55 protein-coding genes and 2 pseudogenes (2 of these 57 cut by a window edge) are annotated in these 56,071 nt (G+C 61.0%); 24 read left to right on the top strand and 33 right to left on the bottom strand.

Features of this window, described 5'->3' with window-relative positions:
- Window positions 1-2,533 carry the 5' portion of a DEAD/DEAH box helicase gene (locus QU606_RS31825; RefSeq protein ID WP_304997991.1) on the bottom strand. It extends 1,715 nt beyond the left edge of the window, so the window shows 2,533 of its 4,248 coding nt (coding positions 1-2,533); the start codon lies at window positions 2,531-2,533; the stop codon falls past the left edge of the window.
- A 210-nt stretch (window positions 2,534-2,743) separates the two neighbouring features.
- Between QU606_RS31825 and QU606_RS31820 the strand changes: the two genes are divergently transcribed.
- On the top strand, window positions 2,744-3,628 hold the full coding sequence (locus QU606_RS31820; protein WP_024077661.1) for a sugar nucleotide-binding protein: 885 nt from the start codon (window positions 2,744-2,746) through the stop codon (window positions 3,626-3,628).
- A 137-nt stretch (window positions 3,629-3,765) separates the two neighbouring features.
- Here QU606_RS31820 and QU606_RS31815 read toward each other — a convergent pair whose 3' ends face one another.
- The 5 genes from QU606_RS31815 to QU606_RS31795 all read right to left on the bottom strand — a co-directional run bounded on the left by QU606_RS31815 (window position 3,766) and on the right by QU606_RS31795 (window position 7,742).
- Complete coding sequence (locus QU606_RS31815) at window positions 3,766-4,467, bottom strand: OmpW family protein (protein ID WP_024077660.1); 702 nt, start codon at window positions 4,465-4,467, stop codon at window positions 3,766-3,768.
- A gap of 94 nt (window positions 4,468-4,561) precedes the next feature.
- Entirely contained in the window at window positions 4,562-5,083 is a 522-nt protein-coding gene (locus QU606_RS31810) for a DUF3299 domain-containing protein (RefSeq protein ID WP_041161033.1), read from the bottom strand.
- An 11-nt stretch (window positions 5,084-5,094) separates the two neighbouring features.
- Window positions 5,095-6,360 (bottom strand): ABC transporter permease, encoded by a 1,266-nt coding sequence (locus tag QU606_RS31805; protein ID WP_024077658.1) that lies wholly within the window; start codon window positions 6,358-6,360, stop codon window positions 5,095-5,097.
- Between the two features lies 1 nt (window position 6,361).
- Entirely contained in the window at window positions 6,362-7,072 is a 711-nt protein-coding gene (locus tag QU606_RS31800) for an ABC transporter ATP-binding protein (protein ID WP_024077657.1), read from the bottom strand.
- Window positions 7,073-7,142: 70 nt separating this feature from the next.
- Entirely contained in the window at window positions 7,143-7,742 is a 600-nt protein-coding gene (locus QU606_RS31795) for a DUF2796 domain-containing protein (protein ID WP_304997990.1), read from the bottom strand.
- Window positions 7,743-7,873: 131 nt separating this feature from the next.
- Between QU606_RS31795 and QU606_RS31790 the strand changes: the two genes are divergently transcribed.
- Entirely contained in the window at window positions 7,874-8,224 is a 351-nt protein-coding gene (locus QU606_RS31790) for a hypothetical protein (RefSeq protein ID WP_024077655.1), read from the top strand.
- A gap of 101 nt (window positions 8,225-8,325) precedes the next feature.
- Here QU606_RS31790 and trxA read toward each other — a convergent pair whose 3' ends face one another.
- The 3 genes from trxA to QU606_RS31775 form a co-directional block, all read right to left on the bottom strand.
- A complete protein-coding gene (trxA, locus tag QU606_RS31785) occupies window positions 8,326-9,198 on the bottom strand; it encodes a thioredoxin (protein WP_024077654.1) in 873 nt (290 codons plus the stop codon).
- Between the two features lie 366 nt (window positions 9,199-9,564).
- On the bottom strand, window positions 9,565-10,218 hold the full coding sequence (locus QU606_RS31780; protein ID WP_304997989.1) for a methyltransferase: 654 nt from the start codon (window positions 10,216-10,218) through the stop codon (window positions 9,565-9,567).
- A complete protein-coding gene (locus QU606_RS31775) occupies window positions 10,215-10,670 on the bottom strand; it encodes a YbaY family lipoprotein (protein ID WP_024077652.1) in 456 nt (151 codons plus the stop codon). The genes QU606_RS31780 and QU606_RS31775 overlap by 4 nt, the downstream gene beginning before the upstream one ends.
- 139 nt (window positions 10,671-10,809) lie before the next feature.
- Between QU606_RS31775 and nrdR the strand changes: the two genes are divergently transcribed.
- From nrdR to QU606_RS31725, 10 genes are all read left to right on the top strand, one after another.
- On the top strand, window positions 10,810-11,274 hold the full coding sequence (gene nrdR / locus QU606_RS31770) for a transcriptional regulator NrdR (RefSeq protein WP_041161032.1): 465 nt from the start codon (window positions 10,810-10,812) through the stop codon (window positions 11,272-11,274).
- Window positions 11,271-12,407, top strand: coding sequence for a bifunctional diaminohydroxyphosphoribosylaminopyrimidine deaminase/5-amino-6-(5-phosphoribosylamino)uracil reductase RibD (gene ribD / locus QU606_RS31765; protein WP_024077650.1), 1,137 nt, complete (start codon window positions 11,271-11,273; stop codon window positions 12,405-12,407). Before nrdR ends, ribD begins: the two co-directional genes overlap by 4 nt.
- A gap of 47 nt (window positions 12,408-12,454) precedes the next feature.
- On the top strand, window positions 12,455-13,117 hold the full coding sequence (locus QU606_RS31760; RefSeq protein WP_024077649.1) for a riboflavin synthase: 663 nt from the start codon (window positions 12,455-12,457) through the stop codon (window positions 13,115-13,117).
- Window positions 13,118-13,132: 15 nt separating this feature from the next.
- Window positions 13,133-14,224 (top strand): bifunctional 3,4-dihydroxy-2-butanone-4-phosphate synthase/GTP cyclohydrolase II, encoded by a 1,092-nt coding sequence (ribBA, locus tag QU606_RS31755; protein WP_024077648.1) that lies wholly within the window; start codon window positions 13,133-13,135, stop codon window positions 14,222-14,224.
- An 88-nt stretch (window positions 14,225-14,312) separates the two neighbouring features.
- On the top strand, window positions 14,313-14,789 hold the full coding sequence (gene ribE / locus QU606_RS31750) for a 6,7-dimethyl-8-ribityllumazine synthase (RefSeq protein ID WP_003194576.1): 477 nt from the start codon (window positions 14,313-14,315) through the stop codon (window positions 14,787-14,789).
- Window positions 14,786-15,286 carry a transcription antitermination factor NusB gene (gene nusB, locus QU606_RS31745; protein WP_024077647.1) on the top strand — a complete coding sequence of 167 codons (501 nt, stop codon included), beginning with the start codon at window positions 14,786-14,788 and terminating at the stop codon, window positions 15,284-15,286. The genes ribE and nusB overlap by 4 nt, the downstream gene beginning before the upstream one ends.
- Before the next feature lie 18 nt (window positions 15,287-15,304).
- Window positions 15,305-16,270: a thiamine-phosphate kinase gene (gene thiL, locus QU606_RS31740; protein WP_150295752.1), complete on the top strand. Its 966-nt coding sequence runs from the start codon at window positions 15,305-15,307 to the stop codon at window positions 16,268-16,270.
- Between the two features lie 266 nt (window positions 16,271-16,536).
- Window positions 16,537-17,154, top strand: a complete 618-nt coding sequence (ribA, locus tag QU606_RS31735; RefSeq protein WP_024077645.1) for a GTP cyclohydrolase II — start codon at window positions 16,537-16,539, stop codon at window positions 17,152-17,154.
- The gene (locus tag QU606_RS31730; RefSeq protein ID WP_150055632.1) at window positions 17,151-17,570 is read left to right on the top strand and encodes a nuclear FMR1 interacting 1 family protein; all 420 of its coding nucleotides are present in this window, start codon (window positions 17,151-17,153) and stop codon (window positions 17,568-17,570) included. Before ribA ends, QU606_RS31730 begins: the two co-directional genes overlap by 4 nt.
- Entirely contained in the window at window positions 17,567-18,367 is an 801-nt protein-coding gene (locus QU606_RS31725; RefSeq protein ID WP_304997988.1) for a cobalamin-binding protein, read from the top strand. The genes QU606_RS31730 and QU606_RS31725 overlap by 4 nt, the downstream gene beginning before the upstream one ends.
- Window positions 18,368-18,388: 21 nt before the next feature.
- Here the strand turns inward: QU606_RS31725 and QU606_RS31720 are convergent, their stop codons facing one another.
- The 12 genes and pseudogenes from QU606_RS31720 to ycaC all read right to left on the bottom strand — a co-directional run bounded on the left by QU606_RS31720 (window position 18,389) and on the right by ycaC (window position 32,291).
- Window positions 18,389-20,284: a TonB-dependent receptor domain-containing protein gene (locus QU606_RS31720; protein WP_024077642.1), complete on the bottom strand. Its 1,896-nt coding sequence runs from the start codon at window positions 20,282-20,284 to the stop codon at window positions 18,389-18,391.
- 141 nt (window positions 20,285-20,425) lie between these two features.
- On the bottom strand, window positions 20,426-22,324 hold the full coding sequence (gene dxs, locus QU606_RS31715; protein WP_024077641.1) for a 1-deoxy-D-xylulose-5-phosphate synthase: 1,899 nt from the start codon (window positions 22,322-22,324) through the stop codon (window positions 20,426-20,428).
- 110 nt (window positions 22,325-22,434) lie between these two features.
- A complete protein-coding gene (gene ispA, locus QU606_RS31710) occupies window positions 22,435-23,322 on the bottom strand; it encodes a (2E,6E)-farnesyl diphosphate synthase (protein ID WP_069077095.1) in 888 nt (295 codons plus the stop codon).
- Complete coding sequence (locus tag QU606_RS31705) at window positions 23,319-23,561, bottom strand: exodeoxyribonuclease VII small subunit (protein WP_003176346.1); 243 nt, start codon at window positions 23,559-23,561, stop codon at window positions 23,319-23,321. The genes ispA and QU606_RS31705 overlap by 4 nt, the downstream gene beginning before the upstream one ends.
- Before the next feature lie 74 nt (window positions 23,562-23,635).
- Window positions 23,636-24,028: pseudogene (locus tag QU606_RS31700) on the bottom strand (Fic family protein); the annotation flags it as partial.
- A 17-nt stretch (window positions 24,029-24,045) separates the two neighbouring features.
- A pseudogene (locus tag QU606_RS31695) lies at window positions 24,046-24,396 on the bottom strand (terminase).
- Between the two features lie 121 nt (window positions 24,397-24,517).
- The gene (locus QU606_RS33155) at window positions 24,518-24,724 is read right to left on the bottom strand and encodes a hypothetical protein (protein ID WP_370531133.1); all 207 of its coding nucleotides are present in this window, start codon (window positions 24,722-24,724) and stop codon (window positions 24,518-24,520) included.
- A gap of 452 nt (window positions 24,725-25,176) precedes the next feature.
- Entirely contained in the window at window positions 25,177-25,815 is a 639-nt protein-coding gene (locus QU606_RS31690; protein ID WP_264675808.1) for a hypothetical protein, read from the bottom strand.
- On the bottom strand, window positions 25,815-30,428 hold the full coding sequence (locus QU606_RS31685) for an RHS repeat-associated core domain-containing protein (protein ID WP_304997987.1): 4,614 nt from the start codon (window positions 30,426-30,428) through the stop codon (window positions 25,815-25,817). The genes QU606_RS31690 and QU606_RS31685 overlap by 1 nt, the downstream gene beginning before the upstream one ends.
- Before the next feature lie 134 nt (window positions 30,429-30,562).
- The gene (locus QU606_RS31680; RefSeq protein WP_024077634.1) at window positions 30,563-30,943 is read right to left on the bottom strand and encodes a MerR family transcriptional regulator; all 381 of its coding nucleotides are present in this window, start codon (window positions 30,941-30,943) and stop codon (window positions 30,563-30,565) included.
- Entirely contained in the window at window positions 30,882-31,526 is a 645-nt protein-coding gene (locus QU606_RS31675) for an NAD(P)H-dependent oxidoreductase (protein WP_024077633.1), read from the bottom strand. The genes QU606_RS31680 and QU606_RS31675 overlap by 62 nt, the downstream gene beginning before the upstream one ends.
- A gap of 132 nt (window positions 31,527-31,658) precedes the next feature.
- A complete protein-coding gene (ycaC, locus tag QU606_RS31670; protein WP_024077632.1) occupies window positions 31,659-32,291 on the bottom strand; it encodes an isochorismate family cysteine hydrolase YcaC in 633 nt (210 codons plus the stop codon).
- Between the two features lie 369 nt (window positions 32,292-32,660).
- Here ycaC and QU606_RS31665 point away from each other — a divergent pair, with 369 nt between their 5' ends.
- The 8 genes from QU606_RS31665 to QU606_RS31630 all read left to right on the top strand — a co-directional run bounded on the left by QU606_RS31665 (window position 32,661) and on the right by QU606_RS31630 (window position 38,688).
- The gene (locus QU606_RS31665; RefSeq protein ID WP_081730367.1) at window positions 32,661-33,242 is read left to right on the top strand and encodes a YjfI family protein; all 582 of its coding nucleotides are present in this window, start codon (window positions 32,661-32,663) and stop codon (window positions 33,240-33,242) included.
- A gap of 17 nt (window positions 33,243-33,259) precedes the next feature.
- Window positions 33,260-33,958 (top strand): PspA/IM30 family protein, encoded by a 699-nt coding sequence (locus QU606_RS31660; protein ID WP_024077630.1) that lies wholly within the window; start codon window positions 33,260-33,262, stop codon window positions 33,956-33,958.
- 56 nt (window positions 33,959-34,014) lie between these two features.
- Window positions 34,015-34,575 carry a rhomboid family intramembrane serine protease gene (locus QU606_RS31655; protein WP_304997986.1) on the top strand — a complete coding sequence of 187 codons (561 nt, stop codon included), beginning with the start codon at window positions 34,015-34,017 and terminating at the stop codon, window positions 34,573-34,575.
- 72 nt (window positions 34,576-34,647) lie between these two features.
- Complete coding sequence (locus tag QU606_RS31650) at window positions 34,648-35,682, top strand: ion channel (protein ID WP_304997985.1); 1,035 nt, start codon at window positions 34,648-34,650, stop codon at window positions 35,680-35,682.
- Entirely contained in the window at window positions 35,669-36,343 is a 675-nt protein-coding gene (locus tag QU606_RS31645) for a DUF2491 family protein (protein WP_024077627.1), read from the top strand. The genes QU606_RS31650 and QU606_RS31645 overlap by 14 nt, the downstream gene beginning before the upstream one ends.
- A gap of 15 nt (window positions 36,344-36,358) precedes the next feature.
- Window positions 36,359-36,787 carry a DUF350 domain-containing protein gene (locus QU606_RS31640; protein WP_024077626.1) on the top strand — a complete coding sequence of 143 codons (429 nt, stop codon included), beginning with the start codon at window positions 36,359-36,361 and terminating at the stop codon, window positions 36,785-36,787.
- Between the two features lie 18 nt (window positions 36,788-36,805).
- Window positions 36,806-37,519 carry a DUF1190 domain-containing protein gene (locus QU606_RS31635; RefSeq protein WP_193689874.1) on the top strand — a complete coding sequence of 238 codons (714 nt, stop codon included), beginning with the start codon at window positions 36,806-36,808 and terminating at the stop codon, window positions 37,517-37,519.
- An 11-nt stretch (window positions 37,520-37,530) separates the two neighbouring features.
- Window positions 37,531-38,688, top strand: coding sequence for a glutathionylspermidine synthase family protein (locus tag QU606_RS31630; protein WP_150095307.1), 1,158 nt, complete (start codon window positions 37,531-37,533; stop codon window positions 38,686-38,688).
- A 608-nt stretch (window positions 38,689-39,296) separates the two neighbouring features.
- Here the strand turns inward: QU606_RS31630 and QU606_RS31625 are convergent.
- The 10 genes from QU606_RS31625 to QU606_RS31580 form a co-directional block, all read right to left on the bottom strand.
- The gene (locus QU606_RS31625) at window positions 39,297-39,521 is read right to left on the bottom strand and encodes a restriction endonuclease (RefSeq protein WP_304998658.1); all 225 of its coding nucleotides are present in this window, start codon (window positions 39,519-39,521) and stop codon (window positions 39,297-39,299) included.
- A gap of 311 nt (window positions 39,522-39,832) precedes the next feature.
- The gene (locus QU606_RS31620) at window positions 39,833-40,606 is read right to left on the bottom strand and encodes an XRE family transcriptional regulator (RefSeq protein ID WP_304997984.1); all 774 of its coding nucleotides are present in this window, start codon (window positions 40,604-40,606) and stop codon (window positions 39,833-39,835) included.
- 214 nt (window positions 40,607-40,820) lie between these two features.
- Entirely contained in the window at window positions 40,821-41,348 is a 528-nt protein-coding gene (gene ppa / locus QU606_RS31615; RefSeq protein ID WP_003176323.1) for an inorganic diphosphatase, read from the bottom strand.
- 108 nt (window positions 41,349-41,456) lie between these two features.
- Window positions 41,457-42,272, bottom strand: a complete 816-nt coding sequence (locus QU606_RS31610; RefSeq protein WP_304997983.1) for a zinc-dependent peptidase — start codon at window positions 42,270-42,272, stop codon at window positions 41,457-41,459.
- 6 nt (window positions 42,273-42,278) lie between these two features.
- A complete protein-coding gene (locus QU606_RS31605; protein ID WP_069077088.1) occupies window positions 42,279-42,938 on the bottom strand; it encodes a DedA family protein in 660 nt (219 codons plus the stop codon).
- Between the two features lie 291 nt (window positions 42,939-43,229).
- Window positions 43,230-43,688, bottom strand: a complete 459-nt coding sequence (locus QU606_RS31600; protein ID WP_069077089.1) for an N-acetyltransferase — start codon at window positions 43,686-43,688, stop codon at window positions 43,230-43,232.
- 90 nt (window positions 43,689-43,778) lie between these two features.
- A complete protein-coding gene (eutC, locus tag QU606_RS31595) occupies window positions 43,779-44,612 on the bottom strand; it encodes an ethanolamine ammonia-lyase subunit EutC (RefSeq protein WP_069077090.1) in 834 nt (277 codons plus the stop codon).
- Window positions 44,609-46,003 (bottom strand): ethanolamine ammonia-lyase subunit EutB, encoded by a 1,395-nt coding sequence (locus QU606_RS31590; RefSeq protein ID WP_024077595.1) that lies wholly within the window; start codon window positions 46,001-46,003, stop codon window positions 44,609-44,611. The genes eutC and QU606_RS31590 overlap by 4 nt, the downstream gene beginning before the upstream one ends.
- A gap of 52 nt (window positions 46,004-46,055) precedes the next feature.
- Window positions 46,056-47,489 (bottom strand): ethanolamine permease, encoded by a 1,434-nt coding sequence (gene eat, locus QU606_RS31585; RefSeq protein WP_024077594.1) that lies wholly within the window; start codon window positions 47,487-47,489, stop codon window positions 46,056-46,058.
- 145 nt (window positions 47,490-47,634) lie between these two features.
- Window positions 47,635-49,155, bottom strand: a complete 1,521-nt coding sequence (locus QU606_RS31580) for an aldehyde dehydrogenase family protein (RefSeq protein WP_024077593.1) — start codon at window positions 49,153-49,155, stop codon at window positions 47,635-47,637.
- A gap of 273 nt (window positions 49,156-49,428) precedes the next feature.
- On the opposite strand from QU606_RS31580, the gene QU606_RS31575 reads away from it, so the two are divergent.
- The 4 genes from QU606_RS31575 to QU606_RS31560 all read left to right on the top strand — a co-directional run bounded on the left by QU606_RS31575 (window position 49,429) and on the right by QU606_RS31560 (window position 53,660).
- Entirely contained in the window at window positions 49,429-51,333 is a 1,905-nt protein-coding gene (locus tag QU606_RS31575) for a sigma-54-dependent Fis family transcriptional regulator (protein WP_304997982.1), read from the top strand.
- 74 nt (window positions 51,334-51,407) lie between these two features.
- Window positions 51,408-52,757: a UDP-N-acetylmuramate:L-alanyl-gamma-D-glutamyl-meso-diaminopimelate ligase gene (gene mpl / locus QU606_RS31570; protein WP_304997981.1), complete on the top strand. Its 1,350-nt coding sequence runs from the start codon at window positions 51,408-51,410 to the stop codon at window positions 52,755-52,757.
- Window positions 52,754-53,383: a flavin prenyltransferase UbiX gene (gene ubiX / locus QU606_RS31565; protein ID WP_010206807.1), complete on the top strand. Its 630-nt coding sequence runs from the start codon at window positions 52,754-52,756 to the stop codon at window positions 53,381-53,383. Before mpl ends, ubiX begins: the two co-directional genes overlap by 4 nt.
- Window positions 53,376-53,660, top strand: coding sequence for a YceK/YidQ family lipoprotein (locus QU606_RS31560; RefSeq protein WP_024077590.1), 285 nt, complete (start codon window positions 53,376-53,378; stop codon window positions 53,658-53,660). The genes ubiX and QU606_RS31560 overlap by 8 nt, the downstream gene beginning before the upstream one ends.
- A gap of 314 nt (window positions 53,661-53,974) precedes the next feature.
- Here the strand turns inward: QU606_RS31560 and QU606_RS31555 are convergent, their stop codons facing one another.
- Entirely contained in the window at window positions 53,975-54,616 is a 642-nt protein-coding gene (locus QU606_RS31555; protein WP_024077589.1) for an oxidoreductase, read from the bottom strand.
- A gap of 31 nt (window positions 54,617-54,647) precedes the next feature.
- Window positions 54,648-56,071, bottom strand: the 3' portion of a protein-coding gene (locus QU606_RS31550; protein ID WP_304997980.1) for a C13 family peptidase. The gene runs 295 nt beyond the window's last position; only the last 1,424 of its 1,719 coding nucleotides appear in the window; the start codon falls outside the window, past its right edge; it ends in the stop codon at window positions 54,648-54,650.

Genomic DNA, 56,071 nt, shown 5'->3' with positions numbered 1-56,071 from the left:
GCGCGTTGAGAATTTCGGCGGCCATGGGCGAGGGCGCCGGCAAGTCGCGGCTGATCAACCGCACTTCGCCGCGCTCCATGCGCCGCAACAGGGCCAGCCAGGCGTCGCTGTCCATGGCTTCGTGCAGGCAGTCATCGAGGGTCTGTTCCACCAGCGGATGCTCAGGCACTTCGCGTTCGCCTGCGAGGTTTTCCAGGCAGGCGATCTGGTCGGGAAACACGCAGGCGATCAGGTCTTCGCTTTTCATGCGCTGGATCTGGGGGGCCACCTTGCGCCCCCCGGTATAACGCGGCAACGCCAAGGCCACCCCGGCGTTCCAGCGCCAGCGCACACCGAACAGCGGCGCATCAAGCACGGCCTGGATCAGCAGGTGTTCGGCGCTGTGGCTGTTCAAATAGCGCCAGACGTCGTCCAGCTCGAAACTGTGGCTGGTGGACAGCGACAGCACAATCGCATTCTCGCTGGCCGCCGCTTGCAGTTCGAAGTTGAAGGTGCGGCAAAAACGCTTGCGCAAGGCCAGGCCCCAGGCACGGTTGACGCGGCTGCCGAACGGCGTGTGGATGATCAACTGGGTACCGCCGGACTCGTCGAAAAAGCGCTCCATGATCAACGTGTCCTGGGACGGCAATGCGCTCAGGGCCAGGCGTGCGCGCGCCAGATAATCGAGGATTTGTTCGGCGCTGGCGCGGTTCAGGCCGAGGGTGACGGTCAGCCAGTCGTGTGCACCTTGCAGGTCGCCGGGGGTAGCGCTGAGCAGCGTGTCCAATTGCCCCTGCAAGCGCGCCACCGCGGCGGATAATTCGTTGCTGCGCCCCGGTGCCTCGCCCAGCCAGAACGGAATGCTTGGCGGCTGGCCGTGGGCGTCTTCGACCCGCACCTTGCCGGCCTCGACGCGCAGGATGCGGTAGGACGTATTCCCGAGCTGGAAGATATCCCCAGCGATACTTTCCACCGCGAAGTCTTCGTTGACGCTGCCGATATTCAGGCCCTGGGGTTCGAGCAACACGCTGTAGTCGGCGTTGTCGGGGATGGTGCCGCCGCTGGTCACTGCGGTGAGTCTGGCGCCCCGGCGGCCGCGCAAGGTGCGCGTCAAGGCGTCGCGGTGCAGGTAGGCGCTGCGAATGCCCTGGCGACCGTTGTAGCCCTCGCTGAGCATCTGCAACAGCGCCTGGTAATGGTGCTCATCCAGCGCGGCGTAGGGCGCGGCGCGGTGGATCAGGTCGAGCAGGGCCTGTTCCGACCATTCCTGGGCGCTGACTTCGGCGATGATCTGCTGGGCCAGTACGTCCAGCGGCGCAATCGGGATATGCAAGGTGTCGAGTTCGCCCCGGCGCACGCAGTCGAGCAGCGCGGCGCATTCGATCAGGTCGTCGCGGGTGGTGGCGAACAGGCGCCCCTTGGGCGTGCCGCCAACCTGGTGCCCGGAGCGGCCAACGCGTTGCAGAAACCCGTTGATGGAACCCGGCGAGCCGATCTGGCACACCAGGTCGACATCGCCGATATCAATCCCCAGCTCCAGGGACGCGGTGGCGATCAGTACTTGCAGGGTGCCGGCCTTGAGGCGTTGCTCGGCGTCCAGGCGCAGCTCCTTGGCCAGGCTGCCGTGGTGGGCGGCCACTGCGCTCTTGCCCAGGCGCTCGCTCAAGTGCCGGGCCAGGCGTTCGGCCAGGCGCCGGGTGTTGACGAAAATCAGCGTGGTGCGGTGTTCACGGGCCAGGGCGGCGAGGCGGTCGTAGACCAGCTCCCACACATCGTTGGCCATCACCGCCGACAGTGGCACCGGCGGCACTTCGATATCCAGGTCGCGGGGGCGGGCGTGGCCGATATCGACGATGTCGCACAGGCGCTCGCTGCCCACCAGAAAGCGCGACACGGCCTCGATGGGCTTTTGCGTGGCGGACAGGCCAATGCGGGTCAGCGGCTCGGCGCACAAGCCTTGCAGGCGCTCCAGGCTCAAGGCCAGGTGGCTACCGCGCTTGCCGGCGGCGATGGCGTGGATTTCATCGACAATCACCGTGCGCGTGCTGGCGAGCATCTGCCGGCCGGAGTCCGAGCCCAGCAGCACATACAGCGATTCCGGTGTCGTCACCAGGATATGCGGCGGGCGCTTGCGCATCAGTGCGCGGTCTTTTTGCGGGGTGTCGCCGGTGCGCACGGCGGTGCGGATCGCCAGCGGTGGCAAGCCCAGGCGCTGCAGATGGTCGGTGATCCCGGCCAGCGGATTTTGCAGGTTGATCTGGATATCGTTGGACAGCGCCTTGAGCGGCGACACGTACACCACCAGGGTTTCATCCGGCAACTGCCCGCCGTTGGCCAGGCCTTGGTGCACCAGGTCATCCAGTACGGCCAGGAAGGCGGTCAGCGTCTTGCCGGAACCGGTGGGCGCGGCGATCAGCGTCGAGCGGCGCTGGCGGATTAACGGCCACGCCTCGGCCTGGGCCTGGGTCACCGAGGGAAAAGTACTACGGAACCAGGCGCTGACGGCGGGGTGGAAACCGTTCAATACCGTGTCCGTTGATTCAGGAAGGTTCATAAAACAATCCTACCTCATTGGGGCCGCCGCGCAGCCCAACGCGGGGCAAGCCTGCTCACCGCCGTCCAACAACGTGCAACCCCGCACTTTATAAGTGACGGTTGCGCTACAAACCCGCAAAATGCAACGATTCTGGCAACTACCCACAGCATCGCTCACAAGGCGGCTGACAATAACCATCGTTCCAAACAGACCGGGCCTGCTCAATCTATGCGAATGCGCCTTATGTTACTGGGCGGCGGGAATGCCCTCGGGCAGGCGCTGATTCGCCTCGGTGCAGAGGAAGACATCGGTTTCCTCGCACCCAAACCGCCCCAAGACGGCTGGGATGCCGCAAGCCTCACCCAATTGCTCGACGACACCCGTCCCGATGCGTTGATCAACCTCGCCTACTATTTCGATTGGTTCCAGGCAGAGGCGGTCAGCGAAACCCGCCTGGCGTCCCAGGAGTATGCGATCGAACGTCTGGCCGAACTGTGCCAGCACCACACCATTACCCTGCTGCAACCGTCCAGCTACCGCGTGTTCGATGGCTCCCGCGCCACCGCCTACAGCGAAAAAGACGAACCGGTGCCCCTGGGCCTGCGTGGCCAGGCGTTGTGGCGGATCGAACAAAGCGTGCGCGCCACTTGCCCGCAACACGTACTGCTACGGTTCGGCTGGCTGCTGGACGACAGCGTCGACGGCACCCTCGGGCGTTTTCTGGCCCGTGCGGAGAAAGCGGAGGAATTGCTGATGGCAGACGACCGGCGCGGCAATCCGACCCCGGTGGACGATGCCGCGCGGGTGATCCTTTCGGTGCTCAAGCAACTCGATTGCGCGGCGCCGCTATGGGGCACCTATCACTATGCCGGCCACGAGGCGACGACTCCGTTGGCGCTGGGCCAGGCGATTCTTACCGAAGCGCGTCACTTTCATCCGCTGGCGATCGAATCGCCCACCGCCCAGGCTCATGCGGCGCGGCCGGATGCGGGCGACGAACCGCAACATGCGGTGCTGGCCTGCAAGAAAATCCTGCATACCTTTGGCATCAAGCCACGGGCGTGGCGGGCCGGGTTGCCGGCGTTGCTGGACCGGTTCTACCGCCGCGGCTGAAACCACACAAAGCAAAAATGTGGGAGGGGGCTTGCCCCCGATAACACGGTGTCAGTCAACCGATTCATTGACTGATCCACCGCTATCGGGAGCAGGCCCCCTCCCACATTGGTTGTGTGGCGTTTGTTCGACTTCGCTTAGAACTTGTAGCCGATACCGACCATGTAGACCAATGGGTCGACATCGACATCAACCTTGGCGCGAGTGCCTGGGGCCACTCCGTTGTTTTCAACGGTGGCGGTGGTGCTGATGTCGATGTAGCGCACCTGGCCGTTGATCATCCACTTATCGTTGATCATGTAGTCGGCACCAATTTGCGCGGCCCAGCCCCAGGAGTTATCGGCCTTGAAGTTGCTGAAGCCAGCTTGTTGGGCGCCGCTGCTGACGTGTTCGTCATAGATCCAGGTGTAGTTGATACCGGCACCCACATACGGTTGGAACGCCGACTTGCTGTCCAGCGGGTAGTACACAACGCTCAGGGTTGGCGGCAGGTGTTTCAGGGTGCCGAGTTTGCCGTTGGCGGCGCTGAGAGCCGTGTTCTTGAGCTTCACATCATGCTCGAACGGGGTAGCCGCCAGCAGTTCGATACCCCAGTGGCTGGTGAACATATAGGCGAAGTTCAGACCCAGTTGCGTGTCGCTGTCCATGGTCGCCTTGCCGCCCAGGTTGGTACCGGCCAGCGGGCCCTGGTCTACCTTGACACTGCCGCTGTCGGCCTTCGGGTTCACGGTAATTGCACCAGCGCGAACCAGAATGTCGCCCGCTTCGTGAGCGTGGGCTACGGGGGCCGCGAGGGCGAGCGCGAAGAGGGACGCGCCGAGCAGAGACTTGTTGTTCATGGGAGCTCCAAGGGACGTTTAAAAGTTGTACGTCCAATGGTAAAGATCGTTCCGTTCGGACTTTTGACTCAGCTCAATGAAAGGGTGATAAGCGTTATTCCGGCAGTTCGTAGAGGTAAATCTTCTCGGCATCCATCTGGTAGCCGGCGTCCGCCAGCTCACTGGACGACGGCTTGACCTGCATCGCCCCTTCGATCCAGTACGGCTGGTACAGCTCATCGAGCTTCACCCCAACCTCACTTTTCACGTGCACGATCTGGTTCGACGGCGGCGGCGGCACGTGGATGCACGCACCGAAATACGGCACCAGCAAGAACTCGGTGGTACGGCCTTCCTCGCTGACTTCCAACGGCACGATGTAACCCGGCAGGCGAATATGCTGGCCGTCGAGGCTTTGCACCACCGGCGCATTGGGCAAGTCCTGCTTGGCCGCAGGCGCCGCTTCGACGGACAAGGCATCGGCCATGTTCGACAGGTCGTGCAGCGGTTTCATGTTGGGGATTTCCGGCGGCGCGTCCGGCGGGATCATCTCCTGCCAGGATAGATCCCTGGGCTGATCCTCCGCCCAGGCGGGCACAGCCACCAGCAGCAACAACGCAAACAGAGCACGACGCATCGAAGCCTTCCTCATAAACGTATGGACAGGCCGTCGGCCAAAGATTGTCGATAGGCACGCCAGGCGGGCACGCTGCCCATCAACAGTGCCGCTGCAAGGATACCGGCCAGTAACGTCCACTCATATTCGCTCGGCCAGGACATCGGCAGGTCCAGGCCGTAATTGGCCTGTAGATATCCGCGCGACGCGGCGATGCATACATACAGCAAACCCACGCCGGCGATCACACCGGACAGCGCCAGGGCGAAGGCTTCGAAGATCAGCAGCGTCGCAATGTGCCAGGGCCGCGCGCCCACCGAACGCAGGATCGCCATTTCGCGCCGACGTTCGTTGAGGCTGGTGAGGATCGCTGTGAGCATGCCGATCAAACCGGTCAGCACCACGAACAGCGAGATCACGAACAGCGCCTTTTCAGCGGTGCCCATCATGCTCCATAGCTCTTGCAGCGCCACGCCGGGCAGGATCGCCAGCATCGGCTCGCCACGGAATTCATTGATCTCCCGTTGCAGCGCAAAGGTGGAAATCTTGTTGTTCAGGCCAAGCATAAAGGCGGTGATGGCTTGCGGGGTCAGGTCCATGTTGCGTGCCTGGTCGGCGCTGATGCGGCCTTTGCCCTGGGCCGGCACGCCGTTGTGCCAGTCGATATGGATCGCCTCCATGCCGCCGAGGCTGATATGCAGCGTGCGGTCCACCGGCGTGCCGGTGCGCTTGAGAATACCGACCACGGTGAATGGTTTGTCGTCGTGCTTGACCAGGCTGACCGCTGCCACGCCATGGGCCAGCACCAGTTTGTCGCCCAGCTTGTAGTGCAGTGCATCGGCCACTTCGGCACCTAGCACCACTTCGAACGGGTCGGTGGCGAAGGCACGGCCGCTGGCCAGTTCGAGGTTTTGCTTGCGCCCGTACTGATAGTGCTCGAAGTACGATTCGTTGGTGCCCATCACGCGGTAGCCGCGGTGGGAGTCGCCGAGGGAAATCGGGATCGCCCATTTCACCTGGGGGTTGGCGGCGAAGTGTTCGTAGCTGTCCCAGCGGATGTTATTGGTGGCGTTACCGATGCGGAACACCGAATACAGCAGCAGGTTGACCGAACCGGAGCGCGCGCCGACGATCAGGTCGGTGCCGCTGATGGTGCTGGCGAAACTGTTGCGCGCCTCAACGCGCACGCGCTCCACCGCCAGCAGCAGGCACACCGACAGGGCGATGGCGAAGGCGGTGAGGATCGCGGTAAAGCGACGGTTAGCCAGGCTGGCCATGGCTAGACGAAACAAATACATCTCAAACCTCTGCGGGCGTGGCGGCGCGATTGAGTTCGGCCAGCGACAGGTTGCGATCGAACAACGGCGCCAGGCTCTGGTCATGGCTGACAAACAACAGACTGGAACCGGCTTCGCGGCATTCGGCGAACAACAGCTGGATGAAGGCTTCGCGGGCGTCGTAGTCGAGGGCCGAGGTGGGCTCGTCGGCGATCACCAGTTCTGGTTGGCCGATCAGTGCGCGGGCGGCGGCGACTCGTTGTTGCTGGCCGATGGACAACGAATCGGCGCGGCGTTCCAGCAGGTCGAGGTCTTTCAGGCCCAGGTGCGCCAGCAAGGTCGCGGCGGCCTGGTCGATGCTGCCGTGACGCTGGATCGCACGTTGCGCGCGCAGCTTGGAAAAGTGGCACGGCAGCTCGACGTTCTCGCGCACCGACAGGAACGGCAGCAGGTTGAACTGCTGGAAGATATAGCCGGTGTGGTCGACGCGAAAGCGATCACGGGCACCGGCCGAAAGGTCGGTCAGCTCCTGCCCGAGCAGGCGGATGCTGCCTCGGCTGGGCTTCTGCACACCGCCCAGCAGGCCGAGCAGGGTGGTCTTGCCACTGCCGCTTGGGCCCTTGAGGAACAGGGTTTCACCCGCTTCCAGGCGGAACGCGGGGATGTCCAGCAACTGGGGGTGACCTGGCCAGTTGAAGCCCAGGTCGGACAGTTCGATGAGCGCTTGAGTCATGGGAAATCAGTATCGCCTGCTAACGAGGTTACGAAAAATGGCGCCGATCGCCTGTGGGGGCGCATTCCAATCAGAACTTCAGGGTAGCTGCCTGCGCCGTCGCTTCAACACCTTGCTGGCCGCTTGGGCCGATCAGTTGTACCTGGATTTTTTGGGTGGCGGGGAAGGTCTTGAACACTTGCGTCAGGTCGAGATTGCTCAGGGCGGTCGGCGTGGCGCAGGTGAACTGGTAGTGGGCGTGGATTTCGCTGTGGTCGTGATGATGCTCATGGGCGCCGTCTTTGGCGTCGTGATCATCGTCATCATCATGGTCCACTTCCGGCTTGTCGCCGAACAGCGGGCTGTTCAGTTCCTGGGTGCTGATCACGCAGCCAGCGGCCTTGGGCAGGTTGAACAGGGCCAGCGGGTTTTCCAGCTGTTTGCGCGCGGCGGCGACCTTGGCTTTGTCGGCGGCGCTGGTTGCCGCATGTTCGAAGCCCACCAGATTCATCGCCGGGCTGTCCAGTTCAAGCTCCAGGGCCTGGCCGTCGAGGACTGCGTTGAGGCGGCCAACCCCGTGTTCATGAGCACCGAGGCTGCCGTGCTCATGATCGTGGTCGTGTTCATCCGCGGCGTGAGCGACGGCCAGTGGCAACAAGGCGAACGGCAAAGCAAGCATCAGACGGCGCATGACAAGGCTCCAGAACATGAAAGTTTTGTTATGTGATCTTATAACAATAGTTGGCAGAGTTTGACCGTCCGCTTGGCGTTGCGCAAGCCGCATGGGAGCATGCTCGTCAGAAAAATGCAGGAGTAAGGACGATGTTGCGAATTCGTGGAACCGTCGGCGACCTGCCGGTGGATTTGACCCTGGAGCTGGATGATGGCGATTGGGCGCGACTCGGCGCGCAGCTACAGGCGACGCCAGTGAACAGCGCGGCGGCCGCACCGGTTGCTCCGGTCAAGCACAATGATGACCTATGGCAACACGCCCAGGACCTCTTGCGTCATGCCGGGCAGCTCAATGGACTGGAGCTGCTCGACCAGTTGGAAGGTTTGGCGGGGGATGCCTCGGCGGGCAAGCGTCTGCTGGTGCGCCTGCGCCATAGCGCCAAGGTCAAGGTGAGCAGCGGCGGGGATACGCCGCTCTATACCTGGATTGAGCCCTTGTAGGCGCAAGCTTGCTCGCGAAAGTCGTTAACGATAACGCGGGTATTCTGGATGAACGCGGCGCCCTGGCGTTTTTCGCGAGCAAGCTCGCTCCTACAGAGCGACTAGTACAACGCAGCGAACAACTTGCGACGGTACACGGTCACCAGCGGGTGATCATTGCCCAGTAACTCGAACACCTGCAGCAAGGTCTTGTGCGGCAAGCCTTCGCCATAGCTGCGGTTACGGATGAACAGCTTGAGCAAGCCTTCCAGCGCCGCATCGTACTGCTGGCGTGCCAGTTGCTGGATGGTCAACTGATAGGCCGCTTCATCGTCCTGCGGGTTTTGCGCCAGGCGGCTTTTCAGGTCGGCGGCATCCGGCAGGTCACCCGCCTGGCGCAGGAAGGTGATCTGCGCCTTGGCCCCGGCGAGGGCGGCCTTGTGATCGTCGCTCTTCACGGCGTCGAGCACGGTCTGGGCTTCGCCCAATTCACCGCGTTCGGCCAGGCAGCGGGCATACAGAATCAGCGCGGCGGCGTTGGTATTGTCCTCGCCCAGCAATGTCACCAATACGGCTTCGGCGTCGCTGATACGGCCCTCGGCAAACAACGCCTGGGCCTGCTCCAGCGGGTCCGCTGCAGCCGGCGGCGGCATCTGCACATGGGGCTCCAACATGGCCCGCACTGCCGACTCTGGCTGTGCCCCGGCAAACCCGTCCACCGGCTGGCCGTCCTTGAACAGCACTACCGTCGGCAGGCTGCGAATACCGAAACGCGCGACGATGTCCTGCTCGGCCTCGCAATCGACCTTGGCCAGCAGCAACTCGCCCTGATAACTCTCGGCAATCTGCGCCAGCAGCGGCATCAACGCCTTGCACGGCGCGCACCACTCGGCCCAGAAGTCCACCAGCACGGGCTTTTCAAAGGAGTTCTGGATCACCGCCTGGTCGAAGTTGGCGGTGGTGACATCGAAGATGTACGGCGTGGGCTCACTCATGGGGCGTCTCGAATAAAGCGGGAATGGCGCAACTATAAGGGCTGGTGAAGGCTACCGGAAGGAGCAGGGTGCTGATGATCAAGCGCAAGCCCTAATGCCAGTCAGTTAAGGAGAAACATTGTGACTGTGGCGAGCGGGCTTGTCCCGCGTTGGGCTGCGCAGCAGCCCTCAAACATAGCCCCGGAGCTGCCTGGCACACTGCAGCGTTCTTTTTGGGGCTGCTGCGCAGCCCAACGCGGGGCGAGCCCGCTCGCCACAGAGAGTAGGGGCGCTCATAAAAAAGTGAGTAGATGCCATTGCGCATAAGGGCTTCGCCGAAGGAAGCCTCACGCTCAAAAAAGTCGGAAATGGCCTGACGATTGGGGGCTATCTTCGCGAATGGTACAGGCTCACCTTGCGAAACTCCCAAGGCTCGGCCAAGTCCGGCAGCGTCAGCGCATCGAGTATCTCCAGCCGCTGATAGGCCGGGTGCTGGAAGTCCCGCACTCGCGAATCCGCCACCAGCGCTTCGCGGCCACGGCTGAGGAAGTGGTCGAGCAAGGGCAGGTTGGCGCGGTCGTACAGCACATCAGCCACCAGGATCAGGTCGAAGCGGTCGGCTTCGGCGAAAAAGTCCGCCGAGTAGCTCAGTTCCACACCATTGAGTTCGGCATTCGCGCGGCAGGACGCTAACGCCAGCGGATCCAGGTCGCAGGCAACCACTTCCAACGCGCCCGCCTTGACCGCCGCAATCCCGGCCACACCGGAGCCGGCGCCGAAATCCAGCACGCGCTTGCCCTTCACCCATTCCGGGTTCGCTGCCAGGTACCGCGCCAGTGCCAGGCCACTGGCCCAGCAAAAACTCCAGTAGGGCGGTTCATGCAGGATGCGCCGGGTTTCTTCGGGGCTGAAGGCGCGGTCCATATTGTCGGCATCGAGCAGCCACAACGACAGCTCGGTGCCCGGCAGGGGGCAGGGCACCAGGTGCGCGTCGCCGATCAGTTCGCTCAGGGCGCGTTGCAGGTCCAGCGGTGGCGTCATGGTGCCTTGACGAGTTGCAGGGGGCCGGTGGTCTGGGTGATCGCCTGGGTGATGCGTACGGCGGGCAGGTGCAGGATCAGCTGGCCGGACTGGCTGGCACGGCCGCGTAACTCAACCCGTGCACCGGCCGGGAACGCTTCGGGGTTGAAGCGCAGGCGGAAGGCCAGGGGCTTGCCGTTGCCACTGAGCACGCTGCTGGCGAGCAGTTGTTGCGGGCGGCTGCGGTCGTCGATCACCAGCAGCGCCAGCTCCACCTCGGCGCCACTGGGCACGTTGGTGAGGGTACCGTTGATTTCCCGTTGATAGGCCGGCAGCGGGCCGACGTCTTCAATGCCTGGGACTTTTTTCTCTTGCTGCGGCGTCGGTTGTGGCGTCGATGGTTTCGGGGCTTCGCTGCTGCAGGCGACCAGAACACTGAACAGGGTGAGTAAAACAAGTGGTCGTAACTGCATGTACGGCTCCAGAAAGGACAAAATCCGTGGCTTAAAAAGTATGAAACATAATAGTCAGCCTATATACCGTAAAGGCTATGGCTTGTCTTGCCACGGGGATGCGCTACCATGGCCCTCCCTTTTTTTGTTGCCTGCCACCATGCACTGTCCCTTCTGCGGTGCCAACGACACCAAGGTCATTGACTCACGTCTGGTCGCCGAGGGCGATCAAGTGCGTCGCCGGCGCGAATGCCTGGCCTGCGGTGAACGTTTCACCACCTTCGAAACCGCCGAACTGGTATTGCCACGTCTGATCAAGTCCGACGGCAGTCGCCAGCCTTTCGATGAAGACAAATTGCGCGCCGGTATGCAGCGCGCCCTGGAAAAACGCCCGGTGAGTGTCGAGCGGCTGGAGGCGGCGCTGGTGCATATCAAGCACAAGCTGCGTGCGACCGGCGAGCGCGAGGTCAAGAGCCTGGTGGTTGGAGAGCTGGTGATGGGCGAGCTGCAAAAGCTCGACGAAGTCGCCTATATCCGTTTCGCCTCGGTGTATCGACGCTTCCAGGACCTCAATGAGTTCCGCGAAGAGATCGACCGCCTGGCCCGTGAGCCGGTCAAGAAATGAACCCACCTTCTGCTGAACAGGCTGTCCTCGACGCTCACTACATGGCCCGCGCCCTCGAATTGGCGCGTAATGGCCTGTACACCACCCATCCCAACCCGCGAGTGGGCTGCGTGATTGTGCGTGATGGGCAGGTCGTCGGCGAAGGCTGGCATGTGCGCACCGGCGAGCCCCATGCCGAAGTGCATGCCTTGCGCGCTGCCGGGGGTAAAGCCCGAGGCGCCACGGCCTATGTGACCCTCGAGCCTTGCAGCCACTATGGCCATACCCCGCCTTGCGCCGACGCACTGGTGAGTGCCGGGCTGGCGCGGGTGGTCGCGGCGATGCAGGACCCTAACCCGGAAGTTGCCGGGCGCGGCATGCAGCGCCTGGCCCAGGCCGGTATCGAGGTCTACAGCGGTGTGCTGGAAGGGGAAGCCCGCGCCCTCAATAAAGGCTTCCTCAAGCGCATGGAGCACGGCCTGCCGTTTGTGCGGGTCAAGCTGGCGATGAGCCTGGATGGCCGCACTGCGATGGCCAGCGGCGAGAGCCAATGGATCACCGGGCCCGCCGCCCGCGCCGCGGTACAGCGCCTGCGCGCCCAGGCCAGTGTGGTGCTGACCGGCGCCGACACGGTATTGGCCGACGGTGCGCGCCTGACCGTGCGCGCCGCCGAATTGGGCCTGGATGACGCCACCACCGCCCTGGCCATGTCACGCCCGCCGTTGCGCGTGCTGATCGACGGCCGCCTGCGGGTGCCGCTCAATGCGCCGTTCTTCAAGGCCGGCCCGGCGCTGGTCATTACCTGCGTCACTGCGGAAAACCAGTTCCCCCGTGGCCCCGAATGCCTGGTGGTGCCCGGCGTCGATGGCCAGGTTGACCTACGCTCGGCGCTGGTGGCGCTGGCGGCCCGTGGCGTCAATGAAGTGCTGGTGGAAGCCGGCCCAAGCCTGGCGGGTGCATTTGCCCAGCAGGGCCTGGTCGACGAATACGTGATTTTCGTCGCCGGCAAGTTCCTCGGCTCCGCCGCCCGGCCTTTGCTGGACTGGCCGCTTGAGAAACTGGCGGATGCCCCCCAACTCAAGATCACTGAAATGCGCGCTGTAGGCGACGACTGGCGAGTCACTGCCATCCCGCTTCCACCCGCGCGCGTATAATTCTGACCGGGCGCTCAAGTGCCCGTACCGTTTTCCAGGAGAAGGCCATGTTCACCGGCATTATCGAATCCATCGGCAGCATCCGTGCCATGACCCCCAAGGGCGGCGATGTGCGCCTGCTGGTTGAAACCGGCAAGCTCGACCTCGGCGACGTCAAATTGGGCGACAGCATCGCGGTCAGCGGCGTGTGCCTGACCGTCATCGAGCTGACGGGCAACGGCTTTGCCGCCGACGTCAGCCGGGAAACCCTGGACTGCACCGCGATGAACGACCTCAAGGCTGGCAGCCCGGTCAACCTGGAAAAAGCCCTGACCCCGACCACCCGCCTGGGCGGCCACCTGGTCAGCGGCCACGTCGACGGTGTCGGCGAAGTGGTATCGCGCAGCGAAAACGCACGCGCCGTGGAATTTCGCATCCGCGCGCCAAAAGAATTGGCCAAGTACATCGCCCACAAAGGCTCGATCACCGTCGACGGCACCAGCCTGACCGTGAACGCCGTGAACGGCGCTGAATTTGAACTGACCATCATTCCCCACACCCTGAGCGAAACCATCATGGCGTCGTACCAGCCGGGTCGCCGGGTGAACCTGGAAGTTGACTTGCTTGCCCGTTACCTGGAGCGCCTGTTGCTGGGCGATAAGGCCGCAGAGCCTGCAACCGGGAACATCACTGAGAGTTTTCTGGCCGCTAACGGCTACCTGAAATCCTGACCAAGGGGGTGCCCTGTGGCGCTCAATAGCATCGAAGAACTGGTTGAAGACATCCGCCAAGGCAAGATGGTCATCCTGATGGATGACGAAGACCGCGAGAACGAAGGCGATATCATCATGGCCGCCGAACTGTGCCAGGCCGAACACATCAACTTCATGGCCAAGCACGCCCGTGGGCTGATCTGCATGCCCATGAGCCGCGAGCGCTGCGAGTTGCTCAAGCTGCCGTTGATGGCGCCGCGCAATGGTTCGGGTTTCGGTACCAAGTTCACCGTGTCGATTGAAGCGACCACCGGCGTCACCACCGGTATTTCCGCCGCCGACCGTGCGCGCACCGTGCAAGCGGCCGCCGCGAAAGACGCCAAGGCCGAAGACATCGTCAGCCCTGGCCACATTTTTCCGCTGATGGCTCAACCGGGCGGCACCCTGGCCCGTGCCGGCCACACCGAAGCCGCGTGCGATCTGGCGCGCATGGCCGGGTTCGAGCCGAGCGGCGTGATCTGCGAAGTGATGAACGACGACGGCACCATGGCCCGTCGCGCCGAGCTCGAGGCGTTTGCCGCCGAACACAACCTCAAGATCGGCACCATCGCCGACCTGATCCACTACCGGATGATCCACGAACGTACCGTTCAGCGGATTGCCGAGCAGCCGCTGGACAGCGAACTGGGCCAATTCAATTTGGTGACCTACCGTGATTCCGTTGAGGGCGATGTGCACATGGCGCTGACCCTGGGCACCATCTGCGCCGAAGAACCGACCTTGGTGCGCGTGCACAACATGGACCCGCTGCGTGACCTGCTGATGGTCAAGCAACCCGGTCGTTGGAGCCTGCGCGCCGCCATGGCTGCGGTTTCCGAGGCCGGCAGCGGTGTGGTATTGCTGCTGGGCAACCCGGTGGATGGCGACGTATTGCTCGCGCATATTCGTGAAACCGCCGAGAACACCCAGGTCAAGACACCGACCACCTACAGCATCGTCGGGGCCGGTTCGCAGATCCTGCGCGACCTCGGCGTACGCAAAATGCGCCTGATGAGCGCACCGATGAAATTTAATGCGATATCCGGTTTCGACCTGGAAGTTGTAGAATACGTGCCCTCCGAATAAAGGCCGGCGATTTTCGCCCCTTGTTCGCGGTTAAATCATCACTGAGGGACGCACTTTTCGCGTCCCGGCTCTTTAAGAGATTTGTCGAATGACCCTGAAGACCATCGAAGGTACCTTCATCGCCCCCAAAGGCCGCTATGCCCTGGTGGTTGGCCGTTTCAACAGCTTCGTGGTTGAAAGCCTGGTAAGCGGTGCCGTGGACGCCCTGGTTCGCCACGGTGTGAGCGAAAGCGACATCACCCTCATCCGCGCCCCTGGCGCCTTCGAAATTCCACTGGTTGCGCAAAAAGTTGCGCAGCAGGGCGAATACGCGGCGATCATCGCCCTGGGCGCGGTCATTCGTGGCGGTACTCCGCACTTCGAATACGTCGCTGGCGAATGCACCAAGGGCCTGGCCCAGGTGTCCATGGAGTTCGGCGTGCCGGTTGCCTTCGGCGTGCTGACCGTGGATTCCATCGAGCAAGCCATCGAGCGTTCCGGCACCAAGGCCGGTAACAAAGGCGCTGAAGCTGCCCTGTCCGCCCTGGAAATGGTCAGCCTGCTGTCGCAGTTGGAGGCCAAGTGATTTCCGACGAGAGCGATCGTTTCAACCCGCGCGACGAGCGTCCTGCGGATGCCGGCAAGCCATCGAAAAGCGAAAAGCGTCGTGCGGCTCGCCAACTCGCTACCCAGGCGCTGTACCAGCGTCACATGGCGGGTACCTCGCTGAATGAAATCGAAGCGCAATTTCGTGTCGACAATGATTTCACCTTCGCCGACCAGAGCTACTTCCACGACATCCTGCATGGCGTCCCGGCCAACCTGACCGAGATCGACACTGCACTGACACCGTGCCTGGACCTGACCATCGAAGAACTGGACCCGGTTGAACTGGCCGTACTGCGCCTGTCCACCTGGGAACTGCTCAAGCGCGTCGACGTGCCGTACCGCGTGGTGATCAACGAAGGCATCGAACTGGCGAAAGTCTACGGTTCGACCGACGGCCACAAGTTCGTCAACGGTGTGCTCGATAAACTGGCTCCGCGCCTGCGTGAAGCCGAAGTGAAGGAACACAAGCGCTGATCCGCGCTTGAGTTCCCGATGGGCGAGTTTGAGCTGATCCGTAAATACTTCGCCGCCGCGCCCTGTGCGCAGGGCGGCGAAGGCATTGCCCTGGGGATCGGCGACGACTGCGCCCTGCTGGCGCTCCCCGTTGGGGAGCAACTGGCAATCTCTACCGATACCTTAGTGGCCGGCGTGCACTTTGCCGACCCCTGTGATCCGTTCCTGCTCGGCCAGCGCTCGCTGGCCGTGGCGGTGAGTGACCTGGCCGCCATGGGCGCCCATCCCCTTGCGTTTACCCTTGCCCTGACAACGCCGACGGTCGATGCCGATTGGCTGCAACGCTATGCCCAGGGGCTGAACGCCATGGCGCAAAGCTGCGGTGTGGGCCTGGTCGGCGGCGACACCACGCGCGGGCCGCTGAGCCTGACCCTTACCGTGTTTGGCCGGGTGCCGGCCGGGCAGGCGTTGACGCGCAGCGGTGCACGTCCGGGTGACCTGCTGTGTGTGGGCGGCGAACTGGGCAATGCTGCCGGCGCCCTGCCGTTGGTGCTGGGCCAGCGCAGCGCCGAGGCGGCCATCGCCGATCCACTGCTGGCGCATTACTGGTCGCCGCAACCGCAATTGGCCCTGGGCCTGGCGCTGCGGGGCAAGGCCACATCAGCCATGGATATTTCCGACGGGCTCCTGGCCGATTGCGGGCATATCGCCAAGGCGTCGTCCGTCAGCCTGCTGATCGAGCGCCAGGCGCTGCCTTTGTCCAAGGCCCTGCTCGCGTTTGTGGGGGATGATGCCGCGCGAGTGGCGGCCTTGAGTGGTGGCGATGACTACGTGCTGGTGTTCACTCTGCCGCCGACCGAGCTGGCGCCGTTGCTGGCGGGCGGCTGGCCGGTGCATGTGATCGGCCGGGTCGAGGCGGGGCAGGGGGTGACGCTGCTCGACGCGAACGGGCAGGACATCACCCCAGCCGTGCGTGGCTATCAGCACTTTCGCGAGACGCCCTGAACAGGCGTCTCATCCGTCCCAGGCGCCCTGTAGGAGCGAGCTTGCTCGCGAAAAACGTAAGCACAGCGCGTTTATTCAGGCTGCGCGCGTCAGCGTTGACGAGGTTCGCGAGCAAGATCCAGGCGGCCCCTCGTTCCTGCACATAGAACCGATACGAAGGCCAATCGAACCGATTGATCTTTATCAGCGATAATTCAGCTTAAGCGTCTGTAGGAACGTGCTGTTACAATGCCCGCCTCTGTGAAATCTGAAATCAGGAGCACACGGTGCCCGTCGTTTTCGTCGCTGCTTCCAAGCTGCCTACCCCTTTTGCCACATTCACCATGCATGGCTTTCTCGAAGAAGAAACCGGGCGCGAGCACGTTGTGCTCAGCCTGGGTGATATCGCCGATGGCGCGCCGGTACTTGGCCGCGTGCACTCCGAGTGCCTGACTGGCGATGCGCTGTTCAGCCAGCGCTGCGATTGTGGCTCGCAGTTGGAGGCCGCGATGCAAGCCATCGCCCGTGAAGGCCGGGGCGTGCTGCTGTACCTGCGCCAGGAAGGCCGTGGCATTGGCCTGCTGAACAAGATCCGCGCCTACGAGTTGCAGGATGGCGGCGCCGACACCGTCGAAGCCAACGAACGCCTGGGCTTTGCCGCTGACCAGCGGGACTACGGCATCTGCTTGCCGATGCTGGAGCACCTGGGCGTCAAATCCCTGCGCCTGATGACCAACAACCCGCGCAAGGTCAAAGCCTTGACCGAGATGGGCATCACCGTGGCCGAGCGCGTGCCGCTGCACACCGGGCACAACCCGCACAACAAACTCTACCTGGCCACCAAGGCCAGCAAGCTCGACCACATGATGGGCAACGAGCATCAGGGCGAGGTCGACCGCGCGTGACCCGAGGCCAGGTAAAACGGCGACTGTCCTTCAACTGGTGGCAGTACCTGGCCCTGGCGCTGCTGCCGTTGTTCGTGATCAACCTGGTCTTTGGCCACGCTGAATCCCTGCTGCCGGTGCTGGCCATGCCGTTCTTTATTGCCGGTGTGGCCTCGATGTTTCTCAGCCTGCGTTTTTTCCATGGCTATAAACACGCGCTGATCGCCACCGCCAAAGCCCTCGACACCCCTGAAGAACCCGCGGCCTGGATCACCCTCGCGGCCCGGCGCCGCACGGCGTTGCTGGTGGCTGCCGTGCCGGCCTGGATTGGCGCACTGGCGGTGTTCGTCGGCCTGGAAGCGGTGCCGCTGTTTCTGCTGGCGTTGTCGACCCTGGTGCTGTTTTACCTCTATCGCATCCCGCGTCAGTTGGGATGATGCGTCACTGGCTGGCGCTCCTGCTGCTGGCGTGCTGCGCCCAAGCCCTGGCGGTCGAACGGGTGGTCAGCCTGGCCCCATCCCTGTCTGAAATCGTGGTTGAACTGGGCGCTGCCGACCTTTTGGTGGGCGTACTGGATGGCGGCGATCGGCCAGCCGCGCTGGCGACAGTGCCGTCGGTGGGGCAGTACGTGCAGTTGAATATGGAGCGCCTGCTCAGCCTCAAGCCCGACCTGATCCTGCTGTGGCCCGGCAGCATCAATTCGGCGCAGCGAGACCAATTGCAACGCCTGAGTATCCCGGTGTACGTCGCCGAACCCCATAGCCTTGAACAGTTGACCACCCAGGTGCAGGCCATCGCCGAGCAGTTGGGGCGCGCCGACACCGGTCGACAATTGGCCGCCCAGTTGCGCCAACGCTTGGCTCAGTTGCGCCAGCGCTACCAGCGTGCCGAACCGTTGCGCGTGTTTTACCAAGTGTGGAACCGGCCGCTGTACACCGTGGGCGGCGGGCAGATCATCAGCGATGCGCTCAGCGTGTGCGGCGCGCGCAATGTGTTCGACGATCTGAAGTTGCCCGCGCCGCAGGTCAGCATCGAGTCGGTGTTGCAGCGTAATCCTGAGGTGATCCTGGCGGGTGACCAGCCGCAGCTGGAGGCTTGGAAGGCCTGGCCGCAGGTGGCTGCCGTTGCGCAGGGGCGCTTGTTGTTAGTGCCGGATAAAGGCCTGGAGCGGCCGAGTGGGCAGATGTTGGAGGCGCTGGCGCGGTTGTGCCAGGTGATTGCGCCGAACCTGTGAGGTCGGGCCTCGAATGTTTGCTCAGAGCGCTGGCGTCCAGCTCACCCCAATCCTCCACACCCGACCTTCTTCCCGATAGTCCTGGTTGTTCAGGAATGCCGGATCGTTATAGCTGTAGCGCGCCCGCGCGTAAGCCTTGTCCAGCAGGTTATCGACCTTCAGCGACAGCGACACTTCCCGGCTCACTGCCCAACTGCTGCGCAATCCCAACAAGGCATAGCCGCCCAGGCGATGGCGATTGTCTTCATCGTCATAGCTGCTGCTGATCGCCTGCCAGCTCGCGCCGACCCCGAACTGATCGAATTGCCGATCCAGGTCCAGGCTCACGGTGCGCCGTGCACGGCGGGCCAGGGTGTGGCCGGTGTTGCGGTCACGCGGGTCGATGACCGAGACGCCCAGGTTGCCTTGCCAGCCAAACAGTTCCTGTTTGAGTGCGCCCTCAAAGCCGTTGATACGCGCTGCGGCGACGTTCTGCGGCTTGCTGGTGCGGTCGAGAATGATGGCGTCGCTCAAGTCGGTGCGATACAGCGAGGCCTCCAGGCGTGTGCGGTCGCTGAGCTGGCTGCGCCATTGCAACTCGTAACTCTTTGAGGTCTCTGGCTGCAGGTTGGGGTTGCTGTACTGGGTGTCCGGGTAATAAAGGTCGTTAAAGGTCGGCGCGCGAAAGCCCTCGCTGTAGCTGAGCAGCACATCATTGTCCGGGTTGATCGGCACGGTGAGGGTGCCGCTCCAACTGTTCTGGGCGCCGAATTGCTGGTTCTGGTCGCGGCGCAGGCCCAGCTCGGTGGAAAACCCCTGGCCGTGGAAGCGGTGCTGCACGAAGGCGGCGCGGTTCCAGCGGCTGTTTTCGGTAAAGGAGGTGGAACCGTGGAAGCGGTCTTCGTACCAGTCGCCGCCGAGGATCAGGCTGTTCTGGTCATCCAGCGTCAGGTCGTTCTGCCAGTTGACCGAGTCGCGGTAGGTATTGAACACGCTGAAATCCTCGCTGAGGGTATCGCGCTTGGTATCGCGGTTCTCGCTATGGCCCAGTTCCAGGCGCGACTGCCAGTGCTCATTGAGTTCGGCGTCGACATAACCGCTGGCGCTGCTCACGGCGTAGTCGGTGTAGGGTTTCTGGCCAACGGTCTGCCCGGTGGCGGCGTCGTAGCGCCCGAAGCTGTTGTCGTATTCCGACTTGCCGCGGCTGTCCAGGAGATTGAAACCCACCTCCAGCGCCTCACTGAAGGCATGGCTGAGGTTCAGGCTGACGGACTGGTTGCGGTAGGCATCCCGATCGCCATCGCTGGGGAATGACGTGTGCGTCGAATTGATGCCGGCGGTTTCATCCAGGCTCGCGCCCAGGTTGAAGCGAGTGTGTTCATCACCGCCGGATAATCCGAGGCTGCGCTCCCAGGACTGGTGGCTGCCCAAGCCCAGGTTCAAGCGTGGTTGCAGGCCCTGTTCGGCATTGCGCCGGGTAAACACCTGGATCACCCCGCCGATCGCGTCGCTGCCGTAGATCACCGAGCGCGAACCGCGCAGCACTTCCACCCGCTCGATCTGATCGACGTTCAGGTACTGCAGGCCACTGTCGCCGGAGGTGGTATTGGCGATGCGCTGGCCGTCCACCAGCACCAGGCTTTGTGCGGACTTGGTGCCACGCAGGTAAATGCCTGGAAGGCTGCCACGGCCGCCGGTGGGCGCAACTTGCACACCGGGGACGCGGCTGAGCAGGTCGGTCAGGCTGGTGGGTTGCAGGCGGTCGATGTCGTCGCGGGTGAAGACGGTGTTGGCGGCGCTGCTGTCGTTGCGCGCCTGGACCTGGCGGTTGGCGCTGATGACCACATCGGGGAGTTTCAGCGCAGCGTCGCGGGTGTCGGCGAGCAATTCAGGGGAGGGCAGAAGCAGCAGGGGGAGGGCGAGGCGAAGATGTCTCATGGGGCTGTCCATGGCGTTTGAAGGTGACGCAAATCAAATGTGGGAGGGGGCTTGCCCCCGATGGCGTCTTGTCAGTCAGCATCGTAGTTGACTGAACTGCCGCTATCGGGGCAAGCCCCCTCCCACATGTTGAGCCGGTTTCTACAGCCCCAGCAGGGTCATACGCTCGCGCACGGAGGCTTCGATTCCTGCTTCGTCCAACCCGCACTCCGCCAGCATCTGCGCCGGCTTGGCGTGTTCGACGTACATATCCGGCAGGCCCAGGTGCAACACCGACTTGAGGATATTCTCGCGCGCCAGGAACTCGCTGACGGCGGCACCGGCACCGCCCATGATGGCGTTCTCTTCAACCGTCACCAGCAATTCATGGCTGGCGGCGATGTCGCGTACCAGGGCTTCATCCAGCGGCTTGACGAAGCGCATGTCGACCACGGTGGCATCGATCTTCTCGGCGACTTTCAGCGCTTCGGCCAATTGCACGCCAAACACCAGGAAGGCGGCCTTGCTGCCTTGGCGACGCAGGATCCCTTTGCCGATCTCGATAGGCGCCAGGTCTTTCTCGATCACCGCGTTCGGGCCATTGCCTCGCGGGTAACGCACAGCGGCCGGGCCGTTATACAGGTGGCCGGTGCTGAGCATCTTGCGCAGTTCGTTCTCGTCGCTCGGCGTCATCACCAGCATGCCGGGGATGCAACGCAGGTAGGACAGGTCGAAACTGCCGGCGTGGGTCGGGCCGTCTTCGCCGACCAGGCCAGCGCGGTCGATGGCAAACAGCACGTCGAGGTTTTGCACCGCCACGTCATGCACCAACTGGTCATAACCGCGTTGCAGGAAGGTGGAATAGATCGCCACCACCGGCTTGGCGCCTTCACAGGCCATGCCGGCAGCGAAGGTCACGGCGTGTTGTTCGGCAATCGCGACGTCGAAGTAACGCAGCGGGAAACGCTCGCTGAAGGCCACCAGGTCGGAGCCTTCCTTCATCGCCGGGGTAATCCCCACCAGGCGCGGGTCGGCAGCGGCCATGTCGCACAGCCATTCGCCGAACACTCCGGAATACTTCGGCCCACTGGCCTTTTTCGGTGCGGCGGCGGGGGCGTCCAGGGGTTCGAGCTTGGTGATGGCGTGGTAGCCAATCGGGTCGACTTCGGCCGGGGCGAAGCCTTTGCCCTTCTTGGTAACGATATGCAGGAATTGCGGGCCCTTGAGGTCACGCATGTTGCGCAACGTGGCGATCAGGGTCGGCAGGTCGTGGCCGTCGATCGGGCCGATGTAGTTCCAGCCCAGTTCCTCGAACAGCGTGCCGGGCACCAGCATGCCCTTGGCATATTCCTCGGTGCGCCGCGCGATTTCCCACGCGCCGGGCAGGCGTGACAGCACTTTCTTGCTGCCTTCGCGCATGCTTGCGTAGGTACGGCTGGAGAGGATCTTGGCCAGGTAATTGGACAAGCCACCGACATTGCGCGAGATCGACATGTCGTTGTCGTTGAGGATCACCAACATATTGGCATCCACTTCCGGCGCGTGGTTGAGCGCCTCGAAGGCCATGCCGGCGGTCAGTGCACCATCACCAATCACGGCAATCGCCTTGCGATCGCTGCCTTGCAGGCGGGCGGCAATCGCCATGCCCAGCGCTGCACTGATGGAGGTGCTCGAGTGGCCGACACCAAAGGTGTCGTACTCGCTCTCGGAACGACGCGGGAAGGCAGCAATGCCGTCCTTCTGGCGCAGGGTGCTCATGCGCTCGCGGCGGCCCGTGAGGATCTTATGCGGATACGCCTGGTGACCCACGTCCCACACCAGCCGGTCGTCCGGGGTGTCGAACACGTAATGCAGCGCGATGGTCAGCTCGATGACGCCCAGGCCTGCACCGAAATGCCCACCGGTCTGGCCGACCGTGTAGAGCAATTCCAGGCGCAACTCATCGGCCAGGGTTTCCAGCTCGGCTTCACCCAGACGACGCAGGCCGTCCGGCGTGGCAGCACGGTCGAGCAGGGGCGTGGACGGGCGTTTGCGGGGAATCTCTTGAAACGTCGTGGGCATCAGGCGAATCGTTATAGGTATAGAAGAGGCGGCAGTTTACCTCAAGCATCGCAAACTGCCCACGCAGAGCGCCGAACTTGGCTGATATGCGGCTGCAATGGCCGCAGTTATCAGTGCCGACGTTCGACGATATACCGCGCCAGGTGCCGCAGCGGCTCGGCTGCCGCGTCGAAAGGTCGCAGGGCGGCCAGGGCCTGGTCGCGTAGCTCGATGGCATACGCCTTGGCAGCTTCAAGCCCGAGCAATGCAGGATAAGTCGGTTTGTCCCGTGCGATATCCGCACCCTGGCGTTTGCCCAGGGTGGCGGTGTCACTTTCCACGTCGAGAATGTCGTCCTGTACCTGGAACGCCAGGCCGATGGCCCGGGAATAGGTTTGCAAGGCCGCCAACTGCGGCGCTTCGGCCCGGCCACTGGCCAGGGCACCGAGGTGCACGGCAGCTTCTATCAATGCGCCGGTCTTGTGGCGATGCATATGTTCGAGGGCTTGCTGATCCAGCTTGAGGCTGACCGACCCCATGTCGATCGCCTGCCCGCCGACCATGCCGGCCGGGCCCGCAGCCAGGGCCAACGCGGTCACCATACGCAGGCGGATCTCGGCATTGACGCTGCTCAGCGCCGGGTCCAGCAAGGCGCTGAACGCCAGGCTCTGCAAACCGTCGCCGGCCAGGATCGCATAGGCTTCATCAAAGGCTTTATGGGTGGTGGGTTGGCCACGACGCAGATCGTCGTCGTCCATCGCCGGCAAATCGTCATGCACCAGGGAATACGCGTGAATCAACTCAACCGCACACGCCGCGCCATTCGCCTCTTCGGCCGGTGCGCCCAAGGCTTCACAGGCCGCATACGCCAGCAACGGGCGCACACGCTTGCCGCCATTCATCACGCTGTAGCGCATGGCTTCATAGAGACGCTTCATTTCCGGGCTTGGCGCAACAAACAAGGGCTCCAGCGCCGCATTCACCCGGGCTTGGCTGCTGGCCTGATACGCGTCGATCATTCCGGCTGTTCCGCATCGAAAGGTTCTTCGGCCAACTCCCCGTCGCGCTCCAGCAACACCTGGACCTTCTGCTCCGCCTGCGCCAACGCGCTCTGGCAGTCACGGGTCAGGCCGATGCCTTGCTCAAACGCCGTCAGCGAGTCCTCCAGCGACAACTCGCCGTTCTCCAGACGCTCGACCAATGTTTGCAGGTCGGCGAGGGATTGTTCGAAATCGAGTGCAACTTTTTTGCGGGCCATGGCGGCTATTCCGGTAGACGGTAAACCGGCGCGACACTAGCAGACATGGGGGATGGGGGCAAATGAGTGGGGTGTCACTCGCCCCCTGTATTGACCTGATATCGCGTGCTGCGGCCGCCTCCGGGGAGGCGGACCAGGCAGTTTTTTTCCAGCAGGTCGGTCAGGTGTCGCGTCGCTGTCGCCTTGGAGACCTTTGCGACCGCCTGGTACTGCGCAGCGCTGATGCCGTGTTCGAAGCCCTTCTCACCACCGTCGAGCAGGCGATTGAGGACCTTGATCTGTTCAGCCGACAAAGGGAGGTCGCGGTGTTGCTGCCAGAACCGACTCTTTTCCAGCACTCGGTCAATCCGCGCCATGGCCTGCTGCACGCTGCGTAACAGGGTTTTAAGGAACCACTCCAGCCAGTCCGTGATATCCAGTGAGGCCTTCTGGCTGGATTCCAGCGCGTTGTAATAGCCGGTGCGGTCTTCGCCTAAGCCGGCTATCAGTGGTGGTGGCGCTGACGCCAGCCACCGCTCAACACAAAGTGTGAGAAGGTCACGAACTGCTCGGCCACTGGGGGCTGTACCGCATCTTTGCGATCACTGAATGACTCGCAGGCCTAAGCTTCCAGGCTATGGCCCTGGCCCTGCAGCGCCAGGCCAGCCAGGATGCCAACTGCACCAACGGCGAAACTGGCCAAGCTCAGGCTGAACACTCCGGAAACGATCAACAGGAAGCCGATGATAAACAGCGGCACGGCGATCAAGTGCAGCGCCAGGTTGGTCGGGTGCTGATGGTTTTGAGGGTAGTTGCGCCATTGCCAGGCGGGGAGATTGGGATGACGTTTGCCCATGATGGTGAATCCTCTGTCCGTTGAAACAACATGGGGAGAGTTTCGGTGGAGGTGGGCGGGGGAGCGAATTGGCATTGGCTATGGAGGCCATAGGGGGCACGTATTCAGAAGTTGTGACTGTCTAGAAAAAATAATCATCTGGCCCATTTATGTAAACATTTGGGTCCACAAGTGAAATGGATTTAGCTTTGAATTCAATTAAAAAGTTCTTATTAGTCGCCTGAAAATAAAACTGATTATTTTCCTTGGTGATTTTGACAAAAAATACCTCCCGAACAGGAATGTTTTGTATTTTTAGGCTGTGAATGCCATAACAGTCTATCCCCATCCTGCAGGTGTTGTAGCCTTGCCTTCCCATTTTTTTGGCAATATGTCAGGAAAGTCAGGTATGTCGAATCCTAGTCCCACAGAAGGTCGATCGTTTTCTATTTGTAAAGAAAAAAGAGCAATTCGCCAATTTCTACAGGTTCGTTAAAGATTTTTTCAAAGAATATATTTTGATCCGGTTCGTTCCAGTATTTCATCGTTTACTCCTGAAAATTGTAATGTTCCTTGGCTTCGGGTAACGGGGACGGATTTATTTAATGGAGCAGTGAATCGAATGTTCAGGTTATAAATAGTTCTGTCCCCTTTCTGCTAGTTGGTTTTGTAGTCTTCCCTCTGGTGCTAGATATTTAGGATGCTATTTGATGGCGTCGCGTAGTGTTGGGGAGTGTTTCAGATTGTTGAGTAGTTGTTCAAATTTGAATTTTTGGTCTGGAGAGGTTGTTGCGTTTTTGGTCATATCTTTTCAACGCTATATCCGTCTGAAGTCACTGTAAAAATAACCTCTTTTCTGATGGTTTCCTTGAAGCAGTAAGTCTTTGTATTTTGCAGAGGGGTAGTGCATTTTGCCTCTTGCGAGAGGGTAAGATCTTCTTCTTTATGAAGGCCGTTTGTTTCGATTCCAATCGCGCTAATACCTTTGAATTCTATGGGGTTGTGGAAGGTGATTAGTAAAAATTCATCTTGCTGGTTGGTAAAAACCATCAGCAATTCGTTACGCTTACACGTTACTTGTTGAATGGTTCCCTTCGAGATGTCAGGTACTTCTGTTTCAGGTTCTTTTTTATTCAAGGGTTGATCGGGTTTCCAAAATTTCAAGTCGGAAAAATGTCTCTCTATATCATCCATTTCGTCATCGCCGAGAGAATCATCAAAGTGTTGAGAAATTATCGTGCGTACCTTTGCCAACCTCTGGGTAACGGCACAGTCATCGATAAAGTCAGTGGTTGCTTTGCGGTATTCTTCCAGGGCACCAGGTTTTTCAGCATAAAAGCTGCCCATTTTGCGTAGGGATATTAGTATGTATTCAATTTCTTTAAGGGCATCAAGTGCCTCTTTGCCGCTGAGAACTATTTTTTGATTTTGCTCTAGCATTATTTTCTTCTCGTAAATGTAGGGTTGTTTAATGTTAGGTTACCTTTTACGGTTAGCTCCATGGTGCTGTATCTGGGGTTTTTTACCAGTTCTAGTTGTGACTCAGATACGTCCGTCTCAATGTAATCTCGGCCTTTGCTTTTGTCGATCTGATATTTTTCCTGTGCGTCTTTAGGGCTTAGCACTTTGCTCTTTGCAGGTTCAAGATAGACCCTGTTGTTATCTTGGGCCAATATCACTCCTGTTTTTTCAATGCCCTTTGAGCCTGCTCTGCTTGTGTAATGCCGTACTCTGACGGTGGTTTCTTGTTTTGACGCGGGAGCGGGAAGCGTTGGCTCGCCATTGTTAGCTTTTGTGTGCTTTGTTGGGCTCTCAGCGTTGTGTGATGGTTTACATCCATCCCCCCCTGGGCAGACGCTCAGTCCTAGGGGATCCACCCACCCGGTCGGATTGGGCGCGTACAAGTACGCGTTGATCCCACCCGCCAACTTCACCGGATCCGGTGTCAGGTAACGACCAACATCCGGATTGTAGTAGCGATGGCGGTTGTAGTGCAGCCCGCTTTCCTGATCGAAGTACTGACCCTGAAAACGCAGTGGGTTGTCGACTGTTCCGATGTCGAGCCGGGTGATTTCGCCGTAGGCGCGGTAGTGGGCGGACCAGACGATTTCGCCCTCGGAATTGGTGAGTTCCTGGGGTGTGCCGAGGTGGTCGAGTTGGTAGTGGTAGGGCTTCGTTTCTTTTGGGCCGAAGCCTTCCAATAGCGCCAGTGGGCGGAAGCTGTCCGGTTCGTAGAGGTAGCTGCGATGCTTTTCGGCGTGGTGTTCGGCAACCAGTTTGTCGCCTTGCCAGAAAAACTCCGTGGTGATGTTGTCGACCGTCTTGCTGATTCGTCGCCCAAACGGGTCATAGCGATAGCTCGCGGTTTGGCCGTTGGGTTGGGTGAGGCCGATCAGCCGATGCTGGCAGTCGTAGCGATACTCGGTGACGAGTTGATGGTCTTTGCCTCGCCGTTCGCGGATCAGGTTGCCGAAGGCGTCGTAGTCGTAGTGGCGGTCGCCCTGGATCATCAGGCGGTTGCCGGCGACGATGTCGGGGCCGGGGCGGTCTTGCATCAGCAGGTTGCCGGCCGGGTCGTGGGCGAAGCGTTCGTGCGGGTCTTGCGTGTGGTCGGCGCGGGTGAGGCGGGCGAGGGGGTCGTAGTGGTAGTGGTGTTCGCCTTTGCGGCTGTCGACTAAACGGGTGAGGTTGCCGGTTTTGTCGTAGTCGTAGTGGCGCTGGTAAAGGTGGGTGTCCTGTTGCGCGACGGTGTGGGCGTGCAGGCGGTGTTGTTCGTCGTAGTGGTAGTGGCTGAGGAGCTGGCCCTGTTGGCGTTGGTGTTCTTGGCCGGCCTTGAATAGATGAGAGGTCAGCAGTGCGCCATTTAACTCGACGGTGGCGAGGTGGCCGCCTTTGCTGTGGTTGAACACCACGCGGTTGTTGTCGGGCAGGCGCAGGTTTTGAAGCTGACCGCAGGCGTCGTAGCCATAGCGCAAGGTGCCCCAGCCTTGGTGTTCGGCGGTCAGGCGGTTTTGGCTGTCGTATTCGTAGGCTAACGCCCAGTGACCGTCGTCGACGCTGAGGAGGTTGCCTTGGCGGTCGTAGGTATATTCAACAAGGTTGCCGTCGGGCAGGGTTTTTCGTACGAGGCGTCCGGCGTGGTCTCGCTCATAACGAGTAACGAGCTGACTGCCATCGTCGCCGTGTTCGGTCTTTTCCTGCAGGTTGCCGTTGAGGTCGTAGGCATAAGCCGTACGCTGCCCATCAAACCCGACTTCCTGTTGAATCAGCCCGTTGGGGTGGTAGTCGAGCCGGTAGGTCTCGCCAACCTCGTTTTCGATCTCGGTCAGCAGTAACCGGGCGTTGTCGTAGCGGTAGTGGACCTGGGTGCCATCGGCATTGATACGGCGGCTGATCAGGTGCAAGCCGTCGGCGTATTCGTAGCGGGTGACACGCCCGAGTTCATCGCGTTCGGCGGTGATTTTTCCGTAGGGGTTGTAGCTGTATTCCCGACACGCCCCACCGGGCAGCACCACGCGAACCAACCGACCCACGCTGTCCCACTGATACTGGGTCAGCGCGCCATGCTCATCCTCGCGGGCAATCTGTCGACCCAAGTCGTCATAGCGATAGCGCCGCACACCGCCATTGGGCAGCGTCTGCTCCAGCAGTTGCCCGCGCTCATTCCACACCAGCCGCTGGCAGCTGTGATCCGGGTACCAAACCCCAACCAGTTGTCCGTATTGGTCGTAGCTGTAGTCGGTGACATGCCCATCGGGATCGGTCTTACGAATGACATCGCCCTGGTCATTGCGCTCGTACTTCCAGACCGCCAGACCCCGCCTTACAACCCGTACGAAGCCATTGTCATGCTCGTAGGACGTCGGCTCGTCATCCCCCGGAAACAGCGCGACCAAGCGCCCGGCTTCATCGTACTGATACGCCGTCACCGCCCCCAACGGGTCCTGCTCGACCGTTAGCCGACCTTTGTCATCGTAGGATTTGAAGTGCTGCGCACCGTCCGGATCAATCCGCTGCACCAGCCGCGCCCGGTGGTCATGGACATACACTTCCTGACTGCCATCGGCGTTGTGCACCGTGACGCGACCGTCCTCGCCCCAGACATAGCGCGTGTCCATCTGCGAAAAACTGGCCCAATGCCGGACACATCGCGCCGCCTTGCCAGACCGTTCCCACGCCCAGAAGAAACTCGCCCCACCGGCCAATTGCCGCTCGAGAATGACGTGCTGCTCGTCGTAGCGGTAAACCTCGCTTTCGCCGACGGCATTGGTCGCGCAAACCAGTCGGCCGGCATCGTCATAGGCGTAGGCAACAACGTGCTGCTCCGTCACCCAGACGTAGGGTTCATGCCCCGTGGCGCGCTGAACCTGGTAGTCCACCGCCACAATGCGGCCCCGTTCATAGCGCAAAAACAGCGACCGGCCCGCGCCGCTATCCAGGCGTTCGATGCGCCCCAATACGTCGCGGAAAATTCGCAGGCGGTTGTCATACGCATCACTGATCGAGACCAATACACCGTCGCGAAAGTGATAAAACCGCGCCGCCTGGGCCAGCACCAGTTCATCCGGCGAAGCGCCTAGATAGATCGCCGCTTCAGCCAGGCTGTTGGTGATCGCGGGGCGAGCGGCGGTGGGCAGTGGAAACTCAGTCGTGCGGTTTTCATGGTCAATCCAGACGACTGAATCGCCCACCACAGAAAGCCTGTGCGCCAGCGAATGACTCCAGCCAAACCCCAACCCGCAATCCACTTCCACCGCACTGGTGCGGTACAACCGGGTCCACTCGAACGGCAAGATCCCGTCCAGCGTGCCATCGGTGAGGGTGAGCAGCTCCTCGCCGGTAACCATCGACACCGGGCAGCCGTTGGTTACGGTTTTATCCGAAGACGCGGCAGCATCCCCCGCAGGGTTTTTCCCCGAAAGAGGCGCATCATCCACGTGCTCTTTTTGCTTCAGCACCGTGTTCTGCCGCGCCCGCCAGCGCATCTGCAGCGTGCCTTGCTTGAGCCCGCCGACCACGCCGCGAACCGCCACCGCTTTGTAGCGATCCACCGCCTGCATGAACTTCGTCAGAATCGCCAGCACGCCCTGAACAAAACCCACCGCCGCCTTAACCATCTGCGCGCCATACCTGGCCAGCCGCAGGCTCAAATACGCCACAGCCGCCGCCGGCAATGCGATGGTCAGCACCGCACCCATCACCAGGTCGATCAGCAGCGACACCACAAACCCAGCCGCCACTTGCGCAATCTCACTGGGCGGCAATGCGTCCAACCAGATCATCGCCGTGCGCACCAGCAGGAACAGCGCCGCTTCATCACTGGCGAGCAACATCGCCTGTTCCATGACCTTGGGGGCGCTGGCGGCCAAATCCGCCAGCTTGGCCGCTTCGGCGCCAAGCTGTTCGACGTACTTCAACGGGTCTTCAAGAATTGCCTGCACCAGCTGGATGCTGTCCCACACCTCGCGAATCGCCGCCCAACTGCCAGCCAATATCCCGCTGCCAATCGCGCTGGCCGTCGACTGTTGCCAATGCGGCTTGAACCCTTCCCACTGCGACCGCAGCCATTGCTCCAGGTCTGCGGTCAGCCCGGCGTAGGACACAAACAACGCGTCCACCTGTTGCGCCGACACGCCGCCTTGCACCCGTACCTGGTAGCGCGCGCCCGCGACGCATGGGTGTGAGCCTTTACCCTGTTCATCGAGCATGACCACGCTCGAACTGCCGTCATCCAGGCCGATCACCTCAACCGGGATATCGCCAATCGGCACGTCATACACCGACTCGAACTTGCTTTCGATCTGCAACATACCGCCCGCCGGGCAGCGGGCCACGGTGGAGAAGTCGGTATCGGAAAGGCTCACGGAACGTTGCGAATTCCCCGCGCGCAACACCCGATCCATCCCCAGCAACGACGGTAAATCAGCGGCGTGGCTCACCGAATCCAGCGCGCGCGAATACCAGGCCCCCAGTTGCTGGCGATACGTCACCAGGCTCTGATGGAAGCTATCCAGCTCATGTTCGATATGGGCAATGTGGGAAGCGTTGGTCATCCGTGACGTCTCGGCAGAAGGCAAGGCGTCGGAGTCTGCCGCAGCGAAAAGCGGCTGGATGAACGGTTTTGAAAATCAGAATGGGCTTACGTGGGCAGCGAAAAAATCGCGTCAGTTCACCTTCAAAGGCTACTTCAAATAGCGATGCTGCTCATTGACGAACAGTGTCCATGCGCCTCTTTCAGCTGGCTCTCAAACTCAAGCAAGCCGGCCTGTACGCTCTGTAACTTGGCGATTTGTGCGGCCAACTCGCGTTTCTTGCTGGCGATGGCCCGGTCTGCCCGCTCCCAAGGCAATGCGTCGCCTTGGGAACCGCGCAAAATTTCCTGCAACTCCTTGAGCTTGAAACCCAACTGCTGCGCACACTTGATAAACATCAGCAGCTCAACGCTCTGCTCTGAATAGACCCGGTATTGGCCCCGGCGCTGCGGCGTCGGCAGCAGGCCAATCGCTTCATAGTGCCGAATCGCCTTGATGGTCGTGCCCGACAATTGCGCGGCTTTGCCGATGTACATGAAAACTCCCTTTTCCCGCTAGTACGCTGGCTCGTGTCAGCCACTTGGCTCGCTGCCCCGGCGTAGAACCCAGCACCGCTCCCAGCAGTAACGTCTTGAGCGGCTTGATCCCGCAAAACGCCAATGTAGTGCTGCGCATCTGATGCACGCCCGGCATGCGATAGAACCAGCGGTAATACCACGGCAGCGTATCCAGGGTCACTAGCAAGTGTGCGGTGCGGCCGTGTAGCAGCTTGTCAGGAAACAGCTTGCCCTCACGGTATTTGAAGGCAAAGCCAGGTAGGAAAATGCGGTCGATAAAGCCCTTTAACAGCGCCGGGATGCCGCCCCACCAAATCGGAAAGACGAACGTCAGATGAGTGGCCCAGAGGATGTCGGATTGGGCGCTGAGCAGGTCGGGTTCCAAGGGCTGGATTTCGCTGTAGCCGTTGTGAAGGATCGGGTCGAAAACCAGATCACCCAGGCGTAGGACGCGCACCTCATGGCCGGCGATCTTTGCCGAGTGGCTGTAGGTGTCTGCCAGGGCCGAACAGAAACTGGTGGTTGAAGGATGGCCAAGGATGACCAGGATGCGTTGAGCCATGGGGCGTGACCTGAAAGTTGGGGCTTTCAGGGTAGGGTGTGCTGTATAGGGGAGAGTCAAGGGGGGCAACTGCTGGCACAAAACAGCGAAAGCCTGCTTTTCAGGGCAGGCTTATCGCAACCGTCGGCTTACTTACTTCTGATGGGCCGTCAGCGCCGCATAACCATTCATCAAGTTGCGATAGTTAGGGATACGCTGGGACAACAAATTCCCCAGGCCTTCGATATCGTTGCGCCAGTCGCGATGCAGCTCACACGCCACCGAGAACCAGTTCATCATCTGCGCACCCGCTTGGGTCATCCGGCTCCACGCTGCCTGCTGCACCGTGGTGTTGAAGGTGCCCGACGCATCGGTAACCACAAACACATCAAACCCTTCCGCCAGTGCCGACAAGGTCGGGAACGCTACGCATACATCCGTTACCACGCCGGCAATGATGATCTGCTTACGTCCGGTAGCCTTGATCGCCTTGACGAAGTCTTCGTTGTCCCAGGCATTGATCTGGCCTGGGCGAGCGATGTACGGCGCGTCCGGGAACATCTCTTTCAGCTCGGGGACCAGCGGGCCGTTGGGGCCTTGCTCGAAGCTGGTGGTGAGGATGGTCGGCAGGTTGAAGAACTTGGCCAGGTCCGCCAGGGCCAGCACGTTGTTCTTGAACTCGTTGGGCGAGAAGTCCTGCACCAGGGAGATCAGGCCGGTTTGGTGGTCGACCAGCAGAACTACGGCGTCGTCTTTGTTCAAGCGGTTGTAGGTTGCAGTGCTCATGGTTGAATCCTTTTTTGTTTAGGTTGGTTGGGCGTTGCGTTCAACATGGGCACAGATTAATGGGTGGTTGCTGGGGGATAAATCGGCTGGAATGGGTAATACCGTCAACTCAAAAGCGACAATTCATGAGTTGTCAGTAGGACTGATCCTTTTAGTGGTCGGAAAAGTAAGTCAAAAAATCTCACGCGTGAGCTATTGAGCGTGGCAAAAAATGCCTGTAGATTTTCTCACGCGTGAGTTTTTCACAGCGAGGTCAGTACCATGGAACGCCGCTCTCCATCGAGTCCGTCCAAAGGGCCCGATACCGATTCAACGAGCCTTCAGGGAGAGCGCTTGAAGCCGTCCGCCAAAAAGCCATCGAGCTTTTACATGAAGCAGATGCGTGCAGGCCTGGCGGCCGCCGGCTACGTGAAACACGAGACTTGGGTGCTTCCCGAAAACCGAAGCTTGCTCAAGCAGATGGAGAAACAGCTTCGCCAGCCGATTCTGGCTGGCTCATTCATGTCGGAGAATTACATGAGCGCAGGTACCAACTGGAATATCGATCGCCTCTACACCGCTCTTCAGGCCCTGGACGACGTGGTGTCCAAGGACATTACGCTTTCTCTCGTCCAAGGCTCCGAGTCCAGTATCAAGCTGGAAATGAACGACTTCGGTGGCTTGCCGATTTACATCGCGGTGGTGGGCGAGCAGATCATCGTTGACACCGTTCTAGTCGATGTCGAATCCATCAACGATGTCACGAAATTCAATGACGCGGTGTTGCGCAGCCGGGAAATGTTCCCGCTGTCCTCGATCGGTATCGAGTCCATGCCTAACGGGCAAGTTGTCTACAACATGTTCGGTGCGTTGAGTTCCGACTCCAGCCTGACAAACATCGTCACCGAGGTGAAAACCCTGGTCGACAACGTGCAGCGCGCCAGCGAAGCCTTCGAACGTTTCTTCAATTAAGTATTCGGGAGTATCCAATGACTCAGTCCATCTGGAGCAAATTGTTCACCGCGCTGCGTGGCGGTGCCAATGAAGTCGGCGAATCGATCGTCGACCAACAGGCCCTGCGCATTCTGGATCAGGAAATTCGCGACGCCGACACCGCGCTGGCCAACGCCAAGCGTGAACTGGTCAGCATCATGGCCAAGCACAAATTGGCGACTGATCGCGTCAACGAGTACGACGCCAAGATCAAGGACCTGGAGTCCAAGGCGGTGGCTGCCCTGCAGGCCAATCGTGAAGACCTCGCCCTGGAAGTGGCCGAAGCCATCTCGACCCTGACCAACGAGCGGGATGTGGAGCACAAGCAAGCCACCGAGTTCGGTGGCTATGCCGAAAGCATGCGCAAGGACATCACCAAGGCCGAAAGCCGGATCAAAAGCCTGCGCCAGCAAGTGGATATGGCCAAGGCTCGCGAAAGCGTACAGAAGGCCCAGGTCAGCGCCTCCATCGCCAGCGGCGGTGCCAACGGCAAGCTGGAAACCGCCGTCGGTACGCTGAATCGTTTGCAGGCCAAGCAACAGCAGCGCGCCGCTGAACTGCAAGCCCAGGATGAACTGGCGGATGCATCGACCGGGACCGACCTGGAGCGCAAGCTGCGCGAAGCCGGCATCACGCCGAACGAAGGCAGCGCCAATGCGATTCTGGAGCGTCTGAAGCAAAAGTCGGCGGAGTAAGCAGCGTCGCCGCAGGGAGGGCAGTGTCTGCCCTTCTTTTTTACGTCGAGGTCAGGATGGATGCCCTGAAGGGTTTCAAGACAATCGCAGGCTTGGCCTTCTTCATGGTCGCGCTGCAACTGCTCAATGTGGCGACCGGTTACAGCCTCATGGCGTTCGGCCTGATCCCGAGAACGCTGCAGGGGCTGCCCGGCATCCTCACCTCACCGTTTTTGCACGGGTCGTTTGCCCACCTGAGCGCCAACCTGGTTGCCTTTTTGATCCTGGGCTCCCTGGTGATCATCGAAGGGCTCAATCGGTTCGTTACCGTCAGCGCGATCATTATCCTGCTGGGCGGTTCACTGCTCTGGTTGTTCGGTTTTGCGGGCATACACGTGGGGGCCAGCGGCTGGGTCTTCGGGTTATGGGCCTACCTGTTATCGCGCGCCTGGTTCCACCGGAGCTGGAGCAACCTGATAACGGCCGGTGTCGTAGCGGTACTGTATGGCGGCCTGATCCTTGGCTTCCTGCCGCGTCAGGGTGTTTCCTTCGAGGGGCATCTGTTTGGTGCATTCGCCGGATTTATTGCAGCCAAGGTACTTCTCTCCAAACCACGCAGCAGGTTTAATGCCGGCTGAACGCACTTGAGCATCCAGACGTCGAGGCGTTGGCGTGATCAGGAATCAAGTACCCAGGGAGTCAGGGACGGAATGTCGATTTTTCTTTTGCTGCGCATGTACGCCGCCTCCCTCTTTCACCGTTTCGGCTGGGCAGGCCTGGTCGTTGCCTTGGGTGTTCACCTGAGCACGGCTTATCTGGGCCTGGTGTACCTGGGCGAACAGCACCTCACCGCTCCGGCCACGTTTGTTTACTTCTATCTCACCACCACGCTGACCGTCGGCTATGGCGATCTTGCGCCACAGACCTCGGCGGGGCGAGTGTTCGTAGCGACCTGGGTCATGCTCGGCGGCATTGCGCTGCTGACGGCAGCCATCGGCAAAACCACCAGCACTGTCATCGATGCATGGAGAAAAGGCATGAAGGGCAAAGGCGATTTCACCGGCAAGGTCGGCCATACCGTGCTCATCGGCTGGGAGGGCGCGTCCAGTGAGCGGGTCATCGAGTTGTTGCTTCAAGACGAAACCTCGAACGACAACCTGATCGTCATCTGCGATTGCACCCTCGAAGAAAACCCGATGCCGGGCAAAGCGGCGTTCATCCGTGGTGAGAGCCTGTCCTCCACAGCGTTGTTGCTGCGTGCCGGTGTGCCCGGCGCCGAGCGTGTGCTGGTGCGAACCCCATCTGACGATTTGACGCTGGCCACCGTGCTGGCGGTGAATCAACTGAGTCCGGTCGGGCACGTCGTCGCCCACTTCAATGAAAGTGAAATTGCCGCACTGGCCAGTTCCTACGCCCCCAGCCTGGAATGCACGTCAAGCATGGCCATCGAAATGTTGGTGCGCGCCTCCCAGGATCCGGGCTCGTCGGTGGTCATCAATGAGTTGCTGTGCGTGGGGCAGGGCGCCACCCAATACCTGATGAGATTGCCCGAGGCGTTTGAAGCAACGTTCGGCGATCTGTACACCCAAATGAAAGAGCGCCACAACGCCACCCTCATCGGCTATCGCGCCAAAGGTGCCCAGCAACCCTCGATCAACCCGCCCAGCGCTACGCGCGTTGAAGGCGGCGAACTCTTCTACATCGCCTCCACCCGCCTCAAGGAAATTTCCAATGGGATGGTTTAAACAGTTGATGGGGCTTGAGGCCCCGCAAGCGACTACACAATCGAAAGGCGCCGCCGCCGAACCGCTGCCGACCAGCGGGCCTCTGGGCCTGGCACCGGGCAAAGGCGTGATATTCGATGCGACCCTGAAGTTGTTGCTCGACGGGAAAACCACAGTGGTTATCCCCGGCTCCCAGGAAATCTGGAGTAACGGCACCGTGGACCTCGGGCAGTCGACCTGGCTGTCGCGCTATTACATGAACGACGAAGACTACTGGTTGCAGGTGCACACCACGGGCGACATCGCCGGGCAGGTCGAGTCGGTGATCCTGTTCAACTACCTGAGTTACGTCACCCTCAGCAGCGAGGCTGAATTGCGTCGGCTGGCGGGGCCGCAGAGTCTGATCGGGTTGCCGACCTACACCCACAATGGCGTCGAGTACACGCGCGTGTGGGGCAGCGAGGACGGCCAGACAGAATTGGTGGCCATGAGCGAGCACGTGATAAACCCCGAGGACTCCTACAGTGTCGAGCACCGCTCGATGCTATATGCCCGTGACACAGGCCTGACCGATCGACGGGAGTTTCTGTTGTTCTCTGTCGAAGAAGACGCTGAAGGCACCGTCAGCCTGAGCACGTCGCTGGGCATTTCGCTGTACACAACCGACTTGAATGCGCTCTAAAAAAGGAAGAAGTCCATGCTAGAAGCTCTCTCCATCTCCCTGAATAAAGCCGCCGTCGTCGGCTTTGTCACCTACATTCTGGGGGCGGCGGTGCTGTTCGCGCTGTTCCAGTTCATCTACACCCGCGTTACCCCGCACAAGGAGTTCGAGCTGATCCGGGCGGGCAACGTTTCCGCGGCAGTCGCCCTGGGCGGCGCCATCGTCGGTTTCGCCATTCCAGCCAGCAACGTGATTGCCTACTCGATCAGCATCCTCGACTTCGTCGTCTGGGCGGTGATCGCCGCCGTCGTCCAACTGTTGGCGTTTCTGCTGACCAGCCTCGTGCTCAAAGGCACTTCCGAGCGCATCAAGAGAGGCGAGCTCGCTGCGGGCATCTACGTGGCCGCCGTGGCGATCAGCGTGGGCATGTTGAATGCCGCGTGCATGACGCCTACCCAGAACTGATTGCGCACGGAGCTCCCGATGAAACGAAGCAAGTACGTCCAGCTTTCGCTGGCAGCGTCGGTCGCCATGGCGATATCCGGTTGTGGGCCGACGGAAAAAACCTACGATTTGCAGAAAAAGTACAACTTCCAGTCGGTTCAGCAGTGTGCCGATGAAAAGCTTCCAGTGGACGTCTGCTCGGACGCCTACATGACCGCCCTGGCCGAGCATCGCCGCATTGCCCCGGTATACGCCAGCCAGGCCGATTGCGATGCCGACTTTGTCGCGGGCTGGTGCCAGCTGGACTCCAATGGCCAGTTCATTCCCAAGCTGGGCGGTTTCGAACTGACCGCCGAAGGCCAGGTGACACAATCCCAGGTAGACGCTGCCCAGGCCCAGGTTCCCGGCTCGCAGGCCAGCAGCGGCGGCTCCGGCTTCTCCACCAGCAGCCTGCTGACCGGTCTGCTGATCGGCAACATGCTGAGCAGCAATCGCAACAGCTACCGCTCCGAGCCTGTGTATCGCTATCGCGATGATCGCGGCGACTACGGCTCCTCGACGCTCAATCAGCGGGTCTCGAATGGGGCGACGTTTGGCCGCTCGAATCAGGCCAGGTACGGCAGCAGCAATTACACCAACACGCTGCGCTCTTCCAGCCAGTCGAGCTCCGTGGCGTCGGCCACCTCCCGTGGCGGCTTCGGCAGCAAGGCCAGCGCACGCAGCGGCTGGGGCGGCGGCGGGTCGAGCAGTTAGGGAGCCGGGCCATGAAGAAAATCCATTGCGCAGAACGTGATGACTGGAAACAGACGGCTGAAAACCTTGGCTTTCTGTTCCATACCATCGACGACGAACCCTACTGGGACGAGAGCGCGTATTACCAGTTCACGCTCAAGCAAATCGAGAACGACCTCGAAGACCCGACCACCGAGATCCATGACATGTGCATGGACCTCGTGGCCCGCGTGGTCCAGAGCGAAGAGCTGCTCGAGCGCCTGAGCATTCCCGCGCCCTTCTTCGACATGATCAAAACCTCATGGCTCGAAGGCCACCCGCACCTGTACGGGCGCATGGACTTCTCCTACAACGGCACCGGGCCCGCCAAGCTGCTGGAACTCAACTACGACACACCGACCAGCCTCTACGAGGCAGCGGCATTCCAGTGGGGCTGGCTGGAGCAATGCATCGAACGCGGCTTGCTGCCCAAGCATGCCGACCAGTTCAACAGCATCGACACCAAACTCCACCAGGCTTTCGCTCAACTGCAGGTCAACCAGCCGTTCTACTTCGCCTCCATGAAAGACTCGGTCGAAGACAAAGGCACCACCGACTACCTGCGCCTGGTCGCAGAAAAAGTCGGCATCGAATCGCGCCACATCGACATCGAAGACATCGGCCTGACCGCAGAAGGTCGCTTCGTTGACCTTGAAGATCGCTGGATTCCCCACCTGTTCAAACTGCACGCCTGGGAATTCATCTTCCACGAACCCTTCGGCGCTGCGATCGCCGAGAGTGACACGCAGTTCTTCGAACCCGCCTGGAAGTCCATCCTCTCCAACAAAGGCGTCTTGCCGCTGCTGTGGGAATTCAACAAAGGCCACCCCAATTTGCTCGCGGCCCACCTGGATACCGACCCAGGTAAAGCCGTGCCAAAGGGCTGGGTGCGCAAGCCGTTCTTCTCGCGGGAAGGGGCCAACATCGAGCTGCAAACTGCTGACGGACTGATCGTGAAAGAAGACGGCCCCTACACGGACGCGCCGTTTATCCTTCAGGAATTCGCACCGCTACCGCGGTTTGGGGACAGCTATACGTTGATTGGGTCCTGGGTGATTGGGGACCAGGCGGCGGGGATTGGGGTGCGGGAGGATAATAGTTTGATTACCAAGGATTCGAGCCGGTTTTTGCCGCATTTGATATTGGATTGAGGCTGGAGCTTACAGGGCCAGCAGGGCTGATCTCTTTCATTGGCAGGACGCTTCCGAGAGAATCCCCCACCGCATTGCGCCAGCGGAATTCCGTGACTAGGCTGCGATCCGTCACTGCCTATTCAGTGATCGGGTTTAGTCGCCCGGATTTGATTGGTGCATAAGCAACGATAAGGGTGATCGCGTCCGCTTAAAAATACGCGGACACCATCGCCCTTAAAGCTGGAGTTCGGAAGGTGAGTTCGCCGGACGCTTACAGATGGGTTTTAGTCATTGGGGCGTACGCTCACTAGGTCGTCCAATTAAAGGCGAGGCCACTCTTATGAGCGCCTTTCTCATGTCGTCAGTGTAAGCACGTGCGCGGAACGTGTCGCTTTTTTTAGATTTTTGCGACATGTTTCGGACTTGTGTCGCTGTCAACGACATGTTGAGCATCGACCAGCTAGCAACATGCTCCGAGGCGTCGGAAAAGTAAGCGCCGTCTAGTCCGCTATCTGAGTTCAAGCGAACGCTAGCTTGCTCCAGCCTAAAGCCGCTCGTGCGGAAATGAACGAGCTTGAGGGCGTTAAATTGGTGGAATCTGGCTGGGAAAAAGTTTAAAGGCCAGATCAGTACTCTACGAAGTAATCGCTACCCAGCTGCTTTACTTCGTAAACCTGTTTCACGTTGCAGCCCAGGTTGTTTTCGACCATCAGCCGTGCCAACTCAAAGGCATCGATCAGCACCACTTTTATATCCAGGCTCATGGTTGCTTCACGGGCACCGCTTGAGAAGTCTGAAGTGGTAATGAAACACTCCTTGTTGGTGGCGGATCGGGTTCTTGGGGCATACAGCCTAGATAATGCTGCTGAGAGGCATATGAGGCGATAATCTGTCCGCGTTGGCTATTCAATCGCCCAACAGCTGTTGGACAATTTGGATTTGTGATTCTTGTGGGCATTAAAAAGCCGGCTTGTGGCCGGCTTCTCGGGGACCGCCTCAGCTTGTTTTTGACAAACCTCACCAGCCTTCAAATCGCTCAGCCAACATTGCGTCTGGCTGAATAGTAGGGGCATCCGCGGGAACGTCTCCGCTTCGCCAGGCAAGGTGGATAGCCTAAGACCACCCCCTGCCAAATGTGCGGCGCATGATACCCACATTCACTTCAAATGCCCACCTCCGGATCCGATTTAGAGCCTTCCCAGCCCAGCAGGTGTTCATCCAGTGGCACCGGTGGGCGGCGGTTGTTGAGGGTGGACCACCAGAATACCCAGCCCACGACCTGGAAGTTTTGTTCGAAGCGTTCCTCGTAGGTGAGGTGTTCGTCCGGGTGCTCGTTGGCGTTGTGGCTGCGCATGCGCAGGCCGCCGCCCGGGCGGTTGTAGAGGTATTTGATGCGCAGCATGCCGTCGTGTTCGACGGCGTAGATTTCGCCGTCGATGATTTGGGTGCGGCCGCGGTCGATGGCGAGGGTGGCGCCTTGTTGGATGATGTCGATCATGCTGTTGTCGACCATATAGGCGCCTACCGCGCGGTCGGGGTTGACGGTGAGGGTTTCGAGGGTGTGCAGGGAGACGCGGATGCGCTCGGTGGAGGTGAATGACGGGTGGAGGGGGATCTCCACGTCGATTTTTTCCGGGGGGCAGACTGGGCCTGTGAGGTATTTGCCGCTCTCTTCGCGGAAGGGGAGTGCTTTCCTTGCAGTGGGGCCGTCCAGCAGGAAGTTGGCCGGCGGATGTTTGGGGCCCAGGCCGGCGTGTAGCCAGCGGCTGGAGACGCACAGCAGCTCTGCGATCTCGTTGAGTCGGCCCATGGGGACGCCGCGTTTGAACCAGTTGTTCACGTGTTGAGGCGTGACGCCGCGGTTCTTGGCGAAGTCGGAGGCGGAAAGATTAACTTCCCGTAATAGCGCTTTTAAGCGATCACCTGATGTATTCATAAACGCAGAGTTTACTGGCCGGAAAAACAGATCAAATAAACCATGCGTTGAATCGCGCGAGTAGGATTTTGCTTAGTTGTGGCTTTATCTTTCGGACTTGCTGGTTAGTTGAACGCTGTGAGTTAAACATTGAACTTGGCGTTTAATTTTCCCCACAAAAAAAGCCCCGAATAATCGGGGCTTTTTTAATTGCCGGGGCAATGAGGAGCGGGCATCAGCCTTTGTAGGCAGCGACCGACTTCATGATCTCGGCACGGGCGGCGTCTGCGTTGCCCCAACCGTCGATCTTCACCCATTTGCCTTTTTCGAGGTCTTTGTAGTTCTCGAAGAAGTGCTTGATCTGTTCCAGCAGCAGTGGGGGCAGGTCGGTGTATTCCTTCACGTCGACGTACAGCTGGGACAGCTTGTCGTGTGGCACTGCGATCACTTTGGCATCGCCGCCGCCGTCGTCAGTCATGTTCAGGATGCCGACTGGGCGTGCGCGGATGACCGAACCTGGGGTAACCGGGTAAGGGGTTACAACCAGCACGTCGAGGGGGTCGCCGTCGTCAGCCAGGGTGTTGGGGATGAAACCGTAGTTGGCCGGGTAGAACATCGGGGTGGCCATGAAACGGTCAACGAACAGGCAGTCGCTGTCTTTGTCGATTTCGTATTTGATCGGCGCGTGGTTGGCCGGAATTTCGATGGCGACGTAGATGTCGTTCGGCAGGTCTTTGCCAGCCGGAATCTTGCTGTAGCTCATTGGGCGTTGCCCCCGTAGTTGGCCATGGAACATGGCCGGATTGGCCTAAAAGTGGCGGCGATTATAGGCATATTCTGACGCCGATGCCATGCGCCAGACGTCGTACGGTCATTCGCCTTGTGGCCGATAACGCGGGTCGCTGGCTTGCAGTTGGTTCAGGCGGGCCAGGGGATCCTGGCGATAAAAGCGGCTCAGTTGCGCATACACCTGTGGATAACTTTCCGTCAGTAAATCCGGCGCGCTGAAAAAATATTCGCTGGTGACGGCAAAGAATTCCGCCGGGTTTTCGGCGGCGTAAGGGTCGATGGCCGTCTCGGCGTCGGGGTTGGCATCGAGTTGGCGGTTGAGGTCGTCAAACGCGCTTTGCATCACGCTGGCCCACTCCTGCACGCGCATGTCGTGGTGCAACGGCGGCAGGCCGTTGGCATCGCCATTGAGCATGTCGAGTTTGTGCGCCAGTTCGTGGATAACCAGGTTGTAGCCTTCCCAGTTGCCGCTGGCCAGCACGCCGGGCCAGGCGAGGATCACCGGACCCTGCTGCCAGGCTTCGCCGCTGTGTTCGCCGTCCCACTCATGCTCGACACCGCTGGCGTCGCGATGGCGTTGCGGGCTGAGGAAGTCGTCTGGGTACAGCACGATTTCGTGGAAGCCCTGGTACCAGTCGAGGTCGCCGAGGTTCATCAAGGGCAGTTGCGCCTGGGCGGCGAGCAGCAGGCGTTGTTCCTGATGCAGGTCGACGCCGGGCAGGGCGGTGAGGTGTTTTTCGGCGAGGAATACCACGCAGGCTTCGCGCAGCCACTGGTCCTGTTCGGCGCAGAGGCCGTCGAGGAAGGTCAGGTGGTGGCGCACCCGTTGCCAGGTGTCATCGGCAATCGGGTGCTTGGCCAGCAGGCGCCGGCGACGCCAGGCGCTGAGGGACCACATGGCCGGTCAGTGCGGCTTGGCTTCGGAGGAGGTGCGACCACCAAAGCGGCTGCGGACTACACCAATGATCATCGGCACCAGCGACAGCAGAATGATGAACACCACCAGCAACGACAGGTTTTTCTTGATGAACGGTACGTTGCCGAAGAAGTAGCCCAGTGTCACCAGGCCGCCGACCCAGAAGACGGTGCCCAGCACGCTGAAACCGAAGAAACGCGGGTAGGGCATTTTCGCGATACCGGCGACGAACGGTGCAAAGGTCCGCAGGATTGGCAGGAAGCGCGCCAGGGTCACGGTTTTGCCGCCGTGCTTGTCGTAGAAATCGTGGGTTTTTTGCAGGTAGTCGCGGCGGAAGATTTTCGAGTTCGGGTTGCTGAACAGGCGTTCCCCGGCCGTTCGCCCGATCACGTAGTTGGTGCTGTCACCGAGGATCGCCGCCAACATCAACAGGCCGCCGAGCAATACCGGGTCCATGCCACCGCCCGCTGCGACGGCGCCGGCGATAAACAGCAACGAATCACCCGGCAGGAACGGCATGACCACCAGGCCGGTTTCGCAAAAGATGACGAGGAACAGAATGGCGTAGATCCACGGACCGTAATTGGTAACCAGCAGGTCGAGGTAGACGTCGAGATGCAGGATAAGGTCTAGCGGGTTGAAATCCATGGATGGCACCTGTGTGGACGGCCCGGCTCGGCAGGCCTGTGCGGAAGCTCGGGTAATAAGGCTACAAGTGTATGTAGTGTTTCTTACAACCCTGAAAGGTCCGCATTATACGGATTGAGAGGTGAAAAGCGTGTTGGTTTTGTAGCGGGGGATGTCGCGATGCACGGTCCACAGATCGCCAGAAATGCATTGTGGGAGCGAGTTTCCTCGCGAAAGCATTCGGTCAGTTATAAATAGTCTGACTGAAAAGCCGCTATCGGGGCAGGCCCCCTCCCACAAGGTGTCAGGGCGTCAGTCTTCGCTGATCGGCAGGGTGTAGTTCTTGAACTCGGTGTCCTCGCGAAACCCGATCGACTCATAGGTCTTCTGCGCCACTTGATTGTTACTGCTGGTCGACACCCGCAGCCGCACCGCATGAGTCTCCTTGGCCATCTTCTTCGCTGTACGTATCAGGTTATCCGCCACCAGTTGCCGACGCGCGTCTTCGGCCACATAGATGTCGTTGAGTATCCACACGCGTTTGAGCGACAACGACGAAAAGCTTGGGTACAGCTGACAGAACCCCAGCAGCCGCTTGTCGTCATCGTCGGCCAGGGCCAGGTATATCACCGACTCCTTGCGGCGCAGGCGCTTTTCCAGGAAAGCCCGCGACGAATCCGGGAACGGCAGCGCCCCGTAGAACTCGCGGTATTTGACGAACAAGGGGGTCAACAGGTCCAGGTGTTCCAGGGTCGCTTGAGTGATCCGCATGCCAGGCCTCAACTTCCAAAGGGTATGACCACGCGAGCGGCCGTGACTCGATGCTGCCTAAAGACGCAAAAAAGCGCAATCGTGCCGCGATCAGTCCAACGGCGGGCTGAGCAGGAAGTTGCCTTTCATCAGGTCCGGGTCGTCGGACTCAATGGTCTGCACCTGCGCCTCATCCTTGAGGTTGACCCCCGACAACTGCCGGCGACACGCCTCTCGCATCAAGTACAGCAGGCGGTGGGCCGCCATGCCATAACTCAAGCCTTCCAAGCGCACGTTGGAGATGCAGTTGCGGTAGGCATCGGTCAGGCCGACCTTGGGGTTGTAGGTGAAATACAGCCCCAGGCTGTCCGGCGAACTGAGTCCCGGCCGTTCGCCGATCAGGATCACCACCATCTTGGCCCCCAGCAATTGCCCGATCTCATCCGCCACCGCCACGCGGCCCTGTTCCACCAGGATCACTGGCGACAAGGACCACCCCTCGGCGTGAGTCTGTTCCTCCATGCGTGCGAGAAACGGCAAGGTGTGTTTATGCACGGCCAGCGCCGACAGGCCATCGGCCACCACCACCGCCAGGTCCACACCGCCAGGATTGGCCGCCGCATAGTCGCGCAGGCTCTGGGCCGATTCATCACTCAAGCGCCGCCCCAGGTCGGGGCGTTGCAGGTAGCTATGCCGATCGACGGCCGCACTGTGCAGCAACAGGCTGTCACGCCCGCGTTCGGCCAGTTGGCTGCTGAGGCCCCCATGGTCGAAGGGCAGGTGCACTGCGTCCCGCGCCTGGGCATGGGCGAACTGGAAGTCCAACTGTGCGCTGGTCGGGATGCTCGTGCCGGTACGGCCCAGGGCAATGCGCGCCGGGGTCAGGCGGCGTAGCTCCAGCCACGGGTTTTCAGGAAGGTCGAGTTGCACGGGTGGCTCCTTCATCCCAATTGCGCCAAGGCGTGGCGAAATGCCGGGGGCAGGCTGTTGCCGAAGCGCACCTTGCCGTCGGCTTGCGTGAAGATGCCCATCTTCGCCAGCCACTGTTCAAATTCCGGTGCCGGCTTTAAACCCAGGGTTTGGCGGGCGTACAGGGCGTCATGGAATGAGGTGGTCTGGTAGTTGAGCATGATGTCGTCGGAGCCGGGGATGCCCATGATGAAGTTGATGCCGGCCACGCCGAGCAGGGTCAACAGGGTGTCCATGTCGTCCTGGTCGGCTTCGGCGTGGTTGGTGTAGCAGATGTCGCAACCCATCGGTACCCCCAGCAGCTTGCCGCAGAAGTGGTCTTCAAGGCCCGCGCGAATGATCTGCTTGCCGTTGTACAGGTACTCGGGGCCGATAAAGCCAACCACGGTATTCACCAGGAACGGCTTGAAGTGGCGGGCCACCGCATAGGCGCGGGTTTCGCAGGTTTGCTGGTCGACGCCAAAGTGCGCATTGGCCGACAAGGCGCTGCCCTGGCCGGTTTCGAAATACATCAGGTTCTGGCCCAGGGTGCCACGGTTCAGGCTCAAGCCCGCCTCGTAGCCTTCCTGCAACACACTCAGGCTGATGCCGAAACTGGCGTTGGCCGCCTCGGTACCGGCAATTGATTGGAATACCAGGTCCAGCGGCACGCCACGGTTGATGGCTTCGATGGAGGTGGTGACGTGGGTCAGCACGCAGGCCTGGGTGGGAATGTCGTAGCGCTGGATGATCGCGTCGAGCATTTCCAGCATGGCGCAGATCGAGGCGATGCTGTCGGTGGCCGGGTTGATACCGATCATGGCGTCGCCGTTGCCGTAGAGCAGGCCGTCGAGAATGCTGGCCGCGATACCGGCCGGTTCATCCGTGGGGTGGTTGGGTTGCAGGCGGGTCGATAAGCGCCCGCGCAGGCCCATGGTGCCGCGAAACTGGGTGACCACGCGGATCTTCTGCGCCACCAGCACCAGGTCTTGCACGCGCATGATCTTGGAGACGGCGGCGGCCATTTCGGGTGTCAGCCCTGGCGCCAATGCGCGTAGGGATTGTTCATCGGCCGCATCGCTGAGCAGCCAGTCGCGCAGGCCGCCGACGGTCAGGTGGCTGACCGGGGCAAACGCCTGTTTATCATGGGTGTCGATGATCAGTCGGGTGACTTCATCGCTTTCATAAGGGATCAGCGCCTCTTGCAGAAAGTGCGTCAGCGGGATATTGGCCAAGGCCATTTGCGCCGCCACCCGCTCGCCGTCGTTCTGCGCGGCGACGCCGGCGAGAAAGTCCCCGGAGCGTGCGGGGCTGGCCTTGGCCATCACGTCCTTGAGGCTGTCGAAGCGGTAGGTTTGTGCACCCACCGCGTGGGAAAAGCTTGCCATACAGTGTCTCCTTGACGACGCGGGCAGGAACCCGCGTCGAGGTTTACGGCAGTTAGTGCAGGGCGGCCTCTGCGGCCTGGATCGCCGCGAATTCCTCTTCCGGCGTGCCCGCTACCAAGTGATGCCGGCTGTAGAAAGCAAAGTAAGCAATTAATACTCCATAGATGATCGCGGCGCCAATAACCACCCTTGGATCCACCAGAAAGCCCGCAACGACGGCCACACAGGCCAGTACCAGGGCGACACCGGACGTGAAGATGCCGCCCGGCGTGCGGTACGGACGGTCCATTTTGGGGCGACGGATGCGCAGCGTGATGTGCGCGGCCATCATTAGCACGTAGGAAATGGTCGCGCCGAACACCGCCACCAGGATCAACAAGTCACCCTGGCCGGTCAGCGACAGGCCAAAACCGATAATGCCGGGGATCACCAGCGCCAGGACCGGCGCCTTGCTCTTGTTGGTCTGGGACAGTTTGCGCGGCAGGTAGCCGGCGCGGGACAAGGCGAAGATCTGTCGCGAATAGGCGTAGATAATCGAGAAAAAGCTGGCGATCAAGCCGGCCAGGCCGACCAGGTTGACGAAGCTTCCCATCCAGGTCGAGCCGCCATAGGACAACGCCAGCGCTTCCACCAACGGGTTGCCGGACTTGACCAGCGCATAGGTGCCGGCGCCGCCCGGTGCGATCACCAGGATCAGCAGGGCAAAACTGGTCAGCACCACAATGGCGCCGATCAGGCCGCGGGGCAGGTCGCGTTTGGGGTTCTTGGTTTCTTCAGCGGCCAGGGGCACGCCCTCGACGGCAAGGAAAAACCAGATCGCATAAGGGATCGCCGCCCACACGCCAACATAGCCGAAGGGCAGGAAGGTGCTGGCGCCCTTGGCTTCGGTCACCGGGATATCCAGCAGGTTGGCGACATTGAAGTGCGGCACCATCGACACCAGGAACACGCCCAGGGCAATCGCGGCGATGGCGGTGATCACGAACATCAGCTTCAAGGCTTCACCCACGCCAAAGATGTGGATGCCAATAAAGATGATGTAGAACGCCAGGTAGATCATCCAGCCGCCAATGCCGAACAGCGACTCGCAATAAGCGCCGATAAACACCGCGATGGCGGCGGGCGCGATGGCGTATTCGATCAGGATCGCGGTGCCCGTCAGGAACCCGCCCCAGGGCCCGAAGGCGCTGCGGGCAAAACCGTAGCCACCGCCGGCAGTGGGAATCATGGAAGACAGTTCAGCCAGGGAAAAGCACATGCACAGGTACATGGTGGCCATCAGCAATGTGGCGAGGAACATGCCGCCCCAGCCACCCTGGGCCAGGCCGAAGTTCCAGCCGGCGTAGTCGCCGGAGATCACGTAGGCAACGCCAAGGCCAACTAACAGCACCCAGCCAGCGGCGCCTTTTTTGAGTTCGCGTTGTTGGAAGTATTGGGAGTCGACTTTTTCGAAGTCGACGGAAGATCCAGTCGGTTCGCTAGGCATGAAGAAGTACCTTTCATTGTTATTGTTTTTAACTCGGCCTCTGTGTGCCGAATGCAATTGGCAAGTACTTGTGGAGAGCTAAGTGTGGGAGGGGCGGTACCCCTCCCACGCTTGATTGCATTTCAAATGTGGGAGGAGGGGTTAGTTAGAAGAAGCCCAACGGATTAATGTCGTAGCTCACCAGCAAGTTCTTGGTCTGCTGGTAATGATCCAACATCATCTTGTGCGTCTCACGGCCCACACCGGACTTCTTGTAACCGCCAAACGCGGCATGCGCCGGGTACAGGTGGTAGCAGTTGGTCCACACGCGGCCGGCCTTGATCGCGCGGCCCATGCGGTAAGCGCGGTTGATGTCGCGGGTCCACAGGCCGGCACCCAGGCCGAACTCAGTGTCGTTGGCAATCGCCAGGGCTTCGGCTTCGTCCTTGAAGGTGGTGATGCTCACCACCGGGCCAAAGATTTCTTCCTGGAACACGCGCATCTTGTTGGTGCCCTTGAGCAGGGTCGGCTGGATGTAATAGCCGGTGGCCAGATCGCCGGTCAGCTTCTCCACCTTGCCGCCGGTCAGCAGCTCGGCGCCTTCGCCCTTGGCGATTTCCAGGTAGGACAGGATCTTGTCGAACTGCTGCTCGGACGCCTGGGCGCCGACCATGGTGTCGGTGTCGAGTGGGTCGCCACGCTTGATCGACTCAACCTTCTTCATCACCACCTTCATGAAGTCGTCGTAGATCGACTCTTCCACCAGTGCGCGCGATGGGCAGGTGCACACTTCGCCCTGGTTGAAGAAGGCCAGTACCAGGCCTTCGGCGGCCTTTTCGATGAACTGCGGTTCGGCTTTCATGATGTCGGCGAAGAAGATGTTCGGCGACTTGCCGCCCAGTTCCACGGTCGACGGAATGATGTTCTCGGCCGCGCAATGCATGATGTGCGCGCCCACCGGGGTGGAGCCGGTGAAGGCGATCTTGGCGATGCGCTTGCTGGTGGCCAGGGCTTCGCCCGCTTCTTTGCCGAAGCCGTGCACCACGTTGAGCACGCCGGGTGGCAGCAGGTCGCCAATGACTTCCATCAGCACGTTGATGCCCAGTGGGGTTTGCTCGGCGGGCTTGAGCACCACGCAGTTGCCGGCGGCCAGGGCCGGGGCGAGTTTCCAGGCGGCCATCAGCAGCGGGAAGTTCCACGGGATTATCTGGCCAACCACGCCCAGGGGCTCATGGAAGTGGTAGGCGGCGGTGTGCTCGTTGATTTCGGCAGTGCTGCCTTCCTGGGCACGGATGCAGCCGGCGAAGTAGCGGAAGTGGTCGGCGGCCAGCGGAATGTCGGCGTTGAGGGTTTCACGCACGGCCTTGCCGTTGTCCCAGGTTTCGGTGATGGCCAGCAGTTCGAGGTTCTGTTCGATGCGGTCGGCGATTTTCAGCAGTACCAGCGCGCGGTCCTGGGCCGAGGTCTTGCCCCAGGCGTCAGCGGCGGCATGGGCGGCGTCCAGCGCTTTGTCGATGTCTTTGGCAGTGGAGCGGGGGAACTCGGCGATGGGCTTGCCGTTGACCGGTGAGGTGTTGGTGAAATAGTTGCCATCGACCGGCGCAACGAATTCGCCCCCGATGTAGTTGCCGTACTTGGCCTTGAACGAAACGATCGCGCCTTCAGTACCGGGGTGTGCGTAACGCATGATGGGTATCTCCTGGCTTTTATGTTTATTGGAGTGCAGCGCGGCAAGCGCTTGTTAAAGCGTAGAGCAAAGGTTGGGCCACTGCTTTGCGGGCCAGGTAAATCAAGGGCTTGGTCGTTGTTGCAAAGCGTTGCTGTGGCAGCCGTGGTACAGGCGCAGTGACAGTTTGTGCCATAAACGGTACAGCCTGTGACCAGTGGGTCGGCTCGGGATTGCAAAGGTCGGATGGCTGGGGGATGCTGGGGGCTCTCACGTAGAGAGAATAATAAGAACATGCAGAACGATCATTTCAGTCGCCATGCCCAGCAAGTCCTCACCGTGGCCCAAGGGCGCGACCCGTCCAGTGACCCGTCGATCGCCCGCTCCTGGCTGAGGTGCCTGGAGGACTACCACCTCGACCCTGCGCAAACCATCGCCCCTACCGTGCTCGAACATGGCCGCCTGCTGGAAAGTCGCGAGCGCCTGCAACAGGTGCTGCACATCGCCGGCAGCGAGATGAACAGCCTGCATCAACAGCTCTCGGGCGCCGGCCATGCAGTGTTGTTGACCGATGCGCGCGGGGTGATCCTCAACTGTGTCACCGCGTCGAGTGAGCGCAAGATTTTCGAGCGCGCCGGGCTGTGGCTGGGCGCGGACTGGAGCGAGGCCTGCGAAGGCACCAACGGCATCGGCACCTGCCTGGTGGAGCGCCAGTCGTTGACGATTCATCGTGATGAACACTTCCGTGGCCGGCATACCGGGCTGACCTGCTCGGCCAGCCCGGTGTTCGACCCTCATGGCGAATTACTGGCGGTGCTGGATGTGTCCTCGGCCAGGGAAGCGGTGTCGCGCCAGAGCCAGTTTCACACCATGGCCTTGGTCAATCTCTCGGCGAAGATGATCGAGAGTTGTTACTTCCTGCGGCATTTCGAGAACCAATGGTTGCTGCGCTTTCATTTACAGGCGGAATCGGTGGGCCTGTTCAGCGAGGGGTTGCTGGCGTTCGACGGCGAAGGGCGTATCTGTGCGGTCAACCAGAGCGCGTTGAACCTGCTGGGGCAGGTTCGCGGCGGCTTGCTCGGGCAGCCGGTGGAGGCGTTGTTCGAGTGTTCGCTGGATCAGCTGCTCGGTCGCGCCAGCGCAAATGCCACCGCCAGTTGGCCGTTGCGTACCCGGGATGGCCGGCATTTGTTCGCGGCCCTGCGCGGTCAGCCTCGCGGCGTAGGGGCACCCGCCCCCATTGCCAAGTTGCCGGAGCCACCACGGCTGCCCGGTATCTGCCTGGGTGACCCGGCCTTGCAAAACGATTTCCGTAAGGCGTTGCGGGTATTCGAGCGCGACGTGCCGTTGCTGATCAATGGCGAGACCGGCTCCGGCAAGGAGGCGTTCGCAAAGGCGGTGCACCATGCCAGCCAGCGCGCCGATAAAGCCTTTGTTGCGCTCAACTGCGCGGCTATCCCGGAAAGCCTGATCGAAAGCGAACTGTTCGGCTACCGCGGCGGCAGCTTTACCGGCGCGCGCAAGGAGGGTATGCAGGGCAAGTTGCAACAGGCTGATGGCGGTACGCTGTTCCTCGATGAAATCGGCGATATGCCCCTGGCGTTGCAGACGCGGCTATTAAGGGTGCTGGAGGACCGCATGGTCGTGCCTCTGGGCGGTGAGCCCCAGGCGATCGATGTCAGGATCATCAGCGCGACCCACAGGGATTTGCTCGGGCGTGTGGCGGACGGCAGTTTCCGCGAAGATCTGTATTACCGGCTCAACGGCCTGGAAGTCGGGTTGCCGCCGTTGCGTGAGCGCAGTGATAAATCTCAATTGCTGGATTTCCTGCTGGCAGAAGAGGCGGGCGGGCAGGCCGTGTTGCTTGAGCTGGCGGCGCGTTCGGCGCTGCTTCGCTTTGCCTGGCCCGGCAATGTCCGGCAGATGCGTACCGTGCTGCGTACGCTGGCGGCGCTTTGTGACGACGGGCGAGTCGGCCTTGAGGACCTGCCCGCGCAGATCCGCCAGGCCCAGGCGCAACCGGTGGCCGAGGCCCTGTCCATGGAGTCGCCTCTGGAGGACGCCGAGCGCCTGGCGTTGCTCGCGGCGCTGGAGCAACAGCGCTGGCACATGACCCACACGGCGGAACAGCTGGGGGTCAGCCGCAACACCCTCTATAGAAAGCTGCGCCGGCACGGTATTGCCCGCGCCTCCCTATGATCGGGTCCTACAGCTAAAAGGTGCGATTTTTGCCCCCCTGCGCTAACCTGCCTCGATGTTTTACGAGGTCGACTATGCACATTCATATTCTTGGTATCTGCGGCACGTTCATGGGCTCGATGGCGGTTCTGGCCAAAGAGTTGGGCCATCACGTTACCGGCTCCGACGCCAATGTTTACCCGCCCATGAGCACACAGTTGCAGGCCCAGGGCATTGAGCTGACGCAGGGCTACGACCCATCCCAATTCGATCCGATCCCCGACCTGGTGGTGATCGGCAACGCCATGTCTCGTGGCAACCCGGCGGTCGAGTACGTCCTGAACAAAGGCTTGCCCTATGTCTCCGGCCCGCAATGGCTGGCTGATCACGTGCTGCAAGGCCGCTGGGTATTGGCGGTCGCCGGCACCCATGGCAAGACCACCACCAGCAGCATGCTGGCCTGGGTCCTGGAGCATGCGGGCATGAGCCCGGGCTTCCTGATCGGCGGCGTGCCGCAGAACTTCTCGGTGTCGGCGCGCCTGGGCGATACGCCGTTCTTCGTGATCGAGGCCGATGAGTACGACAGCGCCTTCTTCGACAAACGTTCCAAGTTCGTCCACTACCGCCCGCGCACTGCGATCCTCAATAACCTTGAGTTCGATCACGCGGACATCTTCCCCGATTTGCAGGCCATCGAGCGGCAGTTCCACCACTTGGTGCGCACGATTCCAAGCGAAGGCCTGGTGATCCACCCGACTACCGAGCCGGCCTTGCAGCGCGTGATCGACATGGGCTGCTGGACCCCGGTGCAAACCACCGGTGCGGGCGGGCAGTGGCAGGTCAAGTTGCTCAGCGAGGACGGCTCACGCTTTGAAGTGCTGTTCGAAGGCCAGGCCCAGGGCATCGTCGAATGGGATATGACCGGCCAGCACAACGTAGCCAACGCCCTCGTGACCCTGGCAGCCGCGCGCCATGTGGGTGTGGTGCCGTCGATGGGCATTGCCGCGTTGAGCGCATTCAAAAGCGTGAAGCGCCGCATGGAGAAGGTCGCCGACGTGAATGGGATTACCATCTACGACGACTTTGCCCACCACCCGACGGCGATTGCCACCACCCTTGATGGCCTGCGCAAGCGGGTTGGGGATGCGCCGATCATCGCCATTGTCGAGCCGCGCTCCAACTCCATGAAACTCGGCGCGCACCGCGACGGCTTGCCGGAAAGTGTCAACGACGCCGACCAGGTGGTGTGGTATGCACCGGCCAACCTCGGTTGGGACCTGCCCGCGATTGCGGCGCTTTGCACCGTGCCGTCGAAGGTCTGCGATTCCATTGAAGGCATCATCGAATTCGTCAAGCAACAGGCCAAGCCTGGCACCCACGTGGTGGTCATGAGCAACGGCGGCTTTGGCGGCTTGCATGGCAAGTTGGCCGAGGCGCTGAAATGAGCGGCCCGGAACGCGTTACGCTGGCGATGACCGGCGCGTCCGGCGCGCCCTATGGCCTGCGCCTGCTGGACTGCCTGGTGCGCGAAGAACGTGAGGTCCACTTCCTGATTTCCAAGGCCGCGCAACTGGTGATGGCCACCGAGACGGACGTGGCGCTGCCGCCCAAGGTGCAGATGATGCAAGCCTTCCTCACCGAGTACACCGGTGCGGCGGCAGGGCAGATCAAGGTCTATGGCAAGGAAGATTGGATGTCGCCGGTCGCCTCGGGCTCCGGCGCGCCGGCGGCGATGGTGGTGGTGCCGTGTTCCACCGGGACCTTGTCGGCGATTGCCACGGGCGCCTGCAACAACCTGATCGAGCGCGCGGCGGATGTGACGCTCAAAGAGCGCCGCCAGTTGATCCTGGTGCCACGCGAAGCGCCGTATTCGAGCATTCACCTGGAGCACATGCTCAAGTTGTCGAACATGGGCGTGACCATCTTGCCGGCATCGCCTGGTTTCTATCACCAGCCGCAGACCATCGATGACCTGGTGGACTTCGTGGTGGCCCGGATTCTCAACCTGCTGAATATTCCCCAGGACATGTTGCCGCGCTGGGGTGAGCATCATTTGAGCAGCGATGAATAAGGCCCTGCTGGTCATCCTGGCGTTGCAACTGGCCGGCTGCGCCACCGCGCGTACGCTGGATGCGGCCAAGCCCGGCGCGCCGGTGGTGTATGCCGGCACGCGGCTGGATTTGTATGCGATGAATGGCGGCTGCTGCGCCATGGACCGGTTTGGTGCGCAGGCGCCGAGCTATCCCGGTGTCGACCTGCCAGCCAGTGCATTGCTTGATACGCTGCTGTTGCCGCTGTCGGTGTTGACGGTGCTCGGTGTGGGGTTTAACGCCACGGGCGGGCTCTAGCCTGGATTTTAAAGGCACCCCAAAACCAATGTGGGGGGCTAGTTATAGGGATAGAACGAGCAAACACTAACCTGTGGCCAGCGGGCGTGTTGTGGCGAGCGGGCTTACTGTGGCGAGCGGGCTTGCCCCGCGTTGGGCTGCGAAGCAGCCCCAGAACCAGCCGCTGAGGAGTGCCTGATACTCTGCATTCCGATTGATTGGGGCTGCTGCGCAGCCCAACGCGGGGCAAGCCCGCTCGCCACAGTTACAGTGTTCTTCCTTAACTGACGGGCATTGGGGCTTGCCCCCTCCCACATTTTGCTGTGTGTCCGGCTTTATTTACCGAGCTTGCGCAACTCATCCGACTCCACCACCCGCACGCCGTCCTGCTCTTCCAGCGCCAGGCGCCACATGGCGCGGGCCAGTTCGCACACTTCAATGCCGTGGTACTTGCCTGGAATCAGGCGTGACAACGGCCCGGCCAATTGCTCGGCCAGGCGCGGCTCAACACGTTCCCCCAGTAGCAGCGAAGGCCGCACGATGGTCAGTTGCGGCCAGTCCTGGGCCTTGAGTGCCTGTTCCATTTCCCCTTTGACCCGGTTGTAGAACACCGAGGATTTCGGGTCGGCGCCAATCGCACTGATCACGATCAAGTGCCGCGCGCCCATTTCCCGGGCGCGCTTGGCGAAGGCCACGACCATATCCAGGTCAACGGCACGGAAGGCCTCTTCCGATCCGGCTTTCTTGATGGTGGTGCCCAGGCAGCAGAAGGCAATATCCACCTGGCCGCTCAGTTGCGGCAGGAGCACCGCCGGGTCGCCTACCGGGTTTTCCAGGCGCGGGTGTTCAGCCAGCGGTTTGCGGCTGGGCGCCAGCACGCGGGTTACGGTGGGTTCGTTGAGCAGGCGGTCAAGCAGGTGCTCGCCGGTAAGCCCGGAGGCGCCCGCGAGCAGGATATGCTGAGGTGTCAGGTACATGGTGTTTCCCCCCCTTGTTACACAGTTCAGCTTAGTTGCCTTTGGCTTCCTTGCTATTCATTGAGACGCTTTCGAGCGCCTTTCGTGCCTGCTGTTTGCGTAATAATTGCCAATGGGCGATCACGCCTTTGGGGGCCCACATCTGCGGTTCGGAAGGCTCGAAGTTGTCCGCCTGTTCGCGTTCGCTCACGTGCAGTTGCGCCAGTTTGAAAGCTTGCTGCAAATCGTCGGTCTGGTTGAAGGCCTGGGCGAAGAGGGCGTCGCCGAAGTAGGTGAAATCGGCTTCCTCGGAGCACCCGAACGACACACGGTCGGCGCGGGAGGCGGTCATGATCAGGGTGTGTTCGTCTTTCAGTGCCGGGATGAAACCGCCGGAGTAGCAGGCGGAGATCACGATGATCTTGTCGCGGTTCTTCAGCGGCGTGAGCACGGCGGCCAGCTCATCGGCAGGCAGGTCGGCCAGCTCCATGCGCGGCTGGTCCAGCACCAGTTCATGTTCGTGGGTGCCGTGGCTTGTCAGGTAGATAAACACCAGGTCTTCCGGCCCGCTGCGTTCGGCGAGGGTCTGCACCGCGCGGCGCAGGCTTTCGCGGGTGGCCAGGGGGCGGTCGGCAATATGGTCGCGGTGGTTGACCAGGCGGATCTGCCCCCGGGCACCGAAGCGGGTGGCGAGCATATTGCTGACGTAGTCCGCTTCGCGCAGGAACACGCTTTGTTTACCGTCACCGGCCACGGCCAGGGTGTACAGCTCCACGGCCGGGGTGGAGGCGGGTACGGCGGCGAGGGCGGCTTCGAGCAAGCGGCCCTGGGCGAGCACGCCAATTTCCAGCGGGTCGGGTAGCAACTTGCCGTCGGCATCCCGCACGCGCATGCCATTGACCCAGGTGCCGGCCTGCACGGTACCGTCGGTGAGCACCAGGGTGCCACGCCCCTGGTAGTTGTCGCTGTCGAAGCCGCCGATATAGAAGCTGCCATCGGTCAGGTTCAGGCGGCCTTCGCCGCTGAAGCGCCAGTCGGCGAACTCGCCGACATAATGGCTACCGTCCACACCAATCAATTCGCCCTTGCCGCTCAGGGCGCCTTCCTTGAACTGGCCGATCCACACGTCGCCGTCGGCGTTTTCATAACGGCCCTTGCCATTGAGCTGGTTCTGCTTGAACTGGCCGACATAAATGTCGCCGTCAGCGCTGTTGAACGTGCCGTTGCCTTCCAGTTGGCCATCGACGAAGTGGCCGCTGAACTGGTTGCCGCTGTCGTCGTTGCGCTGGCCTTCGCCATTTGGTTTGCCGTGGGCGAACTGGCCCTGGTATTGGCTGCCGTCGGCCAGCTCCAGGCGACCGAGGCCGGAGTACTGGTCGTCCTTGAATTCGCCGCGATAGGTCATTTGCCCCTCTTTGAGGGTGCCTTCGCCGTTGCGTCGACCGTTCTTGAAGCCGCCCACATAGTGGCTGCCCG

The organism is Pseudomonas sp. OVF7 (assembly GCF_030644265.1).
Lineage (GTDB): Bacteria > Pseudomonadota > Gammaproteobacteria > Pseudomonadales > Pseudomonadaceae > Aquipseudomonas > Aquipseudomonas gorinensis.
This window is presented reverse-complemented; position numbering and strand designations above follow the sequence as displayed.

What these genes read in the sequence shown, in the direction of transcription:
- QU606_RS31820 (WP_024077661.1), top strand. Translation starts at nt 2,744, where the DNA reads ATGCGAATGCGCCTTATGTTACTGGGCGGCGGGAATGCCCTCGGGCAG.
- QU606_RS31815 (WP_024077660.1), bottom strand. Translation starts at nt 4,467, where the DNA reads ATGAACAACAAGTCTCTGCTCGGCGCGTCCCTCTTCGCGCTCGCCCTC.
- QU606_RS31810 (WP_041161033.1), bottom strand. Translation starts at nt 5,083, where the DNA reads ATGCGTCGTGCTCTGTTTGCGTTGTTGCTGCTGGTGGCTGTGCCCGCC.
- QU606_RS31805 (WP_024077658.1), bottom strand. Translation starts at nt 6,360, where the DNA reads ATGTATTTGTTTCGTCTAGCCATGGCCAGCCTGGCTAACCGTCGCTTT.
- QU606_RS31800 (WP_024077657.1), bottom strand. Translation starts at nt 7,072, where the DNA reads ATGACTCAAGCGCTCATCGAACTGTCCGACCTGGGCTTCAACTGGCCA.
- QU606_RS31795 (WP_304997990.1), bottom strand. Translation starts at nt 7,742, where the DNA reads ATGCGCCGTCTGATGCTTGCTTTGCCGTTCGCCTTGTTGCCACTGGCC.
- QU606_RS31790 (WP_024077655.1), top strand. Translation starts at nt 7,874, where the DNA reads ATGTTGCGAATTCGTGGAACCGTCGGCGACCTGCCGGTGGATTTGACC.
- trxA (WP_024077654.1), bottom strand. Translation starts at nt 9,198, where the DNA reads ATGAGTGAGCCCACGCCGTACATCTTCGATGTCACCACCGCCAACTTC.
- QU606_RS31780 (WP_304997989.1), bottom strand. Translation starts at nt 10,218, where the DNA reads ATGACGCCACCGCTGGACCTGCAACGCGCCCTGAGCGAACTGATCGGC.
- QU606_RS31775 (WP_024077652.1), bottom strand. Translation starts at nt 10,670, where the DNA reads ATGCAGTTACGACCACTTGTTTTACTCACCCTGTTCAGTGTTCTGGTC.
- nrdR (WP_041161032.1), top strand. Translation starts at nt 10,810, where the DNA reads ATGCACTGTCCCTTCTGCGGTGCCAACGACACCAAGGTCATTGACTCA.
- ribD (WP_024077650.1), top strand. Translation starts at nt 11,271, where the DNA reads ATGAACCCACCTTCTGCTGAACAGGCTGTCCTCGACGCTCACTACATG.
- QU606_RS31760 (WP_024077649.1), top strand. Translation starts at nt 12,455, where the DNA reads ATGTTCACCGGCATTATCGAATCCATCGGCAGCATCCGTGCCATGACC.
- ribE (WP_003194576.1), top strand. Translation starts at nt 14,313, where the DNA reads ATGACCCTGAAGACCATCGAAGGTACCTTCATCGCCCCCAAAGGCCGC.
- thiL (WP_150295752.1), top strand. Translation starts at nt 15,305, where the DNA reads ATGGGCGAGTTTGAGCTGATCCGTAAATACTTCGCCGCCGCGCCCTGT.
- QU606_RS31725 (WP_304997988.1), top strand. Translation starts at nt 17,567, where the DNA reads ATGATGCGTCACTGGCTGGCGCTCCTGCTGCTGGCGTGCTGCGCCCAA.
- QU606_RS31720 (WP_024077642.1), bottom strand. Translation starts at nt 20,284, where the DNA reads ATGAGACATCTTCGCCTCGCCCTCCCCCTGCTGCTTCTGCCCTCCCCT.
- dxs (WP_024077641.1), bottom strand. Translation starts at nt 22,324, where the DNA reads ATGCCCACGACGTTTCAAGAGATTCCCCGCAAACGCCCGTCCACGCCC.
- ispA (WP_069077095.1), bottom strand. Translation starts at nt 23,322, where the DNA reads ATGATCGACGCGTATCAGGCCAGCAGCCAAGCCCGGGTGAATGCGGCG.
- QU606_RS31705 (WP_003176346.1), bottom strand. Translation starts at nt 23,561, where the DNA reads ATGGCCCGCAAAAAAGTTGCACTCGATTTCGAACAATCCCTCGCCGAC.
- QU606_RS33155 (WP_370531133.1), bottom strand. Translation starts at nt 24,724, where the DNA reads ATGGGGATAGACTGTTATGGCATTCACAGCCTAAAAATACAAAACATT.
- QU606_RS31690 (WP_264675808.1), bottom strand. Translation starts at nt 25,815, where the DNA reads ATGCTAGAGCAAAATCAAAAAATAGTTCTCAGCGGCAAAGAGGCACTT.
- QU606_RS31685 (WP_304997987.1), bottom strand. Translation starts at nt 30,428, where the DNA reads ATGACCAACGCTTCCCACATTGCCCATATCGAACATGAGCTGGATAGC.
- QU606_RS31680 (WP_024077634.1), bottom strand. Translation starts at nt 30,943, where the DNA reads ATGTACATCGGCAAAGCCGCGCAATTGTCGGGCACGACCATCAAGGCG.
- QU606_RS31675 (WP_024077633.1), bottom strand. Translation starts at nt 31,526, where the DNA reads ATGGCTCAACGCATCCTGGTCATCCTTGGCCATCCTTCAACCACCAGT.
- ycaC (WP_024077632.1), bottom strand. Translation starts at nt 32,291, where the DNA reads ATGAGCACTGCAACCTACAACCGCTTGAACAAAGACGACGCCGTAGTT.
- QU606_RS31665 (WP_081730367.1), top strand. Translation starts at nt 32,661, where the DNA reads ATGAAGCAGATGCGTGCAGGCCTGGCGGCCGCCGGCTACGTGAAACAC.
- QU606_RS31660 (WP_024077630.1), top strand. Translation starts at nt 33,260, where the DNA reads ATGACTCAGTCCATCTGGAGCAAATTGTTCACCGCGCTGCGTGGCGGT.
- QU606_RS31655 (WP_304997986.1), top strand. Translation starts at nt 34,015, where the DNA reads ATGGATGCCCTGAAGGGTTTCAAGACAATCGCAGGCTTGGCCTTCTTC.
- QU606_RS31650 (WP_304997985.1), top strand. Translation starts at nt 34,648, where the DNA reads ATGTCGATTTTTCTTTTGCTGCGCATGTACGCCGCCTCCCTCTTTCAC.
- QU606_RS31645 (WP_024077627.1), top strand. Translation starts at nt 35,669, where the DNA reads ATGGGATGGTTTAAACAGTTGATGGGGCTTGAGGCCCCGCAAGCGACT.
- QU606_RS31640 (WP_024077626.1), top strand. Translation starts at nt 36,359, where the DNA reads ATGCTAGAAGCTCTCTCCATCTCCCTGAATAAAGCCGCCGTCGTCGGC.
- QU606_RS31635 (WP_193689874.1), top strand. Translation starts at nt 36,806, where the DNA reads ATGAAACGAAGCAAGTACGTCCAGCTTTCGCTGGCAGCGTCGGTCGCC.
- QU606_RS31630 (WP_150095307.1), top strand. Translation starts at nt 37,531, where the DNA reads ATGAAGAAAATCCATTGCGCAGAACGTGATGACTGGAAACAGACGGCT.
- QU606_RS31620 (WP_304997984.1), bottom strand. Translation starts at nt 40,606, where the DNA reads ATGAATACATCAGGTGATCGCTTAAAAGCGCTATTACGGGAAGTTAAT.
- ppa (WP_003176323.1), bottom strand. Translation starts at nt 41,348, where the DNA reads ATGAGCTACAGCAAGATTCCGGCTGGCAAAGACCTGCCGAACGACATC.
- QU606_RS31610 (WP_304997983.1), bottom strand. Translation starts at nt 42,272, where the DNA reads ATGTGGTCCCTCAGCGCCTGGCGTCGCCGGCGCCTGCTGGCCAAGCAC.
- QU606_RS31605 (WP_069077088.1), bottom strand. Translation starts at nt 42,938, where the DNA reads ATGGATTTCAACCCGCTAGACCTTATCCTGCATCTCGACGTCTACCTC.
- QU606_RS31600 (WP_069077089.1), bottom strand. Translation starts at nt 43,688, where the DNA reads ATGCGGATCACTCAAGCGACCCTGGAACACCTGGACCTGTTGACCCCC.
- eutC (WP_069077090.1), bottom strand. Translation starts at nt 44,612, where the DNA reads ATGAAGGAGCCACCCGTGCAACTCGACCTTCCTGAAAACCCGTGGCTG.
- QU606_RS31590 (WP_024077595.1), bottom strand. Translation starts at nt 46,003, where the DNA reads ATGGCAAGCTTTTCCCACGCGGTGGGTGCACAAACCTACCGCTTCGAC.
- eat (WP_024077594.1), bottom strand. Translation starts at nt 47,489, where the DNA reads ATGCCTAGCGAACCGACTGGATCTTCCGTCGACTTCGAAAAAGTCGAC.
- QU606_RS31580 (WP_024077593.1), bottom strand. Translation starts at nt 49,155, where the DNA reads ATGCGTTACGCACACCCCGGTACTGAAGGCGCGATCGTTTCGTTCAAG.
- QU606_RS31575 (WP_304997982.1), top strand. Translation starts at nt 49,429, where the DNA reads ATGCAGAACGATCATTTCAGTCGCCATGCCCAGCAAGTCCTCACCGTG.
- mpl (WP_304997981.1), top strand. Translation starts at nt 51,408, where the DNA reads ATGCACATTCATATTCTTGGTATCTGCGGCACGTTCATGGGCTCGATG.
- ubiX (WP_010206807.1), top strand. Translation starts at nt 52,754, where the DNA reads ATGAGCGGCCCGGAACGCGTTACGCTGGCGATGACCGGCGCGTCCGGC.
- QU606_RS31560 (WP_024077590.1), top strand. Translation starts at nt 53,376, where the DNA reads ATGAATAAGGCCCTGCTGGTCATCCTGGCGTTGCAACTGGCCGGCTGC.
- QU606_RS31555 (WP_024077589.1), bottom strand. Translation starts at nt 54,616, where the DNA reads ATGTACCTGACACCTCAGCATATCCTGCTCGCGGGCGCCTCCGGGCTT.